The organism is Pseudomonas sp. 5Ae-yellow (assembly GCF_014077575.1).
Classification (GTDB): domain Bacteria; phylum Pseudomonadota; class Gammaproteobacteria; order Pseudomonadales; family Pseudomonadaceae; genus Halopseudomonas; species Halopseudomonas neustonica.
Genome location: NZ_JACGWE010000020.1, coordinates 1 through 57671 on the forward strand (window position 1 = coordinate 1; position 57671 = coordinate 57671).

A 57671-nucleotide genomic window follows, 5' to 3' on the forward strand; every position below is an offset into this window, starting at 1 on the left:
CTCACGGCGGGTCTGCTTACGTTTACCAGCGTATTCGGCGTCTGCAAAGCTCATCTGTTTCATGCGGTGGTCTCGAAAATGGCGCTGACGCATTTTACCTTTTCAGGAAGTCTTTTTCAGACCTTCCCTAGGCATTGGTGGGAGGGTGACGCAGACCCGAGCAAGGTCAATCCGCTGAAGCAGGTTCAGCCCGGCGTTCGTATCAAAGAAACCGAGAAAGATGAGCAGGCCAAGGACTATAACCGTATCCTCGCGCGTATTGTCACTAATCAGACGGTGACACCCCGCCACGGCTGGATAGTAGGTTGCGTTTTGGTAGTGCTGATTATGGCTTGTGCTGCCTTTGGTATCCGTGCCTATCAGCTTAAAAGTATCGAGACAGAAATGGTCTCCAGCCCGGATGTATTTGCTCAACAGAGCTATGAGCAAAGCGCCAGTCCCTTTGACCTTCCCGCTGAGTCGGCTTCGGTAAACGAAGTGTCGGAAGACAGCGCGCTGACCGATAAGATGGACGCCATTCGCAGTGCTTCCTTGATTACCTTTATCGTGCTGTCGGTTATCTATGTGGCTATTCAGGCGGTTAGCGTATGGCTTGCCTCGATATTCGGTTTTGCTGGTGTGGAGTCCAAGAAGGCCTGGTTCTACACGCATAAATTTAATAATGCGGCTGAACTTGAACGCTGGATGGAGACGCAACGTACAAAAATTGCGGCGCATGCAGATCATAAACTGCGCATGCTACAGATGAAGTTGGCTAAGCGAACGACTACTAATAGTGCGGTGCAGACCGCCATTAGTGGTGCGCAATCACGTGACTTTAACGCCTATGTAGTGCGTATGAGAGCTGAAGCCAGTACCCATCAGACGCAGCCAAGCCCTAGTTCGTTTGCGTCAGCGGTTGAGGCTAGCCCCTTGGCCGAACCGGCGGCACCGAAACCGCTTGCTGTAGAGCAGTCTGCCCCCACTGCGGCGCCAGTGCAGCAGACACTGGAGGCATCCCCTGCTGAGGACGCATTGGCGGGCCTGCGCAATAAGGATTTGACTGCATTCAGCGACGAGCAACTGCGCACTGTATGCACTGCCAAAGGCTATGACTTTGCTGCCGTGGCTAGCTTGCGTGCGGATCAACAGTTGCTGAAAGACTTTGATGAGGCATAAATCGATGAATTTCAAGCTGATTACTGCCTGCTTGCTTGGATTTTCATGTTATGCCAATGGGTCTGAGCGTAATGACATTCCGGACTGTTACCAACACGCTAACGTAGAGGAGTTTCGTCAGCCGGGTAGTGGCCGGCAACTAACGGTTATTGTTGATCAAACAGTCTTGATGCCAGAAAGTATTCAGCGGGCCGCGTGGGGGCAAATTGATCGATTCGTGGCGTCAGGCGATGAAGTCAAACTCTACAGTTTTTCGGCTTTTTTGCCCTCCCAGTTTATGCAGCTTCAGTTCTCCGGTGAGCTGAACTCGCCGCTTCCTGAGGCGGTACGAGATGACGTTGGCATGCAGTCGTTGAGAGCCTTCGATGCTTGCGTTAGCGAACAGAGAGCCTTTTTCCAAAAGCGTTTCGGGCGTGAGTTTGTGGCAGTTCTGAGGGCTGCTTCAGAAGATATACCGCGCAGTGAGATATTCCACTCGCTGCGTGATATTGGTTCAGATTTGAAATCCTCACCCGCCCGCGAGCGAGTGATTTTACTTATGTCTGACATGCTCGAAAATAGCGACTTCGGGTCCTTCTATGCCAACCGTCGTATCCGTGATCTCAATCCTCAAGCGGAGCTGGATAAAGTGGCGAGTGTCCAACTCTTTGCTGATTTGGATGGCGCGCGAGTCTATGTTGCCGGTGCTGGCCTGATTACCAAGGATGTAAACCAGGCTTACCGTTCAGGTCGAACGATTGAGCTGCTTGAGGCCTTTTGGCATGGCTACTTTAACGGGTCGAACGCCGAGCTGGTCGCGTTTGGCGCGCCGTCCCTAAACGTCGATATCAAATAATCTTGCTATGGCCAAGCCAGGCTGAGCCTGCGTTTGGCTTTAGTGGGTAGTGCACACTGTCGAGCCCTCGAAAGTGGTGCGCGCGTTACGCCAGTGCCGCATTTAGAGCGGTCAACCACGGCGGTTGACGCTTATCAGCAAAGTCTCTACTCTTCACGCCTGCTTCAGGTTCCCTCTTTTCGCAGAGGGTGAAACTGGGAAGCCGGTGCGTCTGCCCAGCAGACAATTCCGGCGCTGCCCCCGCAACGGTAAGCGATGTTCGCCTCATGGCGATGCGCCTGATGACACCACTGTGCTGTTCATGCATGGGAAGGTTCAGGCCGCAGGATCTATTGATCCGCTCGTAAGCCCGGAGACCGGCCTGTCGCGATTCACAACAGTGCGGTGGGCGCTGTAGGTGCGCGGCCCCTCTATGCTTGTTGCCGTTCCCCTGCCTCCGTCACTGTTATTCTCAGTCAGTGTCGTGCGGGTGGGTACGACGGAGCAATTACGCAGTATGAAAACCTTTTTACGTGCCCCTTTGGCACTGGCCCTGTGCGGCCTGTCTTCTCTTTCCCTTGCCGATACGCTCAGCCTGAATGACCAGGTTGTGACCGCAACGCGCACCAGTCAATCCAATAGCATTGCGGCGACCAGCGTGTTTGATCGCGCCGACATTGAGCGCTTGCAGGCGACCAGCGTGGATCAGGTATTGCGCCGCGTCCCGGGTATCAGCATTACCAACAACGGTGGGCCGGGCAAGGCTATGACCCTCAGTATTCGTGGCACCAGCAAATCGCACGTGCTGGTGTTGATCGATGGCGTTCGTATGGGCTCTGCTACCTCGGGTGTTGCGGCGCTGCAGAATCTGCCGGTAGAGCAAATTGAGCGTATTGAGGTAGTTCGTGGCCCTCGCTCCAGCCTGTATGGCGCAGACGCCATTGGCGGTGTTATTCAGGTCTTTACCCGCAAGGGCGAGGATGGCGGTATCACCCCCTATTTCTCTACGACAGTGGGCAGTGCCCAGCATCTTGGCGGAACGGCGGGTGTTTCCGGCGGTACTGATGATGCATGGTACAACCTGGGCATCAGTAGCCTGAAAACCGAAGGTATCGATGCTCGCCCCTCCAGGGAGCGGGACCATGACGGTTATCGTGAGTTGTCAGGTAGTCTCTCGGGTGGCTATCGCTTTGCTAACGGTCTGCTGATCGACGCTCACTTGCTGCAGGTTGAGTCGCATAACGACTATGACTCTGGTACTGATGCCAATGCTGATGATGTGCTCAGGGTGTATGGCGCTCGTGCGCGCTTTGCGCTGGCGAGCTTCTGGGATGTGACACTGCAGGCCGGTCGCAGCGAGGAGCAGAACGATAATTTTAAAGGCAGTACGTTCAACTCACGTTATGACACTCAGCGCGATAGCTTCAGTTGGCAGAATGATTTGCATCTGGCCGATAACCAGTTGCTGACACTTGGCTATGACTGGCTTGAAGACGAAATCAGCAGCAGTGTCAGCTATCCGGAAAAGGGCCGCTATAACCACGGTCTGTTTGCACAGTACCTGGGACAGGCCGGCCGGCATGACTGGCAGGTCAGCTTGCGCCACGACGATAACGAAGCCTATGGCGAGCACACCACAGGAAGCCTGGGTTATGGCTTTGCGTTGACCGACAGTGTCAGCTTTGCTGCCAGTTACGGCACGGCTTTCAACGCTCCCACCTTTAACCAGCTGTATTACCCCAGCTTCGGTAACCCCGATATTCAGGCTGAAACCGCGAAAAACCTTGAGGTTGGACTGCGCGGCCAGCATAGCTGGGGCAGTTGGTCGGCCAATGCATTCAAGAACGATATCGATGACATGATCTCGACCGTGACTGTTGGCGGCGTCTCGCTGGCCGAAAACGTTGATAAGGCAGAGATCAAAGGCCTTGAGTTCGAGGTGCTTACCCAACAATTGGGCTGGAACTGGCAAGCCAACCTGACGTTGCAGGACCCAAAAAATCGCTCGCACAAAACCACCGATGGTGACCTGATCAGGCGTACGCCTGAGCAGATATTCAACCTGGATGTGGATCGTCGCTTTGGTCGCATCGGTCTGGGTGCCACTGTGCATGCAGAAGGGCGGCGCTGGGAGAATACGTCCAATACCGAAGATTTACCGGGTTACAACACCGTTGACCTGCGGGCTGAATATTGGCTGAGCCATGCATGGCGAGTGCAGGCACAGGTCACCAACCTGTTTGATACCGATTATGAAACTGCCGCAACCTACCAGCAGCCAGGCCGCGCGGGGTATCTGACCCTGCGTTATCAGGCGATGTAGGTTCGACGGTTCGATTTCGCATGCCGTCTCAAGGGGAGTCGGCAGCATGGGACGTCTGTGGTCGAAACGGCCGCAGACGTTTTGCTGTTTTAACGAGGAGAATGAATATGCTGAACCTGTCGAGAACGACCCAGCTTTATATCGGTATCGCGCTGATGGCACTGATGGCCATGACGCGGGGTAGTCACTTCCCGCTACACAATCTGCCGAGTGCATCATGGGCGGTCTTTTTTCTCGCGGGTGTGTTGCTGCGACCTAAATGGGTGTTTCCGTTGTTGTTTGCTGAAGCGACCATCATTGATGTGCTCTCGGTCGGCTGGATCAACGCCGGACATCACTGCATGACCGTGGCTTACTGGATGCTGGTTCCGGCCTATGCTGCCTTGTGGTTTGGTGGCCGCCTGTACGCTGGCTGGCATCGCGATCAAGCTGGCTCACTGGCGGTTCTGGTACCGGTGATGGCACTGAGTGCTCTGGTTTGCAACGTGCTTTCCAGTGGTGGGTTCTATTTTTTCTCTGGACGTTACGAGGCGCCTACCGTCGCTGGCATGGTTGAGCGTATCGGTCACTACTACCCGCAGTACCTGAGCTCGTTAGCGCTCTACGTCGGTATTGCTGTCGTGCTGTACGTGGGCGCGCGCAGTGCGCAGTTGCTCATGTCCAACAAGAGCCATCAGGCATGAGTGAGCAGGATCAGGGGCGTGATGAGCGCCATCGCCAGCGCATGCAGCGCAAGAAGGCGGTGGTGGATGAAAAGATCGCCACCGCCCAGCAAGAGCGCGGTGTACTCCTGGTGAATACCGGCAACGGCAAGGGCAAAAGCAGCTCAGGCTTTGGTATGGCTGCACGAGCGCTGGGCCATGGGATGCGTGTCGGTATTGTGCAGTTTATCAAGGGTGCCAAGAGCACCGGCGAAGAGAATTTCTTTCGGCGCTTTCCGGACGAAGTACGCTATCACGTGATGGGCGCGGGCTTTACCTGGGAGACGCAGGATCGCCAGGATGACATCGTCAAGGCCGAGGCGGCCTGGGCCGTCGCCGTCGAATTGATGCGCGATCCCGAGGTGTCACTGGTGCTGCTCGACGAACTGAATATCGCTCTCAAATACGGCTATTTGCAGCTGGATCAGGTGATCGCCGATATTCAGGCAAGGCCTGCTCATCAGCATGTGGTGGTTACCGGTCGAGGGGCGCCGCCAGCACTGGTTGAGGCAGCCGATACCGTGACGGATATGGGCGTGGTTAAACATGCTTTCAAGGCCGGTATCAAAGCGCAGAAGGGAGTTGAGTTTTGACTACAAGACAGTGCCCGGCGGTATTGATCGCCGCACCTGCCTCGGGGCAGGGCAAAACCACCGTCACCGCGGCGCTGGCGCGCAGACATCGCCAGCTTGGCCGCAAGGTGCGGGTGTTCAAGTGTGGCCCGGACTTCCTTGATCCGATGATTCTTGAAGTGGCCAGCGGCGCCCCGGTGCACCAACTGGATTTATGGATGGTAGGGCTGGAACAATCGCAGCGCCTGCTCTGGGAAGCGGCGGGTGAGGCTGACCTGATTTTGATTGAAGGTGTCATGGGGCTATTTGACGGTACACCGTCCGCTGCTGATTTGGCGCGTCAGTTTGGCGTCCCCGTGCTGGGCGTAATTGATGGCTCGGGTATGGCCCAAACCTTCGCCGCCATGGCCTTTGGCTTGGCCCATTTCCAACCGGATCTGGCGTTTGCCGGCATTCTGGCCAACAAACTGGGCAGTGCCCGGCATGCCGAGATCTTGCGTGACAGCCTGCCAGCGGACATCCGCTGGTTTGGTGGTTTGCCGCGTTCGCCCGACATTGCCTTGCCCAGCCGCCACCTGGGGCTGGTGCAGGCCGATGAATTGGCCGATCTTGATGCCCGGCTGAATGAGGCAGCCGCAGCGTTGGCGGATAGCGTAGATGATGCCTTGCCAGCGCCGGTTAGATTTGTCGCGCCGCAGGTGCAGTCTTTGGAGCCGCTGCTGGCAGGTGTCCGTATTGGCGTGGCACGTGACAGTGCTTTTGCCTTTGTCTACCAGGCGAATCTTCAACTGCTGCGCGCATTGGGCGCCGAGCTGGTGTTCTTCTCGCCAATGCATGATACGCATCTGCCCGCGGTCGATAGCCTATACCTACCGGGCGGCTACCCCGAGTTACACGCCGCGCAGCTGGCCGGCAACAAAGCGATGCAGGCGGAGATCGCCGAACATCATCTGCAGGGTAAGCCGTTAGTGGCAGAGTGCGGTGGCATGCTGTATCTGCTCGATAGTCTGACGGACCTGCAGGGCGAGCGGTTTGCCATGGCGGGCCTGCTTAGCGGTGATGCGGTGATGCAGAAGCGCTTGGCTGCACTTGCTTTACAGGCGGTGGAGCTGCCGGAAGGCAAGCTGCATGGCCACACCTTTCACCATTCACAGTTAACCACTGAGATGCAGCCGCTGGTGCGCGGCGAGTGCCCCAACTATCGGCGCACGGCTGAGGCGGTTTATCGCATTGAGCGCCTGACCGCGTCCTATGTGCATTTTTATCTGCCGGGTAATCCGCAGGCTGCTGCGGCCCTGTTTCGTCCGTGAGTGACGATCACGCCTATTCCTCCGCCGAACGCGACGCGGTTTATCGGGCGATTCGTGAGCGCCGAGATATGCGTCACTTTATCGGCGGAGTGGTGCCTGATGCGTTATTGCAACGGTTGCTGCAGGCGGCGCACCACGCGCCCAGCGTTGGCCTGATGCAGCCTTGGCGGTTTGTTCGGGTGCGTCAGCAGGCGCTGCGTGAGCAGATACATCAACTGGTAGAGACCGAGCGACTGGCGACCGCCGAGGCTTTGGGCGTGCGCTCGGAGGAGTTCATGCAACTGAAAGTACAGGGCGTGCTCGACTGCGCCGAGGTACTGGTCGCGGCGCTGCCCGAGGGGCGCGAGGCGCACGTATTTGGCCGCCGTACCTTGCCGGAGATGGACCTGGCCTCACTTTCCTGCGCTATTCAGAACCTGTGGCTGGCAGCGCGCGCAGAGGGCCTGGGCATGGGCTGGGTCTCGTTATTTGAGCCGAAAGCGTTGGCTGACTTGCTGCAGATGCCGCCGGGTGCCAAGCCGGTGGCGATACTTTGTTTGGGCCCGGTTGCCGAGTTCTACGCTCAGCCGATGCTGGTGCAAGAAGAGTGGGCCGATGCCCGGCCGTTATCGGAGTTGCTGTTTTGCGATCAATGGGGAGCGACCGAATGAGTGAATGCATAGCCCTGGGTGGCCCGCAGCGCATCGTTTGTCTGTCTACGGAAACCTGCGAAGTGCTGTATCACCTGGGTGAGCAGCAGCGGATTGTCGGCATTTCCGGTTTTACCGTAAGACCGCCGCAAGCGCGGAAGGAGAAGCCCAAGGTGGCGGCTTTTACCTCGGCGAAAAGCGAAGAGATTCTGGCGCTTGAGCCTGATCTGGTGCTCGGTTACTGCGACCTGCAGGCCGGTATTCTTGCCGACCTGGCGCGTGAGGGCTTGGAGGTGCATCTGTTCAATCAACGCAGTATTGCCGGTATTTTGCGCATGATCTCGACCTTGGGTGCCCTGGTGGGCGCGCACGAGCGCACGGCCCAGCTGATCGCGGAGCTGGAGGAGGGGTTGTTGCAGGCACGCAATGCGGGTTGCCGCGAAGGGCGTCGTCCCCGCGTCTACTTTGAAGAGTGGAATGATCCGCTAATATCCGGCATAGGCTGGGTGAGCGAGTTGATTGAGCTCGCCGGAGGCGAAGACTGTTTCGCCGAGCTGGCGAGCAAGCCCAGTGCCAAAGAACGAATTATCAGCGATCCGCAGGAGGTGGTAAGGCGCGCGCCGGATATCATCATCGGTTCCTGGTGCGGCAAACGGTTTCGGCCGGAGCAGGTGCAGGAGCGTGCGGGCTGGCAGAGTATCCCCGCGGTCCAATCCGGGCAGTTGCATGAGGTCAAGTCTGCCGACATTTTACAACCCGGTATAGGCGCACTGACCGATGGTTTGCAGCACCTTTCGCGCATTATTCGCAACTGGCACGCTGCGTGAGCGCCTTGCTGGCCGCGGCCATACTGGGCGTCTTGCTGGATCGCTTGCTGGGAGAGCCGGTCCGCTGGCATCCGCTGGTTGGCTTTGGTCGCTGGGTACAGTTTCTGGAGCAGCGTCTCAATCAACCGCACAGCATCGCCAAAGGGGCCCTGGCCTGGTGTTTGGCTGTGCTTCCGTTAACGCTTGTGGTCTATGGCTTGGTGCAACTGCCCTGGTTTGGCTGGGCGTTCTCGGTGCTATGTCTTTATCTGTGCCTGGGCGGACAAAGCCTGGTCGCCCATGCCAAGCCGATAGCGGCGGCACTGCAGCAAGGCAACTTGCCCCTGGCACGTGAGCTGGTGGGGCGCATTGTGAGCCGGGATACCAGCCAGCTGGACGAGCAGGGCATAGCCAAAGCGACAGTAGAGTCGGTGTTGGAGAATGGCAGTGATGCGGTCTTTGCCGCGTTATTCTGGTTTTTGCTGCTGGGCGCTCCCGGAGTGGTCTTGTACCGCTTGAGCAATACCCTCGATGCTATGTGGGGCTACCGCACACCGCGCTTTCTGTTATTTGGCCGCGTGGCCGCCAGAATGGATGACGTGCTGAATTACCTGCCGGCTCGTTTGGTTGCTCTGAGCTATAGCCTCTGTGGCAATCTGAGCCGCGGTCTGCATTGTTGGCAAGCCCAGGCTGCCGCATGGGATAGCCCCAATGCCGGTCCGGTGATGGCCGCTGGAGCCGGTGCGCTGGAGTTGCAACTGGGCGGTGCGGCGGTTTATCACGGCAAACTGACTGAACGCCCGCCGCTGGGCATAGATGATGCGCCCAGGGCAGAGGACATCCTGCGCGCTTTGCAGTTGGTTCGCCGCAGTCTGGTGCTCTGGTCGCTGCTGCTAGTGCTGTTATGGGGGGCAAGTCATGCTTGAACACGGCGGACGCTTGCAACATGCAGCCAGCGAGTTCGGCGTGCCGCTTGAGCAATGGCTCGACTTGTCTACCGGGCTCGCGCCCTATCACTGGCCCGTACCCGCGTTGCCACAGTCAGTCTGGAGCCGCCTGCCTGAAACCGGGGACGGACTCAGTCAGCAGGCGCAAGACTATTATGGCGCACCTCACGCGTTGCCAGTAGCAGGTTCGCAGGCGGCCATTCAGGCGCTGCCGACACTGCGCAAACCTTGCCGCGTGGGGATTCTGGAACCGACCTACGCCGAGCATCGTCTGGCCTGGGAGCGCGCTGGTCACCAGCTGGTCAGCGTGACCACGGAGCTGCTGCCAGCCTGTCTTGATCAACTGGATGTGCTGGTGGTGGTCAACCCCAACAACCCAACCGGACAATTGCTGAATAGCGAACTGCTGCTGAATTGGCACCAGCGTCTGGTCAGCCGGGGTGGATGGTTAGTGGTTGATGAGGCCTTTATGGACCCGACGCCGGAATACAGCCTATCGGCGCATAGTCATGCTCCCGGTTTGATCGTATTGCGCTCGCTCGGCAAATTTTTCGGTCTGGCAGGCCTGCGTCTGGGCTTTGTACTGGCAGAGGAACAATTGTTGGCAGTACTTGAAGAGCGGCTCGGTCCGTGGGCGGTGAGTGGACCTGCGCGTGCGGTAGGCCGGTCCGTGCTGGCAGACCGGCTGACTCAACAGTTGTGGCGCAGTCGTTTGCATATGGATAGCCAGCGTCTGCGACGTTTGCTGGACGCGGTCGGGTTAGCGTCGGGTGCCGGCTGCGGCTTGTTTCAATGGCGTCTCTTGGGACAGCAGCCGGCGCAGCAACTTTACAAGGACTTGGCCAGTCGCGGTGTACTGGTGCGCGTGTTTAACGAGCTGGGCGGGCTGAGATTTGGTTTGCCGCGCTCGGAAGCGCAGTGGCAGCGTCTGGAAAGTGCCTTACGAGACAGCATGAAGGAGTTGGCATGGGCAGTTTGATGGTGCAGGGCACTACCTCGGATGCGGGCAAAAGCACGCTGGTCAGTGCACTCTGTCGCTGGCTGGTACGCCAGGGCGTGGCTGTCGCGCCGTTCAAGCCGCAAAACATGGCACTGAATGCGGCGGTAACTGCAGACGGTGGCGAGATCGGTCGAGCCCAGGCTGTCCAGGCGCATGCCGCGCGTATCAGTGCCCATACCGATATGAACCCGATCCTGCTCAAGCCCAACAGCGATGTGGGCGCGCAGGTAATCATTCAGGGGCAGCCGATCGGTAATATGGATGCGGTCGCTTATCACGCCTACAAACCGGTCGCCATGCAGGCCGCTTTGGCAGCCTATCAACGCTTGAGCGAGCGTTATCCTGTAGTCATGGTCGAGGGCGCTGGTTCACCGGCGGAGATCAATCTGCGTGAGGGCGATATTGCCAATATGGGCTTCGCCGAAGCGGTCGATTGTCCGGTTATTATCATCGCCGATATCGACAAGGGCGGCGTATTTGCACATCTTGTAGGAACGCTTGAGTTGCTCTCGCCGAGTGAGCAGGCGCGGGTTAAAGGGTTTGTCATCAACCGTTTTCGTGGCGATATTGCCTTGTTGGAGCCAGGTTTACGCTGGCTGGAAGAGCGCACCGGTAAGCCGGTGCTGGGTGTATTGCCCTACCTGCACGACCTGCATCTAGAGGCAGAAGATGCCGTTGATACTCGCCAGGTGGCCAAGCAGGCCGAATGCCTGAAGGTGGTGGTGCCGGTAGTACCGCGTATCAGCAACCATACCGATTTTGATCCCCTGCGATTGCATCCGCAGGTCGAGCTGGCGTTTGTCGGCCCCGGTCAGCCCATACCTGCGGCCGATCTGATTATTCTGCCGGGTTCAAAGAGTGTTGCCGCTGACCTCGACTTTTTACGCAAGCACGGCTGGGACAAGGCCTTGGCGCGTCATTTGCGTTATGGCGGTAAGGTGCTGGGGATCTGTGGTGGCTTTCAGATGCTGGGCAAGGTGCTGGCCGATCCCTTGGGGCTTGAAGGGCCCGCTGGCAGCGTTGCCGGGTTAGGCCTGCTGGATATGCAAACCGAGCTGCGCGCAGCCAAGCAGTTGACCAATGTTACCGGTGTGTTGGCGCTTGAGCAGGCCAGCGTCAGTGGATATGAGATTCATGCCGGAATCAGCCAGGGTCGGGCACTGGCGCAACCGCTGGTATATCTGCACGGCGGCGGCATGGATGGCGCGCTGAGCGAGGACGGGCAGGTGGCGGGCACCTACCTGCATGGTTTTTTTGAGCAGTCGGCCACGCAACAAGCCGTGCTGCGTTGGGCCGGGCTTGCCCGCGCCGAAGGCATGGATTACGCAGCCCTGCGGGAACGAGACCTGGAGCGTCTGGCCGACCTGGTCGAGGCGCATCTTGATACGGCGCAACTGCGCCTGCTATGCGGTATAAACGATGCATGAATTGATTTTGGGTGGTGCCCGTTCGGGCAAAAGCCGGTTAGCCGAGCGGCTGGCGGCTGAGTGCGGCCTGCCTGTGACCTATATTGCGACCTGCCAGCCACGCGATCAGGAGATGCGCGATCGGGTGGTACAGCATCGTGCCCAGCGTCCGGCTGACTGGACTCTGGTTGAGGAGCCGACTTCCCTGGCGCAGGTGCTGCGCGAGCACGCCGCAACAGATCGCTGTTTGCTGGTCGACTGCCTCACTCTCTGGGTGAGTAACCTGCTGCTCAGCCCGGACGAGCATGATTGGACACGTGAGCGCCAGGCGTTGTTTGATTGCCTGCCCGAGTTACCGGGCAGGATCATTATGGTGAGCAATGAAACAGGCTTGGGTGTCGTTCCCATGGGCGAGCTTAGCCGCCGTTTTGTCGATGAGTCTGGCTGGCTGCACCAGCAGCTGGCAGAGCACTGCGACCGGGTAGTATTCTGCATTGCGGGTTTACCGCAGACCTTAAAGGGAGAAAAGCTGTGAATGGCACTTGGTGGCAGGCAGCAGCACGCGTTCCGGACGCGGGTAGGCGAGCACAGGCGCTGGCGCGGCAGCTGCAGTTAACCAAGCCGCAGGGTTCGCTCGGTCGTCTTGAGCAGTTGGCAGTTACCCTGGCGGGTTTGCAAGGTCGCAGCGATCCTTCGGTAGAGCGTATCTGGATATCCATTTTTGCAGCTGATCACGGTATCGCGCAGGAGGGAATTTCGGCTTTTCCGCAGGAAGTAACCGGCCAGATGCTGGCCAATTTTGCGCAGGGCGGCGCTGCCATCAGCGTGTTGGCGCGTCACCTGGGCGCTGAACTCGAACTGCTCGAGTTGGGGCTGGTACAAGAGAGTGTGCCATTGCCTGGCGTGCGTCAGTTGAGGATTGCTGCCGGCACGGAGAATTTCCTTCATCAACCGGCCATGACCAGCGTCCAGTGTGCGCACGCCTTGCTAGCAGGCCGTGAGGCACTGCAGCGCGCGCTGGAAAAGGGCGCGGATCTGTTTATCGGTGGCGACATGGGGATAGGTAACACCAGCAGTGCCTGTGCCCTGGCCTGTTTGTTACTTGATCAGCCAGCCAAGCGCCTGGTGGGTGCTGGCACCGGTATGAAGGACAGCGGTCTGCAGCACAAAACCCAGATCATTGAAGCAGCGTTAAAACTGCATCGACCCATGGTTGACTCACCCTTGGAGGCGTTGACCCGCGTGGGTGGACTGGAAATTGCGGGTTTAGCTGGCGCCTACATCGCAGCCGCGCAGGAAGGCATGCCGGTGTTGGTAGATGGCTACATATGCACTGCCGCTGCCCTGTGCGCGGTGCGCATGAATCCGGGCATCGCACCCTGGCTGCTCTACAGTCATCGCAGTGCCGAGACCTGCCATCAGGAGTTGCTTGATGCGCTGGATGCTGAGCCCTTGGTGTCATTGGAGATGCGCCTGGGTGAGGGCAGTGGTGCCGCCTTGGTAGTGCCGCTGCTGCAAGCGGCTTGCCGTCTGCACAACCAGATGGCGACCTTTCAGGAGGCAGCGGTCTCTGGTAGCCGCTTGTGATGGTCCGGCTCGACTTTTTACGTCATGGCGAGACCGAGCAGGGCGGCGGTTTGCGTGGCAGTCTGGATGATCAACTCACCGCCGCGGGTTGGCAGCAAATGATAGCCACCACCGCTGTTGCCAGTGGCTGGCAGCGTATTGTCAGCTCGCCGCTGCATCGCTGCGCGCACTTTGCCGAACGCCTTGCCGATGAGCGCGGGCTGCCCATTGAGTACAACGACAATTTGCGTGAGCTGCACTTTGGCGATTGGGAAGGTAAGCACCCAAGCGAGTTGATGCTTGACCAGGCTGATGAACTGGGCCGCTTTTGGGCCGATCCCTATGCCTACACGCCGCCGGGCGCCGAGCCAATGCGGGATTTTGCTGCGCGCATAGATACCGCTCTTCAGACTTTACATTTAGCCTACGCCGGGCAGCGGATACTGGTGGTATCGCATGCCGGCGTGATGCGGCTTTTGATTGCCCGTGCGCGTGGTCTGGCGCCTGCTGACCTGCTTCAGGTTGTGGTTGGATACGCCGAATTGGTGGGGCTTGAGTTTGATCCGCACCGCGGGCTGACTGAGGCTGGCTTATGATGCCCTTTGCCTTGGCGTTGCAGTTTTTGACCCGCCTGCCGGTGCGTCTGCGCCGTGATCCAAGCGCTCAGGAGAGCGCCGAGTCGCTGCTCTGGTACCCGCTGGTTGGTTTGTTGCTGGGCGCGCTATTGCTGACGGCTAACCTATTGCTTGGTAGCGTTGACCCTGTGCTGCGCGCCGCCATCTTGATTGCCTTATGGGTCTGGCTGAGCGGTGGTCTGCACCTTGATGGCTTGGCGGATACTGCGGATGCCTGGGTGGGTGGCTATGGTGACCGAGCGCGCACACTGGCGATTATGAAAGACCCGGCTTGCGGACCGATAGGCGTCATCGTGCTATTGCTTTGTCTGCTGCTGAAATACACCGCCCTGGTGCTATTGCTGCAACAGCAATCCTGGCTTTTGCTGTTAATTGCTCCCTGGCTGGGCCGTTGTCTATTACCCCTGTTGCTATTAACCACACCCTACGTGCGCGCGGGTGGGCTGGGCGAGAGCCTGACCCGTGAGATGCCGCGTTCGAAGCTAAAGTGGGTCTTGCTGCTTAATGCCGTATTGCTGCTCTTTTGCGGCGTAGCAGGGGCGTTGTCTCTATTTGTAGCGGCAGGGCTGGTGCTGTACGGACGTCATCTGTTGCTGCAACGTCTCGGCGGGACGACCGGCGATACGGCTGGAGCACTGCTGGAAATAGTCGAGTGTGCGGTCCTGGTAGCGGCGGCCAGCTTTTTGCTTTGACGCTGGCGTGGGAGCGGAACTTTACCTGGCCATTTTCATCTTACTGTCATCTGGCGTGGCTAACGTGAATAGTGCGATAGCAGTACGTCATTAACATCAAGAAGAAAAGGGAGGTATCACATGAGCGACTATATTGAAGAGCTTATTGAGCTGCAGTTGCAGCAACGCGAAGACGATGTGGAAGACGCTGAAGAGATGTAATTCTCTTCATGCGTTTTCCCTTGATTGCCTGTAGTACCTGGTTTTATCGTTCGACTCCTTCTGATCTTTTACCCTCCCCAAGTAGTGCACGCCGATAGCTGCCCGGTGCTGATCCTGTCCAGCGTTTGAACGCGCGCTGAAATGCCTCCGGTGAAGAAAAACCCAGCAAAAAGGTAATCTCGCCCAGTGCCAACTCCGTATCTCGTATATAGCTGACTGCTAGCTCGCGGCGAATATCGTCAATGATGTCCTGGAAGCGGGTGTGATCTTCCTGCTGCAATCGGCGACGCAGTGTCCAGGATGGCAGGCCCAGTTGCTGTGCAACTTCCATGATGCCTGGCAGCCGCTGATGCAGCTGCGGCGCTACGATGCTTTCAACGCGCTCGCGTAGTCCACGTTGCCTTGTCAGTTCATGTAATCGCTGCTCACACAGCGTCAGCAGATGCTGATAATGACCAGGCGCACTTTGTACCGGTTGCAGTGCAAGGCTGCGTGGCTCCCACAGCAACTGATTGTGTGTTTGCGAAAACAGCACCGGGCATTGAAACAGTGCCTCGTAGCGTGCGGCGTAGGTGGGAGCAGGGAATTCGATGTGTACTTCACGCAGTTTTGCCTGGCCACCTGTCATCTGGTTTGCGGTCTGGGCGCGTGATGCCAAGGCCGAGTCAACTACGAACAGGTTGAACATGTTGTAAGGCGCAATCGAATAGAAGCGCAGCGCCGGGGCGCAGAAGCTGGAATGGCCGCGGTAGTTTTGGCTGGTAAGTCGTTCGTACTTGACCATCACGTTGAAGGCGTCCTCCAGCGTGGGTGCGCACTGTGCCGTCATGCCAGCCAGACCCTGATGACTGAGCTGGCTTTGCGCTCCCATCAATAGGCCTATGGCCGGGTTTTGCGTATAGCGTATGGCCGCGTTACCCAGGCGCATAAAGCGCGCGATGCTGATCCGTGCGTGCGGTTCACTCAACAGCGTTTCAGTAATGCCAAAGCGCTCCAGTAGCGGGGTTGGGTCGAGCTGCAGTTGGGTAATAGCTCCGCGCAGACTGAGCAGATAGCTGACCGAAATATCGCCTAGTTTCATGATGGCAGCCCAAGGGGGGTAAGAGCCCGAAGGCGCGAAAGAGAACAGTGTAATTCAGGGTTATAAATGTGTCACTTTGGGTGATTGAGCGCTGTTAGTCCTGAGCCTATTGTTTTGTCCATAACAGGCTCCGGGCAGGTACTCGAGAGTCGACCCTGATGAGATGCTGGAGAAAGCGATGACTGCACCTACACTGTATCCGAATTTGTTGGCCCCACTGGATCTGGGCTTTACCACGCTGCGCAATCGTACCCTGATGGGGTCGATGCATACCGGGCTGGAAGAGCGTCCCAACGGCTTCAACCGCATGGCCGCGTATTTTGCTGAACGCGCCAGGGGCGGCGTTGGCTTGATCGTAACTGGTGGTATTGGTCCGAACGAAGAAGGTTCGGTAGCCCAGGGCGCAGCGAAAATGAATACTGCGGAAGAAGCCGAGCAGCATAAGGTCGTGACCGCTGCTGTGCATGAAGCGGGCGGCAAGATCTGCATGCAGATTCTGCACGCAGGCCGCTATGCTTACGGTCCCAAGCAGGTTTCAGCCAGCGCAGTCCAGGCGCCGATCAATCCTTTTACCCCAAAGGAATTGGACGAAGCGGGCATCGAGAAGCAGATTGCCGATTTCGCCAATTGCGCGGCGCTGGCCAAGCAGGCCGGTTACGACGGTGTTGAAGTCATGGGGTCGGAAGGCTACTTCATCAACCAGTTTCTAGTCAGTCACGTCAACAAGCGGACCGATCGCTGGGGTGGCAGTTACGAAAATCGCATGCGTTTGCCGGTCGAGATCGTGCGTCGGGTGCGCGAGGCGACCGGTGATGACTTCATCATCATTTATCGCCTGTCGATGCTGGATCTGATTGAGGGCGGCAGCACCTGGGATGAGGTGGTCATGCTGGCCAAGGCTATCGAGAAGGCAGGTGCAACCATTATCAATACCGGTATCGGCTGGCACGAGGCACGGATTCCCACCATCGCGACCAAGGTGCCGCGCGCGGCCTTTACCAAGGTGACGGCCAAGCTCAAGGGCGAGGTAAGCATTCCCCTGGTCACTACCAACCGTATCAATACCCCAGAAATTGCCGAGCAAGTGCTGGCCGAAGGTGATGCCGATATGGTGTCCATGGCGCGGCCCTTCCTGGCTGACCCGGATTTCGTCAATAAGGCGGCTGCAGGGCTGGCGGACGAAATAAACACCTGTATTGGCTGTAACCAGGCCTGTCTGGATCACACCTTTGGTGGCAAGCTCACCAGCTGTCTGGTCAACCCGCGTGCCTGCCATGAGACCGAGCTGAATTACATTCCCACTACGACGGTAAAGAACATCGCTGTTGTTGGCGCTGGCCCTGCGGGTTTGGCGGCAGCCACCGTTGCCGCCGAGCGCGGACACCAGGTAACCCTGTTCGATTCTGCCGATCAGATCGGCGGTCAGTTTAATATTGCCAAGCTGATTCCCGGTAAGGAAGAGTTCTACGAGACTCTGCGTTATTTCGGCAAAATGATTGATAAGACCGGCGTCGATCTGCAGCTGGGGCGCCGCGTCGCTGCGGCTGATCTGGCGGGCTTTGATGAGGTGATTTTGGCCACGGGCATCAAGCCGCGCACCCCGGATATCCCCGGTATTGATAACCCCAAGGTCATCAGCTATCTGGATGCGATTCAACAGCGCAAGCCGGTGGGTCAGAAGGTGGCGGTTATTGGCGCAGGCGGTATTGGTTTTGATGTCTCCGAATTCGTTACGCACCAGGGCGTCAGCCCGAGTCAGGATGTTGATCTGTTCTGGAAAGAGTGGGGGATTGATCCCACCATGCAGGCTCGCGGCGGTATTGCTGGTATTGATGCGCAGCCGCATGCGCCCGCGCGCGAGGTGTTTCTGTTGCAGCGCAAGAGCACCAAGGTCGGCAACGGGCTGGGCAAGACCACCGGCTGGATCCATCGCGCAGGGCTGAAGGCCAAGCAGGTGCAAATGCTCAATTCGGTGCAGTATCTGAAGATCGACGATGCTGGACTGCATATCACCATTGGTGAAGCTGGTGAGCCCAAGGTGCTGCCGGTCGATACCATTATTATCTGTGCTGGTCAGGATCCGCTACGCGAGTTGCAAGCGGGCCTTGAGGCTCAGGGCAAACCCGTGCATCTGATTGGCGGCGCCGATGTGGCGGCTGAGCTTGATGCGAAGCGAGCCATTGATCAGGGCTCGCGTTTGGCGGCCGCGCTTTAAGCGCTGTGATCGTCAGGAGTTGATGGGTTGCTCCCGCTCCGCCGGCGGTTAGTTTGCCGCCGCGGAGCGCTCCATATATGCGCTACGCAGCGTAGCGCATGCTTTCCGGCCTTTCCTGTCTATACTGCCAACGGATGTTTGGCTGCTTGCCAATTGCATCACATACCGTTTTGAACCTTTTTCATACACTTGCTGCCTTACCCGGTAGGTTGGATGCATTTGCTTTAAAAAAGGCGCAAAGTATTGAGCACGGCAAGGAGACAGATGATGAGCAAACCAGCAAAGTCAGTGCTCACAGAGGCGGTGATGTTCTTTTCGGAACGTGGCATCTGCAAAGAGATGTTGTTTCCCGAGTTCGAAGCACTGCTGGATGGCCTCGTAGCGTCACCTGAATTCGAAGATGAAACGGTTGAGGCTGTATTCGTGCAGATCAACTCGCGGCTGCAGGTTCGTGCGGCGGTATTTTTCACCCTCGATTTCGATCTGGACGGCTACGTAAACCGCTTGTGGAATATGCCATTGCGACAACTGGCAGAGAAAGCTGATCGTGGTCCCGATATGGGCGGTGGGCCGATCCGCCTGGTCTGCCTTGGTTACAACAAACAGCCGAACTACCGGCCACTGCTCTGGAAGCCGGGTCAGCGCGCGGGCACCAACGACCTCGCTTTGGTCAAGGATGCGGTCACCCGTAATACCCTGGGTATTTTGGGTGATGATGAAGAAGCTATTGGTATTTTATCTCCCGAGCGTCTGCAGATGGCGGCGGAAGATACCTGGTACGGCAGCGGCGTTATCATTGATCCGGACAACACCACGCTGTTACCGATCGAGTCGACTGCACAGCACAGTGAAGATCTTGATGACATCATGGAGCGGCACGCGCTGGAAGTGCGTGAATACCAGCGCCAGATTGAGCTGTTGAATAACCGCTTGAAGGCGTTGACGCTTGAGAAGGACCAAGCGCTCGCTGAGCTCAAGGGCACGCACGCAGATCATCTGGAAATCGTGCAGGGCGAGTTGCTGGATATCAAGCAGGAGCTGGCACAGCAACAGAAGCTCAACGTTGCGCTCAAGCGCGACCTGGGCAAACTGCAGAGTCGTACCTCTACCGATATTGACTGATTACGCCGGCCAATCATCCGCCACGCAGATCAGTCGATCTGCATACAGCGGCTGATACCAGTCAGTTTCATCTACCCGAGCGAACATCACCGCTTGCTGCGCTCTAGCCTCGGCGAAGATGTGCCGCATCTGGCGTGGCTCCAGCACCGCGCTGGTGGTCGCGATTGATGGCGGCATCAGCCACTCCTTGTGCGGCAGCGCGATCCAGCGGCTCTGCGCATCCAGTAGTGTTTCCACCTGACCACGATGACACCATAGCTGTGCTCCGCTGCGTATAGTCTGACCGCAGGCAGGTGGCATCTGCTGCGCCGCAGATTGAAACAGATAACCTTGAAGCCAGGCTGCGGAGTAGTCGGGAAGCGGCAGCTCGGCAGGGTAGTGAGTGGGTTGCTGTGCTGCCAGTCGTTTGGCAAGAGGCAGTTGATGTTGGGTCAAACGCGCTAGCTTGCGCGCCAACTGATCGCTCGGGTCTGGTCCCCACCATAATGCCCCATCGCTGCACGAACGATCGGCACTGACCGGTTGCAGCTCTGGCCGGGCCATATAGAATTTGATCGCCAATTCCAGATGCACCAGTTCCCCGTTGGCGGCCTGCACTATCAGGTCCAGCTCGCCTAGTGTTCGGCCCGCGTCGCGCAGTGCGATGTTGTGGGCCACAATGTGAACGTCCGGAGCCAGCGTCAGCAGTGCATGCCAAAGGCGTTCATAATAGTTGCCCAGCCGACGGTCACGGGAATGGGGAAATAGCGCGGCCAGCTGCCCTGGCTCTGCATCCAGTTGCTGTAGTAGGTACACTAGCCGCCCAGGGTCTTTGCGCCAGAGTGAATCTTGCAGTGGATCGCGCAGCGGCAGTGTGCTGCCATCCATGAGCGGGGCAGTGAAGGCGGCCCAAGCCAGGTCGCGCACTATGTGATGGGTGAAATCCGGCAACATCAATAATCGGGTCCTGATTTGCCAGCACGTGGCCGGCTGCGGAATAATCGTAATACCAGCTGGCCGGGCAAAGCCTGAACGCAGCAGCGATGCCGTTTTTAGCGCAGTATGGGCAACGCAGATAATCGTCAACGACTTGCTGGGCGAGCGTTGTTGTCCGGCCAGTGTCCTTCATGTCCGGATATCTCACAAGCGAACATATATCGAGGTGGTATGGACCAGTTCCGCAATATCGGGCTAATCGGGCGACTCGGCAGTGGCCGTGTGGTGGATACCCTCAAGCGTCTGAAACGCTTTCTGCTGGACAATGGGCATACCGTGATTCTCGAAGACGCGGTGGCTGATCTGTTTCCCGGTCATCAACAACAGGTCTGCTCACGCAAGATGATGGGGGAAATCTGCGACCTGGTCATTGTAGTCGGCGGCGACGGCAGTTTATTGGGCGCTGCCCGCGCGCTCTGTCGGTACAATATTCCGGTGCTGGGCGTGAACCGTGGTGGCCTCGGCTTTCTAACGGATATTCCACCAGACGAGCTGGAGCACCGGATTGGCGAGGTGCTGGCGGGCAAGTATATGGTCGAAACGCGCTTTTTGATGGATGCCTTTGTGCGCCGCGGCGAGGAGCAGCTGGGCACCAGTGAAGCGCTGAACGATGTGGTGCTGCACCCGGGCAAGTCGGCACGCATGATCGAGTTTGAGCTCTATGTTGATGGCCAGTTTGTCTACAGCCAGAAGTCGGATGGACTAATTGTCGCGACGCCGACGGGTTCAACCGCGTACTCATTATCCGCCGGCGGCCCCATCATGCATCCCAAGCTCGATGCCGTGGTGCTGGTGCCCATGTTCCCGCATACGCTTTCCAGTCGGCCGATAGTGGTGGATGGTAATAGCGAGCTGAAAATCATTATTTCCAAACAGAACGGTATTTACCCGCAGGTCAGCTGCGATGGTCAGGTACATATCTCCTGCGCGCCTGGCGACAGCATCACTATCCGCAAGAAGCCGCAGAAACTGCGATTGCTGCACCCGCTCGATCATAACTTCTACGCCATCTGTCGCAGCAAGCTGGGATGGTCTAGCCGACTGACGGAGCAGTGAGATGAGTGTCCTGGAGAGTGAACGTGGATACGACATCATCGGTGATGTGCATGGCTGCGCGCTAACGGTCGAGCGGCTGCTGGACCAGATGGGCTATCGAAAAAAAGCCGGTGTGTGGCAGCACGCTAACCGTCAGGCGTTGTTTCTGGGCGATATCATTGACCGTGGTCCGCGTATCCGCGAGGCGCTGCACCTGGTGCGCGATATGGTGGAGGCAGGCAGTGCTCGCTGCATTATGGGTAATCATGAGTTCAATGCGCTGTGTTGGGCAACGCCTGCACCGGCCGATAGCGGTCGCGCTTTTATGCGTGAGCACAATGAGCGTCATCACCGCTTGATTGGCGATACCCTGGATCAGTTCGCCGATTGGCCAGACGAATGGCAGGCGTTTCTCGACTGGTTTTATGAACTTCCGCTGTTTCTTGATTGTCATGAAATACGCCTGGTGCATGCCTGCTGGGATGATCGCTTGATCCAACCCTTTCGCGCGCAACATCCGGACGGCTGCATCGACCGCGACTTTCTGCTGGCGGCGGGGCAGTGGGGCAGTTTTGAGTCGCAGACGCTGGATCGCTTGCTGCGGGGCACCGATATGCGCCTGCCCGACGGCATTAGCATGACCGGCAAGGATGGCTTTACCCGCGCTTCCTTTCGCACCAAATACTGGGAGGAGTCGCCGCGCACCTATGGTGATGTAGTGTTTCAGCCCGATGCGCTGCCCGAAGAGGTGGCTGCGCTTGAGTTATCCGAGGAGCAGAAGACGGAGCTGCAGATCTATCGCCCGGAAGACCCGATTTTGTTTGTCGGTCACTATTGGCAGCAGGGTGCTCCACAGCCCATCAGGCCCAACCTGGCCTGCCTGGATTACAGCGCCGTAAAATACGGCAAGCTGGTTGCCTACCGCTGGGATGGTGAGCGACGCTTGAACCCGGATCATTTTGTCTGGGTCGATGTCCCCCAATACGCCTGAGGAATTCATGCAACGAGCTTTGAGTTGTCCGCTGGAAGAAGATCTGCGCCCGCTGATACGCTTTTTACGTAGCCGCGGCGTCGTGCATCGCGTGGCAGAAGAGAACGGCATGCAGGTGCTTTGGGTGGTGGATGAGCAGACCGCCGATATTGTTCGCTCGCTGCATCAGCGCGATTTGAGTGACATGACCCGTGAGCCTGACCGAGGCATTGTCGAAACCCCGACGAGCGCCTATTGGCGTCAATCCTATCGATTGATTCCAGTCACCTTGCTGGTGTTGCTGGTGACTGCCGTGGTGGCCGCCTTGACCGGCCTGGGCAGTAATCTGGATAACGTGGTGCTGCTGACCTATACGCCGCTGGAAGCCAGTGGCTATCTTGCACCGCAGCCTGATATGGCGCAGTGGTGGCGCCTGGTTACGCCGATTTTTATTCATTTTGGTTTCATGCATCTGGCGTTTAACGCGCTCTGGTACTGGGAGTTGGGCCGCCGTATTGAAATGCGCTCAGGTGGCTTATGGCTGCTCGGGCTGACGCTGCTCATTGGTGTCATTTCCAATACCGCACAATGGTGGTGGAGTGGCACCAGTGGCTTGTTCGGCGGCTTGTCAGGCGTGCTCTATGGTCTGCTGGGTTATTGCTGGCTGTATCAATTGATTGCGCCGAATGCGCATTTCGCGCTGCCCAAGGGCGTGGTTATCATGATGTTGGCGTGGCTCGCGCTCTGTATGTCCGGCCTGGTCAGTTTGCTGGGGTTTGGTGCCATCGCCAATGCTGCCCATGTCAGCGGGCTGCTGGTCGGCTGTCTGTTCGGTAGTATTGCCGGGGCGCTGCAGCGCCGCCTGTGACGCGTTACAATACCCCACTATTTTCCATGCTTAGCCGGAGTCCTGATGACCTCTTTCATCGATATGTTGCGTAACATCACCCCGGATGTATACCAAGCGCTCAAGCTTGCTGTCGAGATCGGTAAATGGCCTGATGGCCGTAAGCTGACGCGAGAGCAGAAAGAGTTATCGCTGCAGGCGATGATTGCCTGGGAGCAGGATAACCTGCCGGAAGAGGAGCGTACGGGTTACATGGGCCCGCAAGCGTGTAAATCGGCTGAGAAAGAGGTGCCTAACATCCTCTTTTCTACCGGTTCGGAAACTCTGCACTGATGTTGCTCGCAGACATGCAGGGCAGTGTGCGCAAGATGCTGGGTGAGCTGTCGGATGCCGCCAGCCCAGTACAATATCAGTTGCCGATTGGCGAGGAACGCGTTGCGCTGAACGCCGCTATTGGCAAGCAGGTAAGTCTGCAGGCCCTGGGCGTTATCAACTGCGTACATTGCGGCAGAAAAACCAAGAAGAGCTTTAATCAGGGCTACTGTTACCCCTGCTTCACCAAGCTGGCGCAATGTGACTCATGCATCATGAGTCCGGAAAAATGCCATTATCATCTTGGCACCTGCCGCGAGCCGGCCTGGGGTGAACAGTTCTGCATGACTGATCATGTGGTCTATCTGGCTAACTCATCCGGCCTTAAGGTGGGCATTACCCGGGCGACGCAGATTCCTACCCGCTGGATCGATCAGGGTGCCAGTCAGGCGCTGCCGATTCTGCGTGTGGCTACACGTCAGCAGTCAGGTCTGGTTGAAGATCTGCTGCGTCAGCATGTGGCAGACAAAACCAATTGGCGTGCCTTGCTGCGCGGTGAGCCGGAACAGTTGGATATGATCGCCGAGCGCGATCGATTGCTGGCGCTGGCGGGCGAGGGTATTGCAGCCCTGCAGGCGCAATTTGGCTTGCAGGCCATTCAGCCCATCACCGGAGTCGAGCCGCTGCAGATTCGTTATCCGGTTGAGCAGTACGTTGCCAAGCCGCAGTCAGCCAATCTCGATAAGGTCCCGTTGCTTGAAGGCACACTTATGGGCATCAAGGGCCAATACCTGCTGCTCGACACAGCGGTGATCAATATTCGTAAATACACCGCCTATCAGCTGGCATTCAGCATCAGCTGATAGCGCTATTCAAAGCCCGCTGCTGGATAAGCAGCGGACATCTCCTCACTTGCCGGCTAACGCCGGAAAGGGGCACTGCATGCGTACCGAACAACCCAAGACTATTTATCTCAAGGATTATCAGCAGCCCGATTACTGGATCGATGAGACCCACCTGACCTTCGATCTGTTTGAGGATCATGCGCTGGTGCATAGCCGCCTGAGTATGCGTCTGAATGCGGACAAGACAAGCACCGATAAACAGCCGCCGCTAGTGCTGGATGGCCAGTTGCTTGAGCTGATCAAGGTCGAGCTGGATGACAAAGTCCTCAGTGCAGCGGATTATCAGATTGATGATGACAGCCTGACGCTGCAGCCTGGCGCCGCCAGCTTTGAATTGGCTATCACCACGCGCATTGAGCCGCAGAACAACACGGCGCTGGAGGGGCTGTACAAGTCTGGCACCATGTTTTGCACCCAATGCGAGGCGGAAGGCTTCCGCAAGATTACCTACTACCTCGACCGTCCGGATGTGATGAGCCGCTTTACCACGACGGTGATTGCCGAGCGTGAGCGCTATCCAGTGCTGTTGTCCAACGGCAACCCGATAGCCTCCTCCGGTGATCATGAAAACGGTCGCCACTGGGTTAGTTGGGAAGACCCCTTCCCCAAACCGGCCTATCTGTTTGCGCTGGTGGCGGGTGATCTCTGCTTGCTACAGGACAGTTTTGTCACCATGAGCGGCCGCGAAATCGATCTGCGTATTTACGTTGAAGCGGAAAATCGCGAGCAGTGTGATCATGCCATGGATAGCCTCAAGCGCTCCATGCGCTGGGATGAAGAGACCTATGGCCGGGAATACGACCTGGATATCTTCATGATCGTGGCAGTCAACGATTTCAACATGGGCGCCATGGAAAACAAGGGCTTGAACGTCTTCAATTCAAGCTGTGTGCTGGCGCAGCAGGATACCGCGACCGATTTGGCCTTTCAGCGGGTAGAAGCGGTGGTCGCGCACGAGTATTTCCATAACTGGTCGGGCAACCGGGTTACCTGCCGCGACTGGTTTCAGCTATCGCTGAAAGAAGGCTTTACCGTATTCCGTGATTCCGAGTTCTCCGGCGACATGAACTCACACACCGTCAAACGCATTGAAGATGTCACCTTCTTGCGCGCCAATCAGTTTGCCGAAGACGCGGGCCCTATGGCTCATCCGGTTCGCCCTGACTCCTTTATTGAAATCTCCAACTTTTACACCTTGACGGTGTATGAGAAGGGCGCTGAAGTGGTGCGCATGCTGCACACGCTCTTGGGGGCAGAAGGTTTCCGCAAGGGCACCGATCTGTACTTTGAGCGCCATGATGGTCAGGCCGTGACCTGCGATGACTTTGTCAAAGCCCTGGAAGACGCTAACGGTGCTGATTTCAGCCAGTTTAAACGTTGGTACAGTCAGGCGGGCACACCACGCATGGAGGCGGCCAGCCACTACGATGCAACCAAGCGTGAATATCGTCTGAGCTTCCGCCAGCACTGCCCGGCGACGCCGGGTCAGAGTGAGAAGTTGCCGCAGGTGATTCCGGTCCGGATGGCGCTGCTCAATACGCAAGGGCAGGAGATGGCGCTGCAGCTAGCGGGCGAAAGCCAGTCGCGGGGTTACGAGACCGTGCTGTCGATTACCGAGGCGGAACAGGAATTTGTGTTCAGTAATATTGATCAGCAGCCGTTGCCGTCGCTGCTACGCGGCTTTTCCGCACCGGTTAAGTTGAGCTATCCCTACAGTCGGGATGATCGTGTCTTCCTGGCCAAGCACGATCCAGATGGTTTCAATCGCTGGGAGGCTGCTCAGGGCCTGGCGGTTGATGTGTTGCAGGGGCTGGTAGAGATTCATCGCACGGGTCGTCCGCTGCACCTTGATCAGCGTCTGGCTGAGGTCTATCGCACGGTATTGGCCGATACCTCGCTGGATGCTGCGATGGTGGCAGAGATTATTCGCTTGCCATCAGAAGCATACTTGGTAGAGCTAGCAGAGACAGCGCACGTTGAGGCGATTCACTTTGCCCGCGAGTGGCTGCGTGCTGAGCTGGCCCGCACGCTGAAGAGCGAAATTCAGCAGCGTTTCGACGCGCTGCCGACTGCCGAGACGTACAGTGCTGACGCTGCTTCCATGGCGGCGCGCAGCCTGAAAAATACGCTGCTTGGCTATCTGATGCTGACCGAAGATCCAGCAATTATGCACGTTTGCGTGCGGCAGTTCGTTGAAGCCAACAACATGACTGACCGTCAGGCGGCGCTGGTCGCGCTGGTCAACTCGCCTTTTGATGAGCAGCGCAAGGCGGCATTGGACACCTTTGCCGAACGTTGGGCTGCCTATCCGCTGGTGATGGATCAGTGGTTCAGTATTCAGGCCGGTAGCACCTTGCCCGGCGGTTTGGCGCGGGTAGAAGAGCTAATGCAGCATCCGCTCTTTACCCTGCGTAACCCTAACAAGGTTCGCGCGGTGATTGGCGCCTTTGCGAATCAGAACCTGGTTAACTTCCACCAAGCTGACGGTGCCGGTTATCGCTTCCTGGCTGACCGCATCATCGAGCTGGACCGCCTCAACCCGCAGATTGCGGCGCGTCTGGTGACGCCGCTGAGCCGCTGGCGCAAGTTCGCCGAAGATCGTCAGCAGCTCATGCAGCAGGAATTGGCCCGCGTCCTGGCGACCGAGCAGCTGTCGCCTGATGTCTATGAAGTCGTGAGCAAGTCACTCGCCTGAGCGCCACTACTGGCAGAATGCCCCCCGGATAGAGCCGGGGGGCTTGAGTTAAGCTCCGATAAATGAGTTACTTCGTATGCGCAAGGACAATATTTTAATAAAAAATTACCAAGAGGTATTTGTGCAGTCCGTCGTAGGCCTCTAATATGCCTTGTCCGCTGGAGCGATAGCTGAATATGACACTGTCTCTCAGCTCTCCAAGCATGGCGAGATCTGTTCATCGTTCCCTTGCGGAGCAGTGCACCTATATAAAAACAAAGAGGGGTGGTGTATGCGTAAGCCTGTCAATTGGCGCGCTCCATTCATGGTCCGGGCGAACTCGCTTCAACCGACCAGCAAGCAAAATTTTCCTTTTCGTTCAGTATTCTCGACGCTGGCATTGTCTGTTGCCATAGCGAGCTTTGCCGCGCCCGGCGTTAGCCTGGCCGAAGCTGCTGAAGATATTAAGCCCGCGGTTGAGTCTGAACTGTCTGCTTCCGACCTGCTGCTCGATGCGGCCAAGGCCGGTGAGCGTCTGGTAGCGGTGGGTAGCCGTGGACACATCGTTTATTCCGATGATCAGGGTGGCAGCTGGAAACAGGCCGCTGTGCCGGTGCGTCAGCTATTGACCGCGGTCTTCTTTGTCGACGACAAGAGCGGCTGGGCAGTAGGGCATGACTCGTTGATCCTGCATACCGCTGATGGTGGTGCCACTTGGGCAATGCAGTATCGTGATCCCGAGCTGGACGTGCCAGTTGATCCTGACGGCCCCAGTCTGCTTGAGCGGCCGCTGATGGACGTCTGGTTTCGTGATGCCCAAACCGGTTTCGCCGTGGGTGCCTATGGCATCGTCCTGCGCACCGATGACGGTGGCGAGAACTGGGAAGACGTAAGCGATGTGGTGGATAACCCCGATGGTTTCCATTACAACTCGATCGCTGAAGTTAAAGGTGCCGGCCTGTTTCTCGCTGGTGAGATGGGCACCATGTACCGCTCTGCCGATTATGGTGATACCTGGGAAACCTTGACCGATAGCCCCTATGACGGCTCATGGTTTGGTGTTTCCGGTACCAATCAGAACAATGTCGTTCTGGTATGGGGTCTGCGTGGCAACATGTTCCGCTCAGCCGACTTTGGTGACAGCTGGGAACAAGTGGTACTCAAGACTCAAAACAACAATACGCTGGGCGCAACTCTGCTGGGTGGGAGTGTTTCCGAGAGCGGTGAGTTGGCCGTGGTAGGGGCTGGTGGTGTGGTGGTTATCAGCCATGATGACGGTAAAACCTTCAGTGTCTCCACCCGTCCTGATCGAATCGCCCTGGCGTCTGCCAAGGTGCTGGAAAACGGTCAGATCTTGCTTGTAGGCCAGCACGGCGTTTCTACTGCCGCGGCTAACGGTCTCAAAGTCAACTAATAATAACTACAAGCCAGGAGAATCTGGATGTCCCGCGACGAGGAAAACGCAACTTTCATGGAACGGTTGGTCTTTAATAACCGCCTGATGGTTGTAGCGCTGTTCTCTATTATTACCGTGTTTCTTGGCTATCAGGCGCTGCAGGTTCGCCCTGATACCAGTTTCGGCAAGATGATTCCGCTGGAACACCCCTATATCGTCAACATGCTCGAGCACCAGAACGATCTGGCCAACCTCGGCAACTCGATTCGTATCGCGGTGGCGATTGAGGATGGCGACATCTTCAGCACCGAATACATGGAAACCCTCAAGCAGATCAACGATGAGGTGTTCTTCCTGCCGGGTGTTGATCGCTCCAACCTGCGCTCTCTGTGGACGCCCAACGTGCGCTGGACGGAGGTCACCGAGTACGGTTTTGATGGTGGCCCGGTAACCAACCATCCGTCCTACACCAATGAAGAGGATCTGGACGAGCTGCGCGGTAACGTGCTCAAGTCCGGTGAAATTGGGCGCCTGGTAGCGAACAACTTCAAGTCCAGCATCATTGAGGTGCCGCTGCAGGAGTTCTACCCGAATCCGGAGAACCAGAGCGAGCTGCTGCGTTTGGACTACAAGGAGTTCTCACATCAGCTGGAAGAGAAGATTCGCGATCGCTTCCAGTCAGAGAATCCCAACATCAAGATCCATATCGTCGGCTTCGCCAAGAAGGTCGGTGATTTGATCGATGGTTTGATGGGCGTGGTAGCCTTCTTCGGTATCGCTTTCATCATTACCTTTGTTCTGCTGTACATGTTTACCTGGTGTATCCGCAGTACCGTATCGGTATTGATGACCACCGTTATCGCGGTGATCTGGCAGCTAGGCCTGATCAATCTGGTCGGCTTCGGTCTTGACCCCTACTCGATGCTGGTACCTTTCCTGATCTTTGCCATCGGTATTTCCCACGGGGTGCAGAAGATCAACGGTATCGCCTTGCAATCGGGTGAGGCCGATAACGCGCTAACAGCCGCGCGGCGTACGTTCCGCCAGTTGTTCCTGCCAGGCATGATTGCGATTCTGGCCGACGCGGTAGGCTTTATCACGCTGCTGGTTATTGATATCGGTGTGATCCACGAGCTGGCTATCGGTGCGTCTATCGGTGTGGCAGTAATTGTGTTTACTAACCTGATCATGTTGCCAGTGACCATTTCTTATCTGGGTATCAGTAAGAAAGCGGTTGAGCGCAGTAAGCGTGATGCGGTACGTGAGCATCCGTTCTGGCGCGCGATCTCTTATGTGGCGCACCCAAGCTTTGCGCCCTGGATTGTGATTGTTGCTCTGGTGGGCGGCGTATCCTGCTTCATCTATCAGGAGCACAACATCAAGGTCGGCGACCTGGATGCCGGTGCGCCCGAGTTGCGGCCTGATTCACGCTACAACCTGGATAATGATTTCATCATCCAGAACTACACCACCAGCTCTGACATTCTTGTAGTCATGGTCAGTACGCCGCCTGAGCAGTGCTCTGCCTATGAGACTCTGGAGGCGATCGACCAGTTGCAATGGCGCATGGCTAACCTGGAAGGTGTGCAGTCAGCGGTATCGCTGGTGACTGTTGCCAAGCAGGTAATCATGGGGTCCAACGAGGGCAACCTGAAGTGGCAAGGCCTGTCGCGTAACCAGGATATCCTGAATAACGCGATCAGCCGCGCACCAACAGGTATGTTCAACGCGAGCTGTTCGTTGGCGCCGGTCATGGTCTTCCTGGATGATCATAAGGCCGATACGCTGACCCGCGCTACGGATGAGATCAAAGCCTTTGCTGCCGAGTACAACACCGATGACATGGTCTTCAAACTGGCTGCAGGTAACGCTGGTATTGAAGCCGCTACCAACGAGATCATTTCCAGCTCCGAGCTGCTGATCCTGGTGCTGGTGTATATCTGGGTAGGCGTTATGTGCATGATCACCTTCCGTTCTTTCCCGGCGACCATCTGTATCGTATTGCCGCTGGTACTGACCTCGGTAATGGGTAACGCGTTGATGGCCTTCCTGGGCATTGGTATGAAGGTGGCAACGCTGCCGGTGATTGCTCTGGGTGTGGGTGTCGGTGTTGACTACGGTATCTACATCTACAGCCGCCTGGAGAGTTTCCTGCGCGCTGGCATGCCACTGCAGGAAGCCTACTATGAGACGCTGCGCTCTACTGGTAAGGCGGTTCTCTTTACCGGTCTGTGCCTGGCCATCGGGGTAGCAACCTGGATCTTCTCTGCCATCAAGTTCCAGGCGGATATGGGTCTGATGCTGACCTTCATGTTCCTGGTTAACATGATTGGAGCCATGCTGTTGTTGCCTGCTCTGGCGCGCTTCCTGATCAATCCCGAGAAGGTTCGCAACTCCAAGGGCAGCAAGATGAGTCACTGATAGTCTGCTTGTTGTAGAAAAAACCCGCCCTGACAGGCGGGTTTTTTTATGGGTGGAATTTTAGCTTGTTATAGGAATTGTTACTTGATATTGCGGTTAAAGTCGCCGAACTGTTATCAATATGCTGATTAACAAAAGATAACCACGACCCGTTGGCGAGGTGGCCCTGTCCTCGTTAGTATTGTTGATTCCGTCTAGTTGGCGGCTTCTGACAACAATAAAGGGGAATGGCGTATGCGTGAGCGCATCGAAGGGCGCACTCAATCTACAGTCCAGGCAGTTTGCCCGAATTCAGGTATGACACTCCGCAAACACCTTATCGGCCAGCGGGCGCTGCGAGCGTTGGGCTTTACAGCCGCGCTCTTGCTCCCGACAGGCGCGGTACTGGCCCAGGACCCGCAGCCGATTGCCGAGGCGCCACAAGCCGCCATCATGTCTGATCTGGCCAGCAAGACGCTGTTGCTGGATGTGGTCACTGCTGGCGACCGTTTGGTGGCTGTGGGCAGCCGTGGACATATTGTCTATTCCGATGATCAAGGTGAAAGCTGGACACAGGCTGAGGTGCCAGTGCGCCAGGTGCTGACGTCTGTCTACTTTGTCGATGAGCAGAACGGCTGGGCCGTAGGGCATGACTCGCTCGTATTGCACAGCACAGACGCTGGCCAAACCTGGGCGCTGCAATATCGTGACCCTGCATTGGATAAGCCTAGAGACCCTGAGGGCCCTGGCCTGCTTGAACGACCTTTGATGGACGTCTGGTTCCGTGATACCCAGACCGGTTTTGCTGTTGGTGCCTATGGCATCTTCCTGCGTACCGATGACGGCGGAGCTACCTGGGTGGACCGCAGCGATAACGTAGACAACGAATATGGCATGCATTACAACGCCATTGCGCCGGTACATAACGCTGGCCTGTTTATGGTTGGCGAGATGGGCAGCATGTATCGCTCATCCGATTACGGCGATACCTGGGAAACCCTGGATAGTTCGCCCTACGATGGCACCTGGTTTGGTGTTTCCGGCACCGGTCAGACCGGTCAACTCCTGGTCTGGGGCTTACGCGGTAACCTCTATCGCTCCGCGAACTTTGGTTATACCTGGGAGCCAGTGAAGTTTGACGGTCGTGCACCTCAGGCTACCTTGCTGGGCGGCAATCTGTCGGCTGATGGTCGTCTGGCGATCGTCGGTGCCGGCGGGGTAGTGCTTACCAGTGATGATCATGGCCACACCTTTGCTGCCAATACGCGTGCTGATCGGGTCGCGCTGGCAACCGCCAAGCGGCTGGCCGACGGTCATCTGCTCCTGGTTGGGCAGCACGGCGTAGTCAGAGCATCAGCCAACGGTCTTAAAGACGCACAACAATAAGTTCTGCCTGGAGAATATGGATGTCTAAGCACCATCAGGAGACCGCCCCTTTTGTGGAGCGGCTGATTTTCAATAATCGGATTGCAGTACTGCTGATCTTTGCACTGCTTACGGTGTTTTTTGGCTATCAGGCGGCCCAGGTCAAGCCCGATACCAGCTTCGAGAAGATGATTCCGCTCAAGCACCCCTACATCGTCAATATGATCGAACATGAAAATGATCTGCCAAACCTGGGTAACTCCATCCGTATTGCGGTGGAGATCGAGGATGGCGACATTTTTTCCACCGAGTATATGGAAGCACTCAAGCGTATTAACGATGAGGTGTTTTTTCTACCCGGGGTAGATCGTTCCAATCTGCGCTCGCTATGGACCCCAAACGTACGCTGGACCGAGGTAACCGAGTACGGCTTTGATGGCGGTCCGGTGGCCAATCGGCCGTCTTACACCAGTGAAGCCGATCTCGATGAGCTGCGGGCTAACGTGCTCAAGTCGGGTGAGATTGGCCGACTGGTCGCCAATAACTTCAAGTCGACCATCATCGATGTGCCGCTGCAGGAGGCCTATCCCAATCCTGATAATCAGAGTGAACTGATTCAGCTCGATTACGGTGATTTTTCGCGTCAGCTGGAGGATAAAATCCGTCAGCACTTCGAGGCTGAGAATCCCAATATCAAGGTGCATATCGTCGGTTTCGCCAAGAAAGTGGGTGATCTGATTGAAGGTATTATCAAGGTCGTCATGTTCTTTGGCGCGGCGCTGCTGATCACCTTTGTATTACTGCTGATGTTCACTCGCTGCATCAAGAGCTCGCTGACCACTCTGGTGTGCTCCGTCATCGCGGTTGTCTGGCAGCTTGGTTTGCTGCGCACCCTGGGTTTTGGCCTTGATCCGTACTCGATCCTGGTACCATTTTTGGTGTTTGCCATCGGTATTTCCCACGGGGTACAGATCATCAATGGCATGGCTATTGAGTACCCGACCTCGCAGGGCAGTTACGATGCTGCGCGCCGCGCGTTCCGTTCTTTGTATATTCCGGGCATCGTGGCACTGATATCGGATGCGGTGGGTTTTGTAACCCTGCTGCTGATCGAAATCGAAGTGATTCGTGAGCTGGGGATTGCCGCGTCTATTGGTGTGGGTGTGATCATCCTGACCAACCTGATGCTGCTGCCGATTCTGATGTCTTACATCGGTATCAGCAAAGGCGCAGTCGAGCGTAATCGTGTTCGTGCGTCACAGCCGCAGAAGCTCTGGCTGGCAGTAGCGCGATTTGCTCATCCGACGGTGGCACCGATTTCCATCCTGCTGGCGATTGCGGCCTTTGCCTTTGGTATTTATCACGGCAAGAACGTCGCCATCGGTGATCTTGATCCGGGTGCGCCTGAGCTGCGTGCAGATTCGCGCTATAACCTCGACAACAAGTTCATCATCGACAACTACTCGACCAGCTCGGACATTCTGGTTGTCATGGTTAAAACGCCACCTGAGATGTGCTCGGCGCATACCACGATGGAAGCCATTGATCAGCTTGAATGGAAGATGAATAACCTGGATGGCGTGCAATCGGCGGTGTCGCTGGTAACGGTAGCCAAGCAGGTGATCATGGGTAACAACGAGGGCAACCTGAAATGGCAGGGGCTGTCGCGTAACCAGGACAACCTGAATAACGCTATCAGCCGTGCACCTTCGGGCATGTTCAACGCTGAATGCTCGCTGGCTCCGGTCATGATCTTTTTGGATGATCACAAGGCTCAGACTTTGAGTCGTGCCACCGCGGCGGTGGAAGCCTTTGCCGAGGAGTACAACACCGACAACCTGGAATTCAAACTGGCTGCGGGTAATGCTGGTATTGAAGCGGCCACCAACGTTGTGATCGAGGCCTCACAGACCAAGATGCTGCTCACCGTTTATGCGGTGGTGATCTTTATGTGTCTGGTGACCTTCCGTTCGATCCGCGCGGTGCTCTGTATCATTATTCCTCTGGCTCTGACCTCGGTTCTGGCGAATGCGCTGATGGCGTTCCTGGGCATTGGCGTCAAGGTGGCCACCTTGCCGGTTATTGCTCTGGGTGTGGGTATTGGGGTGGACTACGGTATTTATATCTACAGTCGCCTGGAAACCTACCTGCGTCAGGGGTTGCCTTTGCAGGAAGCTTATTATGAAACCCTGAAAACCACGGGTAAGGCGGTTACCTTTACCGGCTTCACTCTGGCGATCGGTGTTGCCACCTGGATCTTCTCGGCCATCAAGTTCCAGGCAGACATGGGGATCCTGCTGACCTTTATGTTCCTTTGGAACATGTTTGGTGCGCTCTGGTTGTTGCCAGCACTGGCACGCTTCCTGATCCGTCCGGATAAGTTGCGTAACTAATACTGCAACTGAACAGCAAAAAGGCGCCCGAAGGCGCCTTTTTGCTGTGTTTTTTTCGACTGAACACTAACCTGCTACGCGGACTCTTGAATCCTGTCTGAACGGGCGAGTAGCGCAGAGCTTTGCGGAAGGAGGCACGATTGTGCTGCCTGAGCGAAGCGAGTGTATGAGGCCCCGACAGGTTGAACGACGCGGCTAAGCTGCAGGGCTGAGCAGTGGTTGTCAGCGCTGGCGGATAAGCACACTGGTCAGCAGGCGAAAACGAAAATGCGGTCAACAAGGCCTTAGGTGGTTGCTGCTAGCGCGCTCAGACGTCGGGGTAGAGCGAGTCAATACCGCCTTCTTTGAGCTCTTCGGCCTCGCGTTGACGGGCTTGGGTCACTTTACGTACGGCGCGCCATAGTGGCTTACCGCGCCAGGCATCATCGCTCTGCCCGAACAGGCAGGTGTTCAGCTCATCCAGCGCATCGGCCAGAACCGGATACGCGAGACTGAGGGCAATAAGATCACTTTTCTGCTGTCTGGCCCAGTGATCCAGCGCCTTGCGTGCTTCCGCGGGCTCGTTTTGACGGCAGGCTACCTGCAGGTCGGCCAGCGGGTTGCCGGCAGCGTCGGCGTCCAGGTGATGAGGGTCTTCGGGTAGTTCGTCTAAGCTGCTCAGTTCACTATGTAACTGACGTAAACGGTAGATACAGACGACGAGTGCGGCGAGCAGCAGGGCACAGGCAAGCTGCCACGGCCACAGTAGCGGCGCGGGTAGGGCGCTTACACTGCGCTCGTTTAGGGTGCTGCTGATATTCTGATTGTTGATTATGTTCAGACTGACGGCCGAGAGGCTGGCCTCTTCGAGGCTGTCGGTATTGGTATTCCACCAGGGCACACGCACTTCCGGCACGCTAACCTGGCCGGTATTGCGCGCAACCAGGGCGGCACTTTCCTGCCTCAGGCCAAGAATGCCATTGGCGGAGAGCTGGTTCTCCAGCTGGGGTTGGTCATTGTACTGGCGCAGCTCTTCGGACTGTTCGTCGGGCAGCCGGCCCAGTTCCGGTAATTGGCTGGCTGTCAGGCCATCGGCTTGAATCGAGAGAGTACGCGTTAGTGGTTCGCCGCGCAGCAGGTCCTGGCCAGGATCGGGCTGCCAGTTCTGGCTCAGTCGCACTTGTTTGGCGGGGAGCCAAAGTGCGTCGGAAGGGTAGTTATCAGGAATGGGTTTGACCTGCAGTTGCAGGCTTGGCGAACGTAATTGTGCGATACGGGCACTGCGCAGGCTATTGGGATCTGACGGGGTGCGCGGCGATTGCACTGTGGCGCTGAACAGCTGCGAGGGTATCTCCAGCGGTCCGCTTTGCTGCGGAAACAGGGCGTAACGCACTTCAATGACACCGTGCAATACGCCATTGATGGTGCGCTCGTAGTTACGTGGTGCGCCGAGCCGCTCGACCTTGGCGTTCGCGACGGCCAGGCCACTCAGATCGGAATCGTCATACAGGGAGACAGAGTGGTAAATGCGCAGGGTCAGCAAAACTTGCGCCTGTACATAGGGCGTTTGGGTATCTACCTCGCTGTCTATAAAGACTGGCGCCAGCTTGTCTGCGTTATCGTCGGCAGCCTGTGCCTGGGTGAGCACCCGCAAAGTGATAGGGTCGCTGCTATCCGGGCCTAGAAACAACGGCGGTATGACGACGAAGCCGGTACGCTTGGGTTGCAGCCCGATCACCCAGCGATTGACCCATTGCTTGCGGCCCTCCAGCTCACTCATCAAGCTCAATTGGTGACTCTGTGTCACCTTGAAGTGCTCGTAAAGTGGCGTGAGGTCGGGTGTGCTCGATGTACTGATGGCGTTACTTTCCAGCGTCAGTTCCAGGCTTTCATTTTCGACCAGTTGGGTACGGTCGACACTGGCCTGCATTGCCGCCTGGCACAGGCCGGTCAAGGCTAATAGACAGAGTGTCAGTAGCAGTCGCATCATCGAGGACGTCCATCGGGTTGTTGCAGGTGTTGATAAAGGAACTTACGGCGCAGCAATTCAGATGGGTTGTCGGGTATATCGCGCAGCCATTGCTGCAGCGCTTGCTGCTGTTCGGCATTGTAGCCTGTGCTGATTGAAGATGCGCTAGTGCCGCCCTCTGCGGGAGCGCTATCGAGCAGGCTTTCATCATCCTGGCTTTCATCATCTTCGCTAGCTGCCGGATTTTGCGCCATCAGGCCATCTGGCGTGGTGCTCGGTGTTGTTTCAGCATTGGCGCTCGTATTCTGATCTGCTGTGGCGCTATTACCGGCGCTGGCTGACTGTTCGCTGCCGGCTTTTGGCGTATCGTTTTCAGTCGTCACAGCTTGCTCTGAAGTGGTGGTATTGGCCGCGTCGTCAGATTGCTGCTGGCTCTCGTCGCTCGCGCCAGGTTGTTCTTGCTCCTTTCCTTGCTCTTGCTGTTCAGCCTTTTCCAGCTCGGCCAGATAGGCCTCAACGCGTTTGCGGTTATGTCGCGCGGCAGTGTGCTCTGGAGCCCTGATCAGGGCTTGCTCGAATGCGTTTAACGCCGCTTGATATTGTGCGTCTAGTGCCAGCGCAGTGCCTTGCGCAAAATGATATTCAGGGTTGTCAGGCTCGGCGGCGGCCAAGGCGCCGTAAGCGCTGCTGGCCGCCGCATAATCACCGGCCTGCAAGTGTGCCCAGGCTTGCCACTGCGGATCTTCAAAGCGCTGTGCGGCAGCGGCCGGATTACCTTCGGCCATTAGTTTCGCCGCTTGCTGGTCAGGGCGTTGCCATAGATCTTGCCAGCCCATTGCCGAGGCTGGCGGCGGCAGCCAGAGTGCGATCAGCAGGAGTGCTAACCAGCCGCGTCTGGCACCGATGGCGGCCAGTGGCAACAGCAATAACAGCAGCCAGTGGCCTTGATCGAGCCATTGACGCTGTGACTGCTCTGCTACCTGATCGCTTGCGGGCGTATCTGCCAGCAGAGCGTTGAGGTCTTGATCATCCCATGTGAGGCTGGCGTATTCGCCGCCGTGGCGATGGGCGAAGTGGCTAAGGGCCCTTTCGTCGAGTTGTGGCAACAGAATGCGACCCTGCTCGTCGCGCATGAAGCCACCTTCGGCAATTGGTACCGGTGCGCCATCGGCTGTACCTATCCCCAGGACGCGCAGGCGCGGGCCCAAGTCCTGGGTGACGACATCAGCGAGACTTTGTTCGCTGTCGTTCAGGCCATTGGTTAATAGAAGGACCTGTGCGCTGCTGGGGGGGAGGTCACGCACTAGCTGCTGAGCCAGCGCTAGCGCCTGATCAGCCTGCTGCCCGCGCACTGGCATGATATCCGGGTGCAGAGCGCCCAGGAGGTTCAGCAGCGTGCTGTGATCATGGGTGAGCGGGGCGACCAGATGTGCGCTGCCGGCGTAAGCGATCAGGGCGACACGTTTTTCCGGAAAGTTGCGCATGACGTCCTGCACCTTGCGGCGAGCTTGATCAAGCCGGTTTGGAGCAAGGTCAGTTGAAAGCATGCTGCGCGATACCTGAAGTACGACCACCAGTGCGCCCTGATCGCTGCGCTCTATGCCGTCATCCGACTCCCATGCCGGACCGGATAGCGCCAATAGCGCTAGCGTCCAGCACAGGCCCAGTAGCAGGTAGCGTCCTACGTAGCGCCGGCCTTGCTGCTGTTGCAGCAAGGCTTTGCGCAAGTTGGCTGGCAGCAGTGCTTCCCAGCCTGAGTGTTTCTGCATATGCCGGAACAGATACCAGCACAGGAACAGGTTGGGCAGTAGCGCGAGTAGCCACCAGGGGCGGCTAAAGCTGAAGGGCAGCAGATCAAGTAACACGGCGCTGCCTCCGTACCTGTTGCAAAGCCATCACAAGGCTGATTAACCAGGCAGCAGCAAGTGGCCAGGGGTAAAGCGGAATACTTTCATGGCTAGGCCGACCGGCGCGGAGACTGGGCTCCAATTCGTCAAGCCGTGCGTAGATAGACTCCAGACTGGCGCTATCACGGGCACGGAAATAAAGGCCTCCGGTGATCTCGGCTATCTTGCGCAGGGTGGTTTCATCGAGATCGATAGAGGGGTCAACATCACCATTGAGGACGCTTTGCAAACCATCCTGCTGCATGCTGTCAGCGCCTACGCCGATAGTGAAAATACGGATACCTTGCTCGGCAGCCAGCCGTGCAGCCTGGATTGGCGCTATTTCGCCGGCGGTATTCGCACCATCGGTTATCAGCAGCATTACCCGGCTTGAGGCGGGCTGCTGGATCAGACGCTTGATGCCCAGGCCAATGGCATCGCCGATGGCTGTATCGCGCCCGGTGAGGCCAACAAAGGCCTCCTCCAGCCACTGCGCGACACTGTCGAGGTCATAGGTTAACGGGGCTTGTACATAGGCGTTGCTGCCGAACAAAATCAATCCAATACGGTCGCCGCGACGGCCTTCTATAAAGGTGCCAAGCCAATGCTTCACCAGTGTGAGTCGGTCGACCTTGCGCTCATCCAGTTGCATGTCGTGTATCTCCATACTGGCAGACAGGTCAACCGCAACCATCATGTCACGTCCGCTAATGCTCGGTGCCAGAGGAGCTCCAAGCAACTGTGGCCTGGCTGCTGCGCACAGCATCAAAACCCATATAAGCAACAGCGGCCATTGCATAGAGTTCGATCTGCGATCCGCATTGGTACTTTGCAGTTGGCTCAATCGACGTAGAAAACTAACGTGTAGCGCGCTTGCCGGACGTCTGCTAGCGGGCAACAACCAACGCATCAGCCAGGGCAGCGGCAGCAATAAAAAAGCGGCGGGCCAGTACAGTTCAAACATGGTTATGCCTTACCCAGCGCAATAGCTCACGCTGCAGCGCCAGGCGCTCGCCGGAACTCATGTCATTGCCGGGCTGATACAAGCCCGTACCGAGTGGACGCAACAGGTCTGGTCGCGGTTTTGGGTAGCCCTGGCACAGGTAGTCCACCCACTCAGGGCCAAACAGTCTGGTAGCATCCTGCTCGCCACGACTTTTAAGCTGTCGCTTCAACTGGGTGTTGAGTGCCGCCAACCACGCCTGATCGGAGAGGTTATCCGGTACCTCCCAGATGATTCGCTGAGCGCGCATGCGTTGCCTGTAGCGTCGTCGCAGGCCAAGCCAGAGCAATGGCAGAGCAATCAGCAGTAATACCAGTAGCACCATGAGTGCTATCCAGCCGGGTGCCGGTGGCCACCAGGGTATGGGAGGCGGTGCCGCTGGCTGGATCAAGGCGTCCTGTAGCGGACTGCTCACTTGGTTTCCCCGCGTGGATGTCCGGAGAGCGTGTCGCGCATCTGTTCGTGAGCGGCGAACCGCGTATCCAAAGGTATCAGGCTGCAGCGAAGGCGGCGGGCCAGTCTTAGCCAGCTCTGCTGCTGTTGCTGAAATTGCTCAGCGTAAGCCTCGCGTACGCCCGGTTCGAGGGTGTTGATGGTGATACGCTCCTCGCCCTGGACAAAGTCGAGAGGTCCAAACAGCGGCAGGCTACTGTCGAGAGGATCGAGAACCGGCAGCAAGACCATATCGTTGTGCCCGGCCAGAGGAACCAATAGGCTCTGGTTCAGACCATCTATCGCGCTGTGATCGCAGATAATATAAAGAATGCTGCCTGGACGAATAATTTCACGGCTATGGCGCAGGGCAAGGTTCAGCGGTTCCGATTCGTCGTCTGGATCCGCTTGCAGGCCTGGTTGTAACTGGTGGTTGGCTTGGATTAACAAGTGCAGTAATTGCAGTAGTGCCTTGCGGTCGCGCCGGGGGCGCACCTCATGACAAGAGCCCGGGCTATAGACCATGCCACCCACACGGTCGTGGTGCGATAGCGCCGTCCACGCAATCAGTGCGCTGGTTTCGGCAGCCAGCACTGACTTGAAGCAGCGTTGGCTGCCGAAGAACAGACGGGGGCTTTGCTCACTGATGACAAAAACCGGGCGCTCCCGCTCTTCATTGAATACTTTGGTGTGGACCTTTTGCGTTCGCGCTGTCACGCGCCAGTCGATATTGCGGATGTCATCGCCGGGCTGATAGGCACGTACCTGATCAAAATCGACACCACGTCCGCGCAAGCGCGAGCTTTGCTGTCCACTTTGCCGCCCGTTGCGCACCGGACGGTTGAACAAGGGCAGCTTATTGCAGTGCCGACGAGTCGCCAGCAGCGCCTCCAGGCTGGTATAGATGGCAGGGTCCAGGCTAGCAGGCATGGATCAAACCACCGGTACTGAGTCGATCAACAGGTTGATGGCTTGGTCGGTGTCGATACCAGCGGCTTCAGCCTCGAAACTAAGCATGATGCGGTGGCGCAGCACGTCATGCACTATGGCTTGCACGTCTTCTGGACTGACAAAGTCGCGCCCCGCTAGCCAGGCATGGGCCCGTGCGCAACGATCCATTGCAATGGTTCCGCGCGGACTGGCGCCCATGGCCAGCCATTCAGCCAGTTGCGGGTTGTACTGGTCGGGCCGGCGAGTTGCCATGATCAGCTGGATCAGATATTCCTCCACGGCGTCCGCCATGAACATATCAAGCACTTCCTGTCTTGCCGCCAGAATGCTTGCCTGGCTGATTTTGCTGGAGATGACTGGCTCATCACCCCGCGCTTCGCCCCGCGCCAGCTGGAGGATTTGTCGTTCCAGTGCGGCATCCGGAAAACCGATGCGCACATGCATCAGGAAACGGTCCAGCTGTGCCTCCGGCAGTGGGTAGGTCCCTTCCTGTTCGATGGGATTCTGCGTGGCCATGACCATAAACAGCTCAGGGAGCGGATAGGTCTCACGGCCAACGCTCACCTGACGCTCGGCCATGGCTTCGAGCAGCGCCGACTGCACCTTGGCGGGTGCGCGGTTGATCTCGTCTGCCAGTACCAGATGATGGAAGATAGGACCTTGCTGGAAGCTGAAGGTGGCGGTCTCCGGGCGGTACACCTCGGTGCCGGTAATGTCGGCGGGCAACAGATCAGGGGTGAACTGGATGCGATGAAACTCCGCTTCTATACCTTCTGAAAGCGCTTTGATGGCTTTGGTCTTGGCCAGACCGGGCGCGCCCTCGACTAACACATGTCCGCCTGCCAGCAGGCTGATCAGCATGCGATCGATCAAATGTTCCTGTCCGAAGATGTGTTGCCCAAGAAAGGCTTTTAGCTGCAGCAGTGAGTCACGGTGAGTCATTGGGATTTTTAGTGTCCTATTCTTCTTGACCAGCGTCAGTGTACGTCACTTTACCGAAATGCATTTGGTCTAGACTATGCCTGAGACAAGAATAATTCAGGCCCGCCGGTTCAAGCCCCACAAGGGCGAGCGAGGCGACCGAATGCAGGTTCGCAGTCCACACCCACGGCGCAACATCAGGAGGTAGGCAGCATGGCATTGATCATGGCCAGCACCAAGCAGGGCTTTATCGAAACACTGCAGGAGCGGTTGGTAGCCCTTGTGCAGACAAAGGATCGGGAGGCCATTCGCTTATTCTGTCGGTACTTTTATGGTATCGCCTCGCTGGAAGAGCTCAGCGCGCGCCAGGATAACGATTTGCTAGGTTGCACCCTCTCCAGTTGGCGCGCCCTGCAGCACTTCGAGGGTGGCGAGATGAAGGTAAAGGTGTTCAATCCCGACACGCAGCAGGATGGCTGGCAGAGCACGCATACGGTTGTCGAGGTGCTGCATCGAGACTTGCCATTCCTGGTTGATTCGGTACGCATGGAATTGACCCGTCAGGGCTATGCCATCCACACGCTGCAAAACAGCATCATGACGACGCAGCGCGATGACCAGGGTAATCTGCAGGCGCTGCTGGAAACGGGTAGCCAGGGTGCGGACGTACGCACCGAGTCATTGATGTACATTGAAATCGATCGCTGCACTACCTCGGCAGATTTGCGCGCCCTGCAGAACGGGTTGAAAGAGGCCTTGAGTCATGTGCGCGTGACGGTTCGCGACTTTCCGGCGATGCAGAAGCAGGTTGAAACGCTTATTGGCGGCCTCAAGAAGCGCAGCGGCCAGTATTTCTCCAGCGAAGAGCGTACGGAAACCATCGCCTTTTTGCAGTGGCTGCTACAAAACCATTTTACCTTTCTGGGCTATGAGTGCTTTGCGATCAATGAGGGTTTGCCGCAGCAACGCCTCGGCTTGATTGAAGGCAAAAGCCTGGGGGCGCTGGCCATGGAGCCGCGTGATGAAGGGCTCGATGGTTTGCCCGTTGAGGTAATTGAATATCTTCAGGCGCCGTTATTGCTGTCTTTCGCCAAGGCGTCACGATTGAGTCGAGTACACCGTCCGGCCTATCCCGATTACGTCTCCCTGCGTGAAGTCGATGCCGACGGCAAGGTGCTGCTCGAACACCGATTCATGGGGTTATATACCTCGCGAGTATATTCTGATCTGGTCGATAATATTCCGCATGTGCGTCGTAAAGTAGCGCATGTGCGCGAAGTTTCCGGCTTTATTCCACAGAGCCACCTGGCCAAAGAGCTGGAGCAGGTGCTGCAGGTGTTGCCGCGCGATGACCTGTTCCAGTCATCAGTAGAACAACTGGCTGATACTGCGATCAGCATAGTGCAGATGCAGGAGCGTAATCAGATCCGCGTGTTCCTGCGCTCTGGCAACTATGGTCGTTTTTATTACTGCCTGGCTTTCGTTCCGCGCGATGTCTATTCCACCGATATTCGGTTGACTATTCAGTCGGTATTGATGGAGCGCCTGCAAGCGACCGAGAGTGAGTTCTGGACTTATTTCTCCGAGTCCATTCTGGCCCGCACCCAATTCATAATGCGGGTTGACCCCACCAAGACGCTGGACATAGACCCCGTGAAAATAGAACAGGAAGTCGTGCGCGCATGCCGCAACTGGAATGATGAGTTCCGTGATCGTCTGCTGGAAAGCATGGGCGAGGCGCGCGCCACTGACGTGCTGGCGCACTTGGGTGAGGGCTTCCCGGCTGGCTACAGTGATCGCTTTCCGCCGGCTACCGGGGTGGTTGATTTACAGACCATGTTGGGGCTCACGGCTGAGCAGCCACTGGCCATGAGTTTTTATCAACCGCTGGAGCAGAAGCCAGGTGTATTGCATTGCAAGCTCTATCACCTAAGCGATCCGCTGCCCTTGTCGGACGTAATCCCCATTCTGGAAAACCTGGGGCTACGGGTATTGGGTGAGTTTCCCTTTCATATCGCACAGGACAGCGGGCCAAGCTTCTGGATTCATGATTTTGAGTTTACCTTTGCGGCCAATGCCAGCCTGGATATCCACGAAGCCAATGACCTGTTCCGTGAAGCCTTTGCGGCAATCTGGGCGGGGCATGCAGAGAACGATGCATTCAACCGTCTGGTCCTGCTGGCGAGCCTGCCTTGGCGTGATGTATCACTGCTGCGCGCCTATGCGCGCTATCTCAAGCAGATCCGTCTGGGTTTTGAATTACCTTACATTGCCAGCACTCTGATTGCGCATGCCGATATTTCGCGCGAACTGGTGCGACTGTTCCGCACCCGTTTTTATCTGGCTCGCAAGCTGTCTCCTGCCGATCTGGAGGAGATGCAGCATAAATTGGAACAGGCGATTCTCAATGCCCTGGACAACGTGGCGGTGCTTAATGAAGATCGCATCCTGCGGCGCTACCTCGACCTGATCAAGGCAACACTGCGCACCAACTATTATCAGCCGGATGCGGAGGGTGAGACCAAGGACTATTTGAGCCTGAAGTTTGATCCCTCGGCGATCCCCGAGTTGCCATTGCCACGGCCGATGTTTGAGGTGTTCGTGTACTCACCCAGGGTAGAAGGGGTGCATCTGCGTGGCGGTAAAGTTGCCCGTGGTGGTCTGCGCTGGTCCGACCGGGAAGAAGACTATCGTACCGAGGTGCTGGGCCTGGTCAAAGCGCAGCAAGTGAAGAACGCGGTTATTGTGCCGGTCGGCGCCAAGGGCGGTTTCGTACCACGGCGGCTACCGGTGGGCGGCTCACGGGATGAAGTGCAACAGGAGGCAATTGCCTGTTACAAAATGTTCATCCAGGGCCTGCTCGATCTGACCGATAACTTGGTCGATGGTGAGGTCGTGCCGCCCGCTAACGTGGTGCGTCATGACGCAGACGACCCCTACCTGGTGGTTGCCGCGGACAAGGGCACTGCGACCTTCTCCGATATCGCCAATGGCATTGCTGCGGGCTACGGTTTCTGGCTGGGGGACGCTTTTGCCTCCGGTGGCTCTGCTGGCTACGACCACAAGAAGATGGGCATTACCGCTAAAGGTGCCTGGGTCTCGGTACAGCGTCACTTCCGCGAGCTGGGCGTCAATGTGCAGACCGATCCGATTACGGTTATCGGTGTGGGCGATATGGCGGGCGATGTCTTCGGTAACGGTATGCTGTTGTCGCGTCAGCTGAAGCTGGTCGCCGCCTTTAACCATCAACACATTTTTATCGACCCCAATCCGGACACTGAGAGCAGCTTTGTGGAACGTCAGCGGTTGTTTGATCTGCCGCGCTCAAGCTGGGCCGACTATGACGCCAGCCTGATTTCTCAGGGTGGCGGTCTCTTTGCCCGCAGTCTCAAGCAGATCACGCTGACGCCGCAGATGAGGGAGCTGTTCGACATCAAGGCCGAGAAGCTGACGCCGACCGAGCTGATTCATCAGTTGCTCAAAGCGCCGGTCGACCTGATCTGGAATGGCGGCATCGGCACCTACGTCAAAGGTAGCAGTGAGACGCACGCCGATGTAGGCGACAAGGCCAACGATACCCTGCGCGTTAATGGCCGTGATCTGCGCTGCCGCGTAGTAGGTGAGGGCGGTAACCTGGGTATGACGCAGCTGGGCCGTATCGAATTCTGTCTCAATGGTGGCGCCGTCAATACCGACTTTATCGATAATGCGGGTGGGGTTGATTGCTCTGACCATGAAGTCAACATCAAGATTCTGCTTAACGAGGTTGTGGCCAGCCAGGACATGACGGCCAAGCAACGCAACAAGTTGCTCGCCAGCATGACCGACTCGGTTTCCGAGTTGGTACTGGGGAACAACTACAAGCAGACCCAGGCCATCAGTCTGGCTCAGCGCCAGGCCAGCCAGACCATGGGTGAATATCAGCGCTTTATTAGCGCAATGGAAAGCAGCGGCAAGCTTAATCGGGCATTGGAGTTTATCCCTGATGATGAGCAGATGGCCGAGCGCAAGGCGAGCGGCAAAGGGCTGACACGTGCCGAGCTATCGGTGCTGATTTCCTACTCGAAAGCTGACTTGAAAGAGGCGCTGGTGGCGTCCGACGTACCAGAGGACGAATATCTGGCGACTGAGCTGGAGACGGCATTCCCCACTGTGCTGTTGAAGAAGTATCAGCAGGCGCTTCTCGGCCACCGGCTGCGCCGCGAGATTATTTCGACGCAGCTGGCAAATAACCTGGTCAATCATATGGGGATCACCTTCCTGCGTCGTCTGGAGCAGTCTACCGGTGCCTCGCCGAGCAATATCGCCCGCGCCTATGTCGTTGCCCGCGATGTTTTTCATCTACAGGAGCACTTTGCCGGTATAGAACAGCTGGATTATCAGATTCCGGCCGATGTGCAGCTGGAACTGATGGACGAACTGATGCGCTTGGGGCGTCGGGCGACGCGCTGGTTTATTCGCAATCGTCGTACCGAGCTGTTGCCTGAGCGTGAAGTATCACATTTCGCTCCTTGCGTTCAGGCCCTGTCTGAGCGCTTCGATCAGTTGCTGGGGGGGGATATCAGAAAGCTGTGGGACGAGCGTTATCAGCACTATGCTGATAACGCCGTGCCCGAAGGTATTGCGCGGGTTGTGGCTGGCACCGGCCACGCCTATACGCTGCTGGGCATTGTAGAGGCGGCTGATACCACCGGCCAGAGCCCGGAGCGCGTGGCGCAGGTGTTCTTTGCCATTGGCAGCCAGTTGCAGTTGCCCTGGTTCAATCAACAGGTGTCCAATCTGGTCGTGGATAACCACTGGCAGGCGCTGGCACGCGAGAGCTATCGTGATGATCTCGACTGGCAGGCAAGAACCATGACGGTCGCGGCCTTGCAAAGTGCGGATGAGTCGGTGCCGGTAGAGGAGCTGGTCGACGCCTGGATGGAGCAGAATCAGCAAATGGTCTCGCGCTGGCAGGTCATGCTGGGCGAGTTGAAGAACGCAGGTGCTGGTGATTATCCGATGGTTGCCGTTGCCATGCGCGAGTTGCTCGATTTGGCTCAGGCTGCGCGGTTAAACGTGCGGGGAGAGCCATGCAGCAGCTGATTATCGATCTGGCGTTACCCGCGGAGCGCTATCTGGCCTGGTATCAGGGGCGCGCCGAGCGGGTTGTTATGTACAGCAGAGATGGGCGCCGGGTTAGTCTCCCGGCGCACCACCTGCGCCCCTTTCTGACACATGGTGGCGTGCATGGCAGTTTTTTGCTGAGCTTCACTGATGAAGGGAAACTACTCAATCTGGAGCGCTTGTCTGTCTGACAGCCAGATAGCTGCCTGTGGCTGCTGAATCCCCAGGCATAACCCTTTATACTCTGCAGCCTGATTTCACAGCCCAGGCCCGCCGCTTATGTACGACCTGCTCCGTTCGTTGATGTTCAAACTGCCCGCCGAGACCTCGCACGATCTTGCTCTCGACATGATTGGTGCTGCCGGTCGCCTGCGTCTGGCTGACAGGCTGGTACGTCCGGTACCGGCCCAGCCGGTCGAGGTGATGGGGCTGACGTTTGATAATCCGGTCGGCCTGGCGGCCGGGCTGGATAAAAACGCGATAGCTGTCGATGGTCTGGCGGCTATGGGGTTTGGCTTTGTCGAGGTGGGTACCGTGACGCCAAGGCCCCAGCCGGGTAACCCAAAGCCGCGCCTGTTCCGTCTCGCCGAGCACGAGGCCATCATCAATCGCTTTGGTTTTAATAATCTCGGTGTGGATGCCATGTTGGATCGTTTGGCGGCGACCAGGTACCGAGGTGTGTTGGGTGTGAATATTGGCAAGAACGCAGTAACGCCGGTTGAGAATGCGGTGGACGATTATCTCTACTGCATGCGCAAGGTATACAGCTGCGCCAGTTACATCACGGTTAACCTGTCGTCTCCTAATACCCCTGGCTTGCGCACGTTGCAGTACGGCGACGCCTTGAAGCAGCTGCTGGCGCAGATAAAGACCTGCCAATTGGAGCTTAGTGATCAGCAGGGACGGTACGTGCCCATCGCGATCAAGATTGCACCGGATATGACCCCCGAAGAAGTCCAGCTGGTTGCTGGGACCTTGCTTGAGCAAGGCATGGATGCGGTTATCGCAACCAATACCACGCTGGATCGTACGGCCGTAGCCGACTCGCCTTTCGCTGATGAGTCTGGTGGTTTGTCGGGCGCGCCGCTGACTGACGTATCGACCGAGGTCGTACGTCTGTTGGCAGGGGAACTTAAGGGGCGTATGCCCATTATCGGTGTGGGTGGCATCTTCAGTGGCGCTGACGCCGCAGACAAGATGGCTGCTGGCGCTAGTCTGGTTCAGTTGTATAGCGGGTTCATTTACCGGGGCCCGGTGCTAGTGCGTGAGTGCGCAGAAGCGATAGCCACAATGCCGGGCAGGGGCTGATTCAGTATGTGCAAGAGGGGGGGAGAATAGTTGGCCCCCGCAAGCGGGGGCCGGGTGGGCCTTCGCGAGGCCCGACGCTCTGGGTGAGCGCCTTGGGGAAAAATGAAATAACCGAGGGATTAGCCTACGGCGTGCATCTCGTTTAATCGGTGTACACCGGAGATGCCGGTGTAACCGGCCCAATGGTCCGCACGACCTTCACGCCAACCATTGATCCAATTTTGTCTGGCACTGGCACTATTGAAAGGGCAACTGTCTTGAGATTTGCCATGTACTCCATTCTGGTAACCGCGCAAAAATGCTCGTTCCATCGGATCACGCTTGAGTCTTCTCATAGGTTTGAGTCCTCGTTGGTTATGACATACCAGACGGCCATTGCCGTGCAGGAAGTTGTGCGAACCAGTGACTGGTTGCACCGAAAGGAAGCCAGCTAATATGTAGAAAAGGGCTGACTGCCGAATCCGTACTGCTGATTAAGTCATACCTTGTTGTACCCTAATGGAGGTGCCTCCTCCAAAGAACGAATTGGCATACCACGGCCGCTATTTAGCTGCCGTTGAAATATAAACGTCATCCATTTCCGGAAATCAAAGACATGCGCGAGACCCTTGAATTTTTTGTTACCTGTCCGAAAGGCGTGGAGGGGCTGCTGCGTGACGAAGTGCTCGCTTTGGGCGCTGATTCTGCCCGTGAAACCGTTACCGGTATCGAGGTCCAGGGCGATATGGAACTGGCCTACCGCATTTGTTTGTGGTCGAGGTTGGCTAACCGCGTGCTCATGGTAATGGATCGTTTCCCTGCTGAAAGCGCGCAGGATATGTATGACGGCATCAGCAAGATCAACTGGGCTGAGCATCTGCGTGCTGACGGCAGTCTGGCGATCGATTTCACCGGCAGCCTGCCCGGTATCGACAACACCCACTTTGGCGCACTCAAGGTCAAGGATGCGATTGTTGATCAATTGCGTCAGGCTGACGGTACTCGCCCGAGTGTCGAGAAGGTGCAACCCGATCTGCGTATCAACGTGCACTGCCGCCGTAGTGAGGTGCAGGTCGCGCTCGACTTGTCTGGCGTCAGTCTGCACCAGCGCGGTTATCGCTTGCAGCAAGGCGCTGCACCACTCAAAGAGAACCTCGCGGCAGCTATTCTGATTCGTAGCGGTTGGCCAAAGCTGGCAGAAGAGGGTGCCGCCTTGGCCGACCCTATGTGTGGTTCGGGTACTTTCCTGGTTGAAGCCGCGCTAATGGCGGCTGACGTCGCCCCTAACCTGCAGCGCGAGCGCTGGGGCTTCAGTCGCTGGCTGAAGCACGTGCCGGCCATGTGGGAGCGGCTGATGAACGAGGCAAAATATCGCGCTGAAAAGGGTCTGGCCAAGCCGCCGGTATGGATTCGTGGCTATGAGGCTGATCCGCGTCTGTTGCAGCCGGTGCGTAATAACATCCAGCGCGCTGGCGTGACCGAGTGGGTCAAGGTATACCAAGGGGAGCTGGCCACCTTTGCCCCCAGCCCGGATCGCGGGCAACTGGGTCTTATCGTCTGCAACCCGCCCTATGGTGAGCGCCTGGGTGACACGGCGAGTCTGGTTTACCTGTATCAGAAGCTGGGTGAAGTGCTGCGTGAAAAGTGTATTGGCTGGCAGGCGGCGATCTTCACCGGTAACCAGGACCTGGGCAAGCGTATGGGTATTCGCAGCCATAAACAGTACAACCTGTTTAACGGTGCGCTACCGTGCAAGCTGCTGCTGATGGATCTGGCGCCGGAGCGATTTATCACCAAGGCACCGGTGCAGCAGGCGGACAAGAGCGGCCATGCCGGCGGTGAAAACGTGCCAGTTGCTACTGCACGGCTCAGTGAATCGGCGCAGATGTTTGCCAATCGCCTGAAAAAGAACCTGAAGCTACTTGGCAAATGGGCTCGCCAACAGGATATCGAGTGCTATCGTCTGTACGACGCCGATATGCCGGAGTTCGCCGTAGCGGTCGATATCTACGCCGACTGGGTGCATGTGCAGGAATACGCAGCGCCCGCGACCATCAGTGAGGATAAAGCGCAGGCGCGGCTGCAGGACGTGATGGCTGCCATCCCGCAGGTGTTGGGCATCCCGGATAGTCAGGTGGTGCTCAAGCAGCGTCAGCGTCAGGCCGGCAAGCAGCAGTATCAGCGCATGGCTCAGCGTGGCGAGTTTCTTACGGTGCATGAAGGCCAGGTACGTATGCTGGTTAACCTGACCGACTATCTCGATACGGGGCTTTTCCTGGATCACCGCCCCATCCGCCTGCGTATTGCGCAGGAGTCGCGCGGCAAGCGTTTTCTGAATCTGTTCTGTTATACCGCCACCGCCAGTGTGCATGCGGCGGCTGGCGGCGCGCGTTCGACTACCAGCGTTGACTTGTCCAAGACCTACCTTGATTGGGCGCGGCGCAACCTATCCCTGAATGGCCTGTCTGACCTGCACAAGCTGGAGCGGGCTGATGTGATGGAGTGGCTTGCACAGGATCAGCAGAGCTACGATTTGATCTTTATTGACCCGCCAACTTTTTCCAACTCCAAGCGCCTCGATGACATATTCGATGTGCAGCGTGACCATCCGCGGTTGCTCGAGTTGGCGATGGCGCGCCTGGCACCGGGCGGGGTGATCTACTTTTCCAATAATTTCCGTCGCTTCCGCATGGCCGAAAGCGTTGAGACGGCTTATCAGGTTGAGGATATTTCAGCACAGACGCTGGATAAGGATTTTCAGCGTAACACGCGGATTCACAAGACCTGGCGGATCAGCCGCAAAGCATGAGACCCGTGCTGTGAGGTTATCGGGTAGTAAAAAAAAGGGCGCCTATAGGCGCCCTTGTTGTATTCACCGCACGCTCAAGGAGCGTGGCTGGCGATATCGGTTGGGCCACGGCGATAGACGTCCTGCAGTACCAGATCGAGCGCCTTGCCACTAATGCCAGCGGAGCTATGATTGACGATCGCACTGACCGCCCAACTCTGGCCGTTATTATCCCGGGTAATACCTGCTATCGCCTTAACGTTGCGCAACGAGCCGGTTTTTACGTGTGCTTCGCCAGCGAGCGGCGTATTGCGCAAGCGCCGTCGCATAGTGCCATCCATCGCGGCCAGTGGCATTGAGGCGACGAATTCGGCGCGGTAGGGGCTCTGCCAGGCCGCCTGCAACAGCGTGGCCATGTCGCGGGCAGTGAGTCGCTCCATGCGAGATAGGCCAGCGCCATTCTCCATTACCAGGCCATTCGGATAGATGCCTTTCTCTGTCAGCCAGCGGTTGATCACGCGCACGGCTGCCTTGTGATCGTCACGATCGGCGGGTGTACGCTGATCACGGCCAATGGTCAGAAATAGCTGACGTGCCATGGTGTTGTTGCTGTACTTGTTGATATCACGTACTACCGATACCAGATCCGGCGAGACGCTTCTTGATACCAGGCGTGAGCTGGACGGCGCGCGACCAATTCGGGTGCCGCCACGGATACTCCCGCCCATGTCTTGCCACAGGGTGCGCAGCAGGCTGCCGGTATAGGTTGTGGCGGTCAGTGCAGACAAATAACGTTGAGCAATACAGCCCTCATGTACGCTGCCGGTCAGCGTTATAGTGGCTTGGTGTCCGCGGTCGACAATAGCGTATTCGACGTCAGGTTTGGGGCAGGAGGTCGTCTCGGGGAGTAGCAATAATTGGTTGTCTACTGCGACCTCTGGCAGGTTGGGCTCCAGATTGATTCGTACCCCGTTTTCTTCGCCGTAACTGCTGAGCACAAAAAGCTTCAGATTGCTGAGTAGGGGATCTGGTTCAACCAGAAAAGGCCTGTTTTGATTGCCGCTGTCGTCGATGAAGGGGGGGATGTCGCTGGGGAAACGCATATCCGCCGGTTGCAGAACCAGCTCGCCGGTAATGTCGCGGATACCTGCTGCCTTGAGATCACGCAGCATCAACCACATGCGCTCGATGGTCAGCTTGGGATCGCCGCCGCTACGAAAGATCAGATCACCCTGCAAGGTGCCGTTGACGACCGGTCCGTCGGCAAAAAGATCGCTACGCCATTGGTAGTTGGGCCCCAGGATTTCAAGCGCTGCGAAGGTGGTGATCAGCTTCATGGTAGAGGCTGGGTTTACCGGTATGTCAGCATTGACGAACTGCGCCATGCCTTGTCCTTCCAGCGGAATGACCGCGAGCGATAGCGCGTCATCCGGGATTTGCGCGTCGGTCAGCGCCGTGCTGACTTTGGCCGGTAATGTGCCGCTGTCTTCCGCGTAGGCGACAGTATGGGAAAGCAGGCCAAGCAAGGGAAGGCAGAGCAAGGCGCGTTTAAGTCGGGTAGGCATGAATACCAGCTCCGTGAGGATCGAGGTGGCTGAAAGCGGTTATGTTCCCTTTCATTCCATTATGGAAACATAATTACTCAAATAGCCGCTTACGCCAAGTACTTAAAGTAAATTGTTATGTTGACTCTATTTAAAGTCTGGTTGGCGACGCAAGCGTCCAGCGAACCATAAAATGGGCAGCAAAACCAGAAAGATCGCTACTGAGAGCCAGATACTTTGGCTGCGGATTCGATAGGCGTCGGCAAGTAGTTCATCTTCCGGCACCAGTACAGCCAGGTAAGTATCTTGTATGCCGCGCAGGCCAATGCGCTGTTGCTGAATGATCCAGTTCCGCCCCTCGAGCTCACGGGTAATCCGCCGTTCCTGTCGGTAGCCATCCATCGCCAGGGCAGCTAATAGCGTGCTACCCAGTTGATTGAAGCGTTTCAGGCTTAGATCATTTGCCTGCGCGGTATGTTGCAGCCGCTGTATATCCTGATACGCAATGACGGTGCCATCGCCGCTATAAATCAGCAGTTTTGATGAAGGGGTGATTCTCTGTTCATGCAGTGTTTTTGATAGCATGCCCAGGGTGAGGTCTGCGCCAAAAACTGCTCCGTTGGGCGCGCGTTTGGCCAAGGTACTGCCAAACTGGCGGGTTGAGAAAAAGCTATAGGGCAGCGTTGCTATCTGTTCGTCAGCTTTTTGTGCCTGAATGTACCAGGGGCGTTTGCGTGGATCGAAGCCGTCATCTGCCATTAGGCGCGCTTCAATGATAGAGAGTTGCTGACTCATAAACAGAAAGGTGACGCTGCGCTCTCCGTTCTCGTTCTGCACATGCCAAGCCATCAAGCTCGCTTGCTCGGGCGCATCGAAGCGGTTTTGATTATCAGCCGCCAGCAGTGGGCGCAGCATCAGATAGTCGCCGTCAGGCCAGCCAACGTATACCGAGTTTAGTTGGGGGTTGTCCTGCAGCACCTGAGCAAAAGATGGCAAATGCGGCAGGCGCTCTGACAGCTCCCGGGTTTTCGCCAGGTCGCCCAGGCTGAGGAGATTAAGGCTCTGGCTAGGCGGTTGGTAGAGAATCTTGAGCTGGGTTTCTACTTGAACATTCAGTCGCTCGAACAGCTCAGCGCTGGTCGATAGCATCACGCGGGAGAGTTGATGGTATTGAAATAGCGTCAGCAACGTGCCGGTCAAGAGGAGCGTAGTAAGGGTGATCAGCGCTGACAGGCGAAACGGCCTTTTGGCAGATCTGGGTGCGGGATTTTGCGGCATCGGTGCCCTGTGTTTCTGCTTGACCGTATAGGCCAATATAGACCATTACTCAGGCGTTGGCAGGTCAAACAGGGTACGCGCTGTTTCGCTGGTATGGCTTGCCAGTTGCTGTAATGACTCGCCACGGCATTGTGCCACGCACTGAGCGACTTCCAGCAAAAAGGCGGGCTCGTTACGACGGTTCTTGGGTTTATCCGCCATACTGCGCGGCAGTAGCCAGGGGGCGTCGGTTTCAAGCATCAATCGACCCGCCGGAATATCACGCATTAGCGGGTGCAAATGAGTGCCACGCCGTTCGTCGCAAATCCATCCGGTTATACCAATGTGCAAATCAAGGTCGAGATAGGCGTAGAGCGCTTTCTGGTCAGCCGTAAAGCAGTGCACCACGGCGCCACTGAGTTGGTCACGAAAGTCGCGCAGCACGGCAACAAATGTCTCGCTGGCGTCGCGCTCGTGCAAAAAGACCGGCAAGCGGCTTTCGGCGGCGATGCTCAGTTGGTCTTCCAGGGCTTTGATTTGTGCATTGCGGGGAGAGAAGTCGCGGTTGAAATCCAATCCGCATTCACCGATCGCTTTGACCGCAGGGTCGGCGCTGAGACGTTTCAACTGTTGATTGCTATCAGCCTGCCATTGTTTTGCCCCATGCGGATGCACGCCAGCAGTAGCAAACAGGCGTTGGGGAAATTCAGAGCAGTACTCGATGACCTGGTCGGCATGATCGAGCGAGGTAGTGGTCAGCAGCATCTGGCTGATGCCAGCCTTCCAGGCCCGCTCCAATACAGCAGAGCGGTCCTTGATGAAGGCCTTGTCAGTCAGGTTGACGCCAATATCAATCCAATCCATGGCGCTACGGCTTAGTCCTTGCGTGGCTTGGCCGCACGAGGCTTGCTGGGAAAATCACGCTTGGGCTTGCGCGCCGGACGAGATTCAACCTCGCCGGGCGGTAGTGGCCAGGCACGAATTTGCAGCGGCACGCCATTGATCTCGGCGCTAGCCAATCGGTTCAGGATGTCCTGATCGAGCTGGGGCAGGTATACGCCGGTATGCTCGGGGAACATCTTGATATGACCAATTTGCTGACGTTGTAGCTTGCCAACCTTGACCAGCACATCAACCAGAGGCTTGGGCATCAGCCCGCTCTTGCGGCCACCTTGAACCTTGTAACGAGTCAGGCCGCTGTCGCGGTCAAACTGGTTCTCTTGGCGTGCAGGTGCGCTCGGCAGCTCGGAAACAGGCTCGAGCAGGGCCTTGGCGCTTGGCAGAATTGACAGCAAGGCAGCTGCCAGTTCGGTCGAGTCAAGGCTAGTCAGTTCCTGCAGGTCAGTAACCAGTTGCTGATGCAACACGTTGGCGTTTTCACGAGCCGTGTTTAGACGTGTGGCCAGCTTGCTCAAGCGACCGCTGCGCACTGCGTCAGCCGTTGGCAGTGCTTGTGGCTCAATCTTCTGACCGGTCGCTTTTTCCAGAACATGCAGCAGACGACGCTCACGCGGCGTAGCAAACAGAATGGCAGTACCCTGACGGCCGGCTCGGCCGGTACGACCAATACGGTGCACGTAGCTTTCGCTGTCGTGCGGCAGGTCGTAATTGAGCACGTGAGTGATGCGCTCTACGTCCAGGCCGCGTGCCGCTACGTCAGTGGCGACAATGATGTCGATCAAGCCACGCTTGATGCGGTCAACCACTTGCTCACGCAGCTGCTGGCTAAGATCACCATTCAACGCGGCGGCAGCAAAGCCTCGTGCTTCCAAGCGCTCGGCAAGCTCAAGGCTGGCGGTCTTGGTGCGCACGAAAACGATCATGGCTTCGACCGGCTCAACTTCGAGCAGGCGCGTCATGGCGTCGAGCTTGTGATGATTGGACACCTCCCATACTTTCTGGGTAATGGTGTCCAGGCTGCTGCTGGAACCGCTGTGCAGGCGGATTTCCTTGGGATCTTTCATGTGCTTGCGGGCAACGGTGCGCACGGCTGGTGGCATCGTGGCTGAGAACAGCGCCTTCTGCGTCTTCTCAGGAACCTCTTCAAACACGGCTTCCAGATCGTCGGCAAAGCCCATCTTGAGCATTTCGTCGGCTTCATCTAGAACCAAAAAGCGCAGGTCCTGCAATTTCAGGCTGCGACGACGCAGGTGGTCAGTCAGGCGTCCTGGGGTGGCAACGACAACATGCGCGCCGCGCTCCAGTGCCTTGAACTGCGGGGCAAAAGGTGAGCCGCCGTAAAGAGCCAGAACGGAAAAGCCGCGCATGTTCTGCGCGTAGCGCTGGAACGCTTCTGCAACTTGCAACGCCAGTTCGCGCGTTGGTGTCAGGATCAGCGCTTGGGTTGCACGCAGGCTGACATCAATTCCAGCCAGTACAGGCAAGGCAAAGGCGGCAGTCTTGCCTGTACCGGTTTGCGCCAGACCTAGCAGGTCATCGCCGCTTAGAAGTGTGGGGATGGCCTCGGCCTGGATGGGGGAGGGTGTTTCATATCCGAGGCTGTTTAGGGCCTCGAGAAGCGGAGCAGGTAAGCCAAGTTCGGCAAACTGCTTGGCCGCCGGAGCGGTATCGGACATACGTGAAGTAAACCTTGGGGGATATGTAATAGGCCAGTATACGCGGTTTATCGATAAATTGCCGAAGCCTTTTTTGTTCCTCTGTTCATTGTTCTGATGAAGTGGCAGGCTAATAGCTGATTTCAGCATAGAGGATGGGCTTATGGGGCGCTTGGTAGAGGGGCATTGGCACGATGAGTGGTATGACACAGAGTCGACCGGCGGTGCATTCAAGCGCGAGGATGCGGGGTTTCGTGAGCAGGTTGGGGAAGGCATGCGTCACCCCCCCGAGTCAGGTCGCTATCATCTTTATGTATCCCTTGCCTGCCCCTGGGCGCACCGCACCCTGATCATGCGCAAGCTCAAGGGGCTGGAGCAACACATTGATGTGACGGTCAGTCATCCACATATGCTTGAAGGTGGCTGGCGTTATGACCCGCCAGAGCCATTGTATGGCTTTGCGCATCATCATCAACTCTATACGCGAGATAAGCCCAATTATACTGGCCGCGTCACGGTACCGGTACTCTGGGATAAGCAGACTGAATCTATCGTTAATAATGAATCGGCGGAAATATTGCGGATATTCAACAGCGCCTTTAATACGCTGACGGGCAATACCGACGATTATTATCCAGAGCTGCTCCGCGAAGAGATCGATCGCATCAACGAGCGGGTATATCACGACATCAATAACGGCGTTTACAAGGCTGGCTTCGCCACCAAGCAGCAGGCCTATGAGAAAGCGTGTCTGGCCCTGTTTGCTGCGCTGGACTGGGTTGAGGAACTACTGGCTACGCGGCGCTATCTGACCGGCGAGCGCATTACCGAAGCCGACTGGCGACTCTTTACCACGCTGGTGCGGTTTGATCCGGTTTATCACGGACACTTCAAGTGCAACATCCGTCGCATTCAGGACTATCCGCATTTGTCAGGCTACCTGCGCGAGCTTTATCAGTGGTCTGGCATTGCCGAAACGGTCAGTTTCGACCACATCAAACAGCACTATTATTACAGTCACGACACTATTAACCCGACGCGTATCGTCCCGTTGGGAGCAGGGCAGGACCTGCGTCAGCCGCACGGTAGAGAACACCTGCCAGCAAAAAACTAGCGCTGGCATGCGCCGCGCGGGCTGCTAAGATGTCGCGCCGCGTGCCGTATTGGCGGGGTGATGTGCGATTTGCGCTGAATACAAAAAACGATATGCCCGTATCCTATGACTGTAACCTGGAGGTGCCGTGAGTGACCTAGCAAGCCAGATCCCGCCAGCCCTGACGTTGGCGGGTATCGCCCTGGTCAGCTTAATCTGTCAACTGATGGCCTGGCGCTTGCGCTTGCCGGCAATTCTTTTCCTGTTGCTCATCGGTATTGTCGTTGGCCCCGTGCTCGGGGTGATCAAGCCGGATGAGTTTCTGGGCGACCTGCTGTTCCCCATTGTTTCCCTCTGTGTCGCATTAATTCTGTTTGAAGGCAGCCTGACGCTCAAATTCGAGCAGTTAAAAGAAACCGGCCCGGTCGTGCGCAAGTTGGTCACAGTAGG

At 57.1% G+C, this 57671-nt stretch carries 46 protein-coding genes and 1 riboswitch (1 of these 47 running past the window's edge); of the genes, 33 read left to right on the forward strand and 13 right to left on the reverse strand.

Features of this window, described 5'->3' with window-relative positions:
• The 15 genes from H4J77_RS12775 to H4J77_RS12845 form a co-directional block, all read left to right on the forward strand.
• Window positions 1–1158, forward strand: a 1158-nt coding sequence (locus tag H4J77_RS12775; RefSeq protein ID WP_404940780.1) for an SPOR domain-containing protein, incomplete at its 5' end; no start/stop codon positions are given.
• A 4-nt stretch (window positions 1159–1162) separates the two neighbouring features.
• Window positions 1163–1993, forward strand: a complete 831-nt coding sequence (locus tag H4J77_RS12780; RefSeq protein WP_182248690.1) for a hypothetical protein — start codon at window positions 1163–1165, stop codon at window positions 1991–1993.
• Window positions 1994–2142: 149 nt separating this feature from the next.
• Window positions 2143–2373, forward strand: a riboswitch (cobalamin riboswitch).
• Between the two features lie 116 nt (window positions 2374–2489).
• Window positions 2490–4295 carry a TonB-dependent vitamin B12 receptor gene (gene btuB / locus H4J77_RS12785; protein ID WP_182248692.1) on the forward strand — a complete coding sequence of 602 codons (1806 nt, stop codon included), beginning with the start codon at window positions 2490–2492 and terminating at the stop codon, window positions 4293–4295.
• Window positions 4296–4402: 107 nt separating this feature from the next.
• Window positions 4403–4978: a hypothetical protein gene (locus H4J77_RS12790; RefSeq protein WP_123888976.1), complete on the forward strand. Its 576-nt coding sequence runs from the start codon at window positions 4403–4405 to the stop codon at window positions 4976–4978.
• On the forward strand, window positions 4975–5589 hold the full coding sequence (cobO, locus tag H4J77_RS12795) for a cob(I)yrinic acid a,c-diamide adenosyltransferase (RefSeq protein ID WP_123888975.1): 615 nt from the start codon (window positions 4975–4977) through the stop codon (window positions 5587–5589). Before H4J77_RS12790 ends, cobO begins: the two co-directional genes overlap by 4 nt.
• Window positions 5586–6878: a cobyrinate a,c-diamide synthase gene (locus H4J77_RS12800; RefSeq protein WP_182248694.1), complete on the forward strand. Its 1293-nt coding sequence runs from the start codon at window positions 5586–5588 to the stop codon at window positions 6876–6878. Before cobO ends, H4J77_RS12800 begins: the two co-directional genes overlap by 4 nt.
• Entirely contained in the window at window positions 6875–7528 is a 654-nt protein-coding gene (bluB, locus tag H4J77_RS12805; protein ID WP_182248696.1) for a 5,6-dimethylbenzimidazole synthase, read from the forward strand. Before H4J77_RS12800 ends, bluB begins: the two co-directional genes overlap by 4 nt.
• On the forward strand, window positions 7525–8334 hold the full coding sequence (locus tag H4J77_RS12810) for a cobalamin-binding protein (protein ID WP_235869659.1): 810 nt from the start codon (window positions 7525–7527) through the stop codon (window positions 8332–8334). The genes bluB and H4J77_RS12810 overlap by 4 nt, the downstream gene beginning before the upstream one ends.
• Complete coding sequence (gene cbiB / locus H4J77_RS12815) at window positions 8331–9239, forward strand: adenosylcobinamide-phosphate synthase CbiB (RefSeq protein WP_182248698.1); 909 nt, start codon at window positions 8331–8333, stop codon at window positions 9237–9239. The genes H4J77_RS12810 and cbiB overlap by 4 nt, the downstream gene beginning before the upstream one ends.
• Window positions 9232–10239: a threonine-phosphate decarboxylase CobD gene (gene cobD / locus H4J77_RS12820; protein WP_182248700.1), complete on the forward strand. Its 1008-nt coding sequence runs from the start codon at window positions 9232–9234 to the stop codon at window positions 10237–10239. Before cbiB ends, cobD begins: the two co-directional genes overlap by 8 nt.
• Entirely contained in the window at window positions 10227–11687 is a 1461-nt protein-coding gene (locus tag H4J77_RS12825) for a cobyric acid synthase (protein WP_182248702.1), read from the forward strand. Before cobD ends, H4J77_RS12825 begins: the two co-directional genes overlap by 13 nt.
• Window positions 11680–12201: a bifunctional adenosylcobinamide kinase/adenosylcobinamide-phosphate guanylyltransferase gene (gene cobU, locus H4J77_RS12830; RefSeq protein ID WP_182248704.1), complete on the forward strand. Its 522-nt coding sequence runs from the start codon at window positions 11680–11682 to the stop codon at window positions 12199–12201. The genes H4J77_RS12825 and cobU overlap by 8 nt, the downstream gene beginning before the upstream one ends.
• Window positions 12198–13253 (forward strand): nicotinate-nucleotide--dimethylbenzimidazole phosphoribosyltransferase, encoded by a 1056-nt coding sequence (cobT, locus tag H4J77_RS12835; RefSeq protein WP_182248706.1) that lies wholly within the window; start codon window positions 12198–12200, stop codon window positions 13251–13253. The genes cobU and cobT overlap by 4 nt, the downstream gene beginning before the upstream one ends.
• The gene (locus H4J77_RS12840) at window positions 13250–13828 is read left to right on the forward strand and encodes a histidine phosphatase family protein (protein WP_182248708.1); all 579 of its coding nucleotides are present in this window, start codon (window positions 13250–13252) and stop codon (window positions 13826–13828) included. Before cobT ends, H4J77_RS12840 begins: the two co-directional genes overlap by 4 nt.
• Entirely contained in the window at window positions 13825–14559 is a 735-nt protein-coding gene (locus tag H4J77_RS12845) for an adenosylcobinamide-GDP ribazoletransferase (RefSeq protein WP_123888966.1), read from the forward strand. Before H4J77_RS12840 ends, H4J77_RS12845 begins: the two co-directional genes overlap by 4 nt.
• 244 nt (window positions 14560–14803) lie before the next feature.
• Here the strand turns inward: H4J77_RS12845 and H4J77_RS12850 are convergent, their stop codons facing one another.
• A complete protein-coding gene (locus H4J77_RS12850) occupies window positions 14804–15841 on the reverse strand; it encodes an AraC family transcriptional regulator (protein ID WP_182248710.1) in 1038 nt (345 codons plus the stop codon).
• A gap of 178 nt (window positions 15842–16019) precedes the next feature.
• Here H4J77_RS12850 and H4J77_RS12855 point away from each other — a divergent pair, with 178 nt between their 5' ends.
• Window positions 16020–18056, forward strand: a complete 2037-nt coding sequence (locus tag H4J77_RS12855; RefSeq protein WP_123888964.1) for an NADPH-dependent 2,4-dienoyl-CoA reductase — start codon at window positions 16020–16022, stop codon at window positions 18054–18056.
• Window positions 18057–18323: 267 nt separating this feature from the next.
• Complete coding sequence (locus H4J77_RS12860) at window positions 18324–19178, forward strand: hypothetical protein (protein ID WP_123888963.1); 855 nt, start codon at window positions 18324–18326, stop codon at window positions 19176–19178.
• Here H4J77_RS12860 and H4J77_RS12865 read toward each other — a convergent pair whose 3' ends face one another.
• Window positions 19179–20111, reverse strand: coding sequence for a DUF1853 family protein (locus tag H4J77_RS12865; RefSeq protein ID WP_182248712.1), 933 nt, complete (start codon window positions 20109–20111; stop codon window positions 19179–19181). It abuts the gene before it with no gap.
• Between the two features lie 213 nt (window positions 20112–20324).
• Between H4J77_RS12865 and H4J77_RS12870 the strand changes: the two genes are divergently transcribed.
• The 10 genes from H4J77_RS12870 to H4J77_RS12915 all read left to right on the forward strand — a co-directional run bounded on the left by H4J77_RS12870 (window position 20325) and on the right by H4J77_RS12915 (window position 34450).
• A complete protein-coding gene (locus tag H4J77_RS12870; protein ID WP_182248714.1) occupies window positions 20325–21209 on the forward strand; it encodes an NAD(+) kinase in 885 nt (294 codons plus the stop codon).
• Between the two features lies 1 nt (window position 21210).
• Complete coding sequence (locus H4J77_RS12875; RefSeq protein WP_182248716.1) at window positions 21211–22179, forward strand: metallophosphoesterase; 969 nt, start codon at window positions 21211–21213, stop codon at window positions 22177–22179.
• 7 nt (window positions 22180–22186) lie between these two features.
• The gene (locus tag H4J77_RS12880) at window positions 22187–23026 is read left to right on the forward strand and encodes a rhomboid family intramembrane serine protease (RefSeq protein WP_123888959.1); all 840 of its coding nucleotides are present in this window, start codon (window positions 22187–22189) and stop codon (window positions 23024–23026) included.
• 45 nt (window positions 23027–23071) lie between these two features.
• Window positions 23072–23338: a YeaC family protein gene (locus H4J77_RS12885; RefSeq protein ID WP_123888958.1), complete on the forward strand. Its 267-nt coding sequence runs from the start codon at window positions 23072–23074 to the stop codon at window positions 23336–23338.
• On the forward strand, window positions 23338–24180 hold the full coding sequence (locus H4J77_RS12890; protein ID WP_372237864.1) for a DUF2797 domain-containing protein: 843 nt from the start codon (window positions 23338–23340) through the stop codon (window positions 24178–24180). The genes H4J77_RS12885 and H4J77_RS12890 overlap by 1 nt, the downstream gene beginning before the upstream one ends.
• Before the next feature lie 79 nt (window positions 24181–24259).
• The gene (pepN, locus tag H4J77_RS12895; protein ID WP_182248718.1) at window positions 24260–26917 is read left to right on the forward strand and encodes an aminopeptidase N; all 2658 of its coding nucleotides are present in this window, start codon (window positions 24260–24262) and stop codon (window positions 26915–26917) included.
• Window positions 26918–27188: 271 nt separating this feature from the next.
• Entirely contained in the window at window positions 27189–28310 is a 1122-nt protein-coding gene (locus H4J77_RS12900) for a YCF48-related protein (protein ID WP_182248720.1), read from the forward strand.
• Window positions 28311–28337: 27 nt separating this feature from the next.
• Complete coding sequence (locus H4J77_RS12905; RefSeq protein ID WP_123888955.1) at window positions 28338–30713, forward strand: RND family transporter; 2376 nt, start codon at window positions 28338–28340, stop codon at window positions 30711–30713.
• Between the two features lie 297 nt (window positions 30714–31010).
• Window positions 31011–32078 (forward strand): YCF48-related protein, encoded by a 1068-nt coding sequence (locus H4J77_RS12910; protein WP_235869656.1) that lies wholly within the window; start codon window positions 31011–31013, stop codon window positions 32076–32078.
• 20 nt (window positions 32079–32098) lie between these two features.
• Complete coding sequence (locus tag H4J77_RS12915; RefSeq protein WP_182248722.1) at window positions 32099–34450, forward strand: RND family transporter; 2352 nt, start codon at window positions 32099–32101, stop codon at window positions 34448–34450.
• Between the two features lie 307 nt (window positions 34451–34757).
• On the opposite strand, the gene H4J77_RS12920 is transcribed toward H4J77_RS12915, so the two are convergent.
• The 6 genes from H4J77_RS12920 to H4J77_RS12945 are packed head-to-tail and all read right to left on the reverse strand — an operon-like array spanning window position 34758 to window position 41612.
• Window positions 34758–36419, reverse strand: coding sequence for a BatD family protein (locus H4J77_RS12920; RefSeq protein ID WP_182248724.1), 1662 nt, complete (start codon window positions 36417–36419; stop codon window positions 34758–34760).
• Window positions 36416–38263, reverse strand: coding sequence for a VWA domain-containing protein (locus tag H4J77_RS12925; protein ID WP_182248726.1), 1848 nt, complete (start codon window positions 38261–38263; stop codon window positions 36416–36418). Before H4J77_RS12925 ends, H4J77_RS12920 begins: the two co-directional genes overlap by 4 nt.
• The gene (locus tag H4J77_RS12930; RefSeq protein WP_123888950.1) at window positions 38253–39248 is read right to left on the reverse strand and encodes a VWA domain-containing protein; all 996 of its coding nucleotides are present in this window, start codon (window positions 39246–39248) and stop codon (window positions 38253–38255) included. The genes H4J77_RS12925 and H4J77_RS12930 overlap by 11 nt, the downstream gene beginning before the upstream one ends.
• Window positions 39241–39702 (reverse strand): DUF4381 family protein, encoded by a 462-nt coding sequence (locus H4J77_RS12935; RefSeq protein ID WP_158611244.1) that lies wholly within the window; start codon window positions 39700–39702, stop codon window positions 39241–39243. The genes H4J77_RS12930 and H4J77_RS12935 overlap by 8 nt, the downstream gene beginning before the upstream one ends.
• Window positions 39699–40649, reverse strand: a complete 951-nt coding sequence (locus tag H4J77_RS12940) for a DUF58 domain-containing protein (RefSeq protein ID WP_123888948.1) — start codon at window positions 40647–40649, stop codon at window positions 39699–39701. Before H4J77_RS12940 ends, H4J77_RS12935 begins: the two co-directional genes overlap by 4 nt.
• A 3-nt stretch (window positions 40650–40652) precedes the next feature.
• Window positions 40653–41612 (reverse strand): MoxR family ATPase, encoded by a 960-nt coding sequence (locus H4J77_RS12945; RefSeq protein WP_123888947.1) that lies wholly within the window; start codon window positions 41610–41612, stop codon window positions 40653–40655.
• Between the two features lie 192 nt (window positions 41613–41804).
• Here H4J77_RS12945 and H4J77_RS12950 point away from each other — a divergent pair, with 192 nt between their 5' ends.
• The 3 genes from H4J77_RS12950 (at window position 41805) to H4J77_RS12960 (ending at window position 48005) form a co-directional block, all read left to right on the forward strand.
• Window positions 41805–46676 carry an NAD-glutamate dehydrogenase gene (locus H4J77_RS12950; RefSeq protein ID WP_182248728.1) on the forward strand — a complete coding sequence of 1624 codons (4872 nt, stop codon included), beginning with the start codon at window positions 41805–41807 and terminating at the stop codon, window positions 46674–46676.
• Window positions 46664–46888: a DUF2835 domain-containing protein gene (locus tag H4J77_RS12955; protein WP_123888945.1), complete on the forward strand. Its 225-nt coding sequence runs from the start codon at window positions 46664–46666 to the stop codon at window positions 46886–46888. Before H4J77_RS12950 ends, H4J77_RS12955 begins: the two co-directional genes overlap by 13 nt.
• Window positions 46889–46976: 88 nt before the next feature.
• Window positions 46977–48005 (forward strand): quinone-dependent dihydroorotate dehydrogenase, encoded by a 1029-nt coding sequence (locus H4J77_RS12960; RefSeq protein WP_182248730.1) that lies wholly within the window; start codon window positions 46977–46979, stop codon window positions 48003–48005.
• Between the two features lie 119 nt (window positions 48006–48124).
• Here the strand turns inward: H4J77_RS12960 and rmf are convergent, their stop codons facing one another.
• Entirely contained in the window at window positions 48125–48340 is a 216-nt protein-coding gene (gene rmf / locus H4J77_RS12965) for a ribosome modulation factor (RefSeq protein WP_092284106.1), read from the reverse strand.
• A gap of 260 nt (window positions 48341–48600) precedes the next feature.
• Here rmf and rlmKL point away from each other — a divergent pair, with 260 nt between their 5' ends.
• Window positions 48601–50793, forward strand: a complete 2193-nt coding sequence (gene rlmKL / locus H4J77_RS12970; protein WP_123888943.1) for a bifunctional 23S rRNA (guanine(2069)-N(7))-methyltransferase RlmK/23S rRNA (guanine(2445)-N(2))-methyltransferase RlmL — start codon at window positions 48601–48603, stop codon at window positions 50791–50793.
• 74 nt (window positions 50794–50867) lie between these two features.
• Here rlmKL and dacB read toward each other — a convergent pair whose 3' ends face one another.
• From dacB to H4J77_RS12990, 4 genes are all read right to left on the reverse strand, one after another.
• A complete protein-coding gene (dacB, locus tag H4J77_RS12975) occupies window positions 50868–52337 on the reverse strand; it encodes a D-alanyl-D-alanine carboxypeptidase/D-alanyl-D-alanine-endopeptidase (protein ID WP_182248732.1) in 1470 nt (489 codons plus the stop codon).
• Between the two features lie 126 nt (window positions 52338–52463).
• Complete coding sequence (locus H4J77_RS12980) at window positions 52464–53594, reverse strand: hypothetical protein (protein ID WP_182248734.1); 1131 nt, start codon at window positions 53592–53594, stop codon at window positions 52464–52466.
• A 45-nt stretch (window positions 53595–53639) separates the two neighbouring features.
• Entirely contained in the window at window positions 53640–54437 is a 798-nt protein-coding gene (locus H4J77_RS12985; protein ID WP_123888940.1) for a TatD family hydrolase, read from the reverse strand.
• Window positions 54438–54448: 11 nt separating this feature from the next.
• Window positions 54449–56149 (reverse strand): DEAD/DEAH box helicase, encoded by a 1701-nt coding sequence (locus H4J77_RS12990; protein ID WP_182248735.1) that lies wholly within the window; start codon window positions 56147–56149, stop codon window positions 54449–54451.
• A 142-nt stretch (window positions 56150–56291) separates the two neighbouring features.
• On the opposite strand from H4J77_RS12990, the gene H4J77_RS12995 reads away from it, so the two are divergent.
• On the forward strand, window positions 56292–57242 hold the full coding sequence (locus H4J77_RS12995; RefSeq protein WP_182248737.1) for a glutathione S-transferase family protein: 951 nt from the start codon (window positions 56292–56294) through the stop codon (window positions 57240–57242).
• Between the two features lie 127 nt (window positions 57243–57369).
• On the forward strand, window positions 57370–57671 hold the start of the coding sequence (locus H4J77_RS13000) for a sodium:proton antiporter (RefSeq protein ID WP_235869654.1). 1597 nt of this gene lie beyond the right edge of the window; 302 of the gene's 1899 nt are visible here — the first part of the coding sequence; its start codon is at window positions 57370–57372; its stop codon lies off the right edge, out of view.

What these genes read in the sequence shown, in the direction of transcription:
- H4J77_RS12960 (WP_182248730.1), top strand. Translation starts at nt 46,977, where the DNA reads ATGTACGACCTGCTCCGTTCGTTGATGTTCAAACTGCCCGCCGAGACC.
- H4J77_RS12845 (WP_123888966.1), top strand. Translation starts at nt 13,825, where the DNA reads ATGATGCCCTTTGCCTTGGCGTTGCAGTTTTTGACCCGCCTGCCGGTG.
- H4J77_RS12940 (WP_123888948.1), bottom strand. Translation starts at nt 40,649, where the DNA reads ATGCCTGCTAGCCTGGACCCTGCCATCTATACCAGCCTGGAGGCGCTG.
- H4J77_RS12810 (WP_235869659.1), top strand. Translation starts at nt 7,525, where the DNA reads ATGAGTGAATGCATAGCCCTGGGTGGCCCGCAGCGCATCGTTTGTCTG.
- H4J77_RS12905 (WP_123888955.1), top strand. Translation starts at nt 28,338, where the DNA reads ATGTCCCGCGACGAGGAAAACGCAACTTTCATGGAACGGTTGGTCTTT.
- H4J77_RS12880 (WP_123888959.1), top strand. Translation starts at nt 22,187, where the DNA reads ATGCAACGAGCTTTGAGTTGTCCGCTGGAAGAAGATCTGCGCCCGCTG.
- cobO (WP_123888975.1), top strand. Translation starts at nt 4,975, where the DNA reads ATGAGTGAGCAGGATCAGGGGCGTGATGAGCGCCATCGCCAGCGCATG.
- H4J77_RS12995 (WP_182248737.1), top strand. Translation starts at nt 56,292, where the DNA reads ATGGGGCGCTTGGTAGAGGGGCATTGGCACGATGAGTGGTATGACACA.
- H4J77_RS12860 (WP_123888963.1), top strand. Translation starts at nt 18,324, where the DNA reads ATGAGCAAACCAGCAAAGTCAGTGCTCACAGAGGCGGTGATGTTCTTT.
- cobU (WP_182248704.1), top strand. Translation starts at nt 11,680, where the DNA reads ATGCATGAATTGATTTTGGGTGGTGCCCGTTCGGGCAAAAGCCGGTTA.
- H4J77_RS12790 (WP_123888976.1), top strand. Translation starts at nt 4,403, where the DNA reads ATGCTGAACCTGTCGAGAACGACCCAGCTTTATATCGGTATCGCGCTG.
- rmf (WP_092284106.1), bottom strand. Translation starts at nt 48,340, where the DNA reads ATGAGAAGACTCAAGCGTGATCCGATGGAACGAGCATTTTTGCGCGGT.
- H4J77_RS12900 (WP_182248720.1), top strand. Translation starts at nt 27,189, where the DNA reads ATGCGTAAGCCTGTCAATTGGCGCGCTCCATTCATGGTCCGGGCGAAC.
- H4J77_RS12930 (WP_123888950.1), bottom strand. Translation starts at nt 39,248, where the DNA reads ATGTTTGAACTGTACTGGCCCGCCGCTTTTTTATTGCTGCCGCTGCCC.
- H4J77_RS12945 (WP_123888947.1), bottom strand. Translation starts at nt 41,612, where the DNA reads ATGACTCACCGTGACTCACTGCTGCAGCTAAAAGCCTTTCTTGGGCAA.
- H4J77_RS12855 (WP_123888964.1), top strand. Translation starts at nt 16,020, where the DNA reads ATGACTGCACCTACACTGTATCCGAATTTGTTGGCCCCACTGGATCTG.
- pepN (WP_182248718.1), top strand. Translation starts at nt 24,260, where the DNA reads ATGCGTACCGAACAACCCAAGACTATTTATCTCAAGGATTATCAGCAG.
- H4J77_RS12870 (WP_182248714.1), top strand. Translation starts at nt 20,325, where the DNA reads ATGGACCAGTTCCGCAATATCGGGCTAATCGGGCGACTCGGCAGTGGC.
- H4J77_RS12985 (WP_123888940.1), bottom strand. Translation starts at nt 54,437, where the DNA reads ATGGATTGGATTGATATTGGCGTCAACCTGACTGACAAGGCCTTCATC.
- H4J77_RS12780 (WP_182248690.1), top strand. Translation starts at nt 1,163, where the DNA reads ATGAATTTCAAGCTGATTACTGCCTGCTTGCTTGGATTTTCATGTTAT.
- cobD (WP_182248700.1), top strand. Translation starts at nt 9,232, where the DNA reads ATGCTTGAACACGGCGGACGCTTGCAACATGCAGCCAGCGAGTTCGGC.
- rlmKL (WP_123888943.1), top strand. Translation starts at nt 48,601, where the DNA reads ATGCGCGAGACCCTTGAATTTTTTGTTACCTGTCCGAAAGGCGTGGAG.
- H4J77_RS12990 (WP_182248735.1), bottom strand. Translation starts at nt 56,149, where the DNA reads ATGTCCGATACCGCTCCGGCGGCCAAGCAGTTTGCCGAACTTGGCTTA.
- H4J77_RS12865 (WP_182248712.1), bottom strand. Translation starts at nt 20,111, where the DNA reads ATGTTGCCGGATTTCACCCATCACATAGTGCGCGACCTGGCTTGGGCC.
- H4J77_RS12980 (WP_182248734.1), bottom strand. Translation starts at nt 53,594, where the DNA reads ATGCCGCAAAATCCCGCACCCAGATCTGCCAAAAGGCCGTTTCGCCTG.
- H4J77_RS12920 (WP_182248724.1), bottom strand. Translation starts at nt 36,419, where the DNA reads ATGATGCGACTGCTACTGACACTCTGTCTATTAGCCTTGACCGGCCTG.
- H4J77_RS12915 (WP_182248722.1), top strand. Translation starts at nt 32,099, where the DNA reads ATGTCTAAGCACCATCAGGAGACCGCCCCTTTTGTGGAGCGGCTGATT.
- H4J77_RS12950 (WP_182248728.1), top strand. Translation starts at nt 41,805, where the DNA reads ATGGCATTGATCATGGCCAGCACCAAGCAGGGCTTTATCGAAACACTG.
- H4J77_RS12955 (WP_123888945.1), top strand. Translation starts at nt 46,664, where the DNA reads ATGCAGCAGCTGATTATCGATCTGGCGTTACCCGCGGAGCGCTATCTG.
- dacB (WP_182248732.1), bottom strand. Translation starts at nt 52,337, where the DNA reads ATGCCTACCCGACTTAAACGCGCCTTGCTCTGCCTTCCCTTGCTTGGC.
- btuB (WP_182248692.1), top strand. Translation starts at nt 2,490, where the DNA reads ATGAAAACCTTTTTACGTGCCCCTTTGGCACTGGCCCTGTGCGGCCTG.
- H4J77_RS12850 (WP_182248710.1), bottom strand. Translation starts at nt 15,841, where the DNA reads ATGAAACTAGGCGATATTTCGGTCAGCTATCTGCTCAGTCTGCGCGGA.
- H4J77_RS12910 (WP_235869656.1), top strand. Translation starts at nt 31,011, where the DNA reads ATGACACTCCGCAAACACCTTATCGGCCAGCGGGCGCTGCGAGCGTTG.
- H4J77_RS12875 (WP_182248716.1), top strand. Translation starts at nt 21,211, where the DNA reads ATGAGTGTCCTGGAGAGTGAACGTGGATACGACATCATCGGTGATGTG.
- H4J77_RS12825 (WP_182248702.1), top strand. Translation starts at nt 10,227, where the DNA reads ATGGGCAGTTTGATGGTGCAGGGCACTACCTCGGATGCGGGCAAAAGC.
- H4J77_RS12885 (WP_123888958.1), top strand. Translation starts at nt 23,072, where the DNA reads ATGACCTCTTTCATCGATATGTTGCGTAACATCACCCCGGATGTATAC.
- H4J77_RS12890 (WP_372237864.1), top strand. Translation starts at nt 23,338, where the DNA reads ATGTTGCTCGCAGACATGCAGGGCAGTGTGCGCAAGATGCTGGGTGAG.